We start from the raw sequence: 57671 nt of genomic DNA on the forward strand, positions 1-57671 counted from the left end.
CTGTCATCGTATGGATGTCTATCGATCTTAAAAAAGAATTCCTCGCATCTATAGAACTTAGCACCACAACACGCGCGATCGTAAAGGAAGATAAAATTGACCTTTCGATTCGTACCAGTCGTAGCAACAAGCTCCTGCAAGATTTTGATCACTACACCGAAACGGTCTGTGAACTAGTAGATCAAGTGGCACAAAGCTCAACAAAAGCACACAATACAACGAGCGAATTACTAACGCTAAGCACGAATTTGCAGTCACTATCTTCGACACAGCAACAACAAACAGATATGATTGCGAGCGCGGTTGAAGAATTGACAGCATCCGCAAGAGAAGTCTCTCATAACGCAAATCAAGCAGCTGATGCAGCATCTCTTGCACATCAAAATTCGCAGTTATGTCGCGACTCAAGTTCAGTGACAGAAACCAACATCCTCAACTTAAACCAACAAATTGCCGAAGCTTCGCAAACCATTTTATCTCTCGATCAAGAAACCACTGAAATTGGGTCTTTGCTTGATGTGATTCGTGGTATTGCAGAACAAACAAATCTTCTTGCTCTCAATGCAGCTATTGAAGCGGCTCGAGCGGGTGAGCAAGGTCGAGGTTTCGCAGTAGTTGCGGATGAGGTCCGATCGCTAGCTATGCGTACGCAGAAATCGACAGAAGAAATTGATCGTATGATTGAACGTTTGCAGAAAGGAAGCGGCAAAGCTGTTAGTACGATTGAAGCGAGTCAATCTCTAGTCAAAACCTGTGTTGAAAACACACACCAAGGTCTCGAATTAATCGAACGAGTGGAACAAGCCATTAACAAGATCAATGACATGAACCAAGTTATTGCGAGCTCTGCCAATGAGCAAAGTACGGTCACTGCTGACATCAGTCGAAGCTTAAACGAGATAGTTACGTCGGCCTTCGAGACCAATGACCAAATATCAAACAGCAATTCGATGATCGAAGAATTGGATCTCCATGTAAAACAGTTAGAGGCAGTAAACAGTAAGTTTAAAAGTACTTAAAGTTTCGTGAGAAGATCACTAAACCATTCAAATATGATATCGCGGCTAGGTAGTTCTTATGGCGACTGTTTCGACAATATGCCGCGCTAAATGAAAGGTAGTCGCTACTTGTCTTGTATTCTGCGCTTGTCCAAGAAAAAACCATGGTTTTTGGGTGAGTGATCGATCGCTTGAATGTCAATGTGTGCGTTACCGCTCACATTGAGCTTGAGGTCCTGACGAAACCTTTAAACTACCGTACTGGCATGTCGATAAAAACCGCCAATGCTAAGTAATGCAAATCTTACCCTGGTTAATTTACGCTGCTCAAAAGCTGTACATTGTAGCCTTGACCGTCAACCAAAAAACGAAGAAGAGCTATGCAATTGCAAGGGCTTACTTGCGTCAAACAAGAAGGAATGTTTAGTCTAGCATTGGCGGCCAAATACATTTCAGCATCATGGGTATAGTGTGAAGATATTGCACTTATACAACCGATGCTACGTATTATACTAGGTTGCCTACCAATTAGGCTCAGTGCTTTGTTTGAGTCTGCAGATGTCGATCTATCTGGCAACGTTCCTCAAAACTTACAACAATAGGTCCTACATTGAATGATGCTCGTTTTCCATAGGTATTTTGAGATTTCGAGTTTCGCAAAGCTTTTTGTTTTATTGTTCTAAGAGTCTCTTCCGACTCAACCAAACGTGGCATGGCATTCTCCGGTATATTTGATGTTTGTTGTACGCCCAAAAAGTTCGGCTAGTTTAGTTGAGAATTCAGAAAGTGTTAGAAACTGAAATCAAACTCGTTTAAAAGCTGAAGATACCCGCCCAAGGCTTTGCGCCTTCATATCTAAGTCTTTAGAGAGCTCATAACTTTGGTTCGCCGACTGCGTACTTGCTTCGACGAGATCAGACATTTCAACAATGGTTCTCGCGATATCCTCAGACACATTAGTTTGCTCTTCAGCTGCCGTGGCCACTTGCAGATTCAAACCGCTGATCCGCGAAATGCTGTCGCTAATAACATCGAGTTGCCGACTCGCCTTATTAAATAAGTCAGCACTACTGGCAGTCACCTCAGAGCTAGCATTCATTACCGCAGCAGTATTCTTAGCCCCCGTCTGAACGCTTTCAATGATGTCTTCAATTTCAGTCGTGGATTGCTGCGTTTTCTGAGCAAGTGATCGAACTTCATCTGCAACCACCGCGAACCCTCTTCCTTGCTCTCCGGCTCGCGCCGCTTCAATCGCTGCATTTAGAGCGAGGAGATTTGTTTGCTCTGCGATGCCACGTATAACACTGAGCACGTGCCCAACGTTAGCAGAATCCTCTTCCAAACTATGAACGACCAACACCGTTTCCGATATTTGATGAGATAATTTATTAATCGAAACTTGTGCTTCGTTCATCGTTTGAACGCCCTCTTTAGCAGCAAAATCAGCTTCTTGCGCAATATTGGCCGCAGATGCAGAATGGCCAGCGACCTCCTGCGCTGTCGAGCTCATCTCCGTCATTGCCGAGGCAATATGATCTGTTGAATCATTAGCTATTGAAATCTTATCCACCAAAAATTGAGACGAATCTCCAAGTTTCTCTGCTGCACTGCGCATGGCACTATCAGACTCTTTCAAACTAAGTGAAATATCATGCAGAAAATTTTGCATCGAATTTGATGCCTTTGAAAGATTACCTAGCTCATCTTCGCGTGTGGTATCAATGTCGTTATCTAAATTTCCCTTACTAATATTTGAGATTACATTAATAAGCGTTTGACACGGTTCGATTATGGCTTTATTGATCACAAATATTGAGACAATCGAAAACATCAAAATCAAAACGAGTAACGCGATATTAATAACATATAGTCTAGAACTCGATGTTTCCGACACTGCAGTGCTTTTCTCTAGAGCATGCTGTTCGATAATACTTGCAGCTTGACTCAATAACTTCGCGGGTTCACGATCAATACCCGCAACTGCTTTATCTCCAGCAGTATGTTCAAAGCCAGCATCGACAAATGCATCAAATCCTTTACGGTAAGCCGTTCCCATTTGTTGATGTGATTTTAAAAAACTCGAGACTAAGTCGCGCGCTTCACCCTCTTCCAATATTCTTAGCAAGGCTTCGCCATTCTGTTGCACATCATTCTCACGATCTTGAAAACGCTGCCAATATTTAGTTCTCTGATTATCATCCGCACCACGCAATAGTGTATTCTTCCATTCCTGCACTTGAGTTTTGAATTCAATTAGCATGTAAGTTATAAGTCGTTCGCTCGCAATATCCTTCGTTATCAAATTATTGAAGCTATTGACCCCTTTTAAAGCGGAGCTAAAAGAAGCAAGGGAAGCACAAAAAATCGCTAATGAGCTTATCGCGATGATTGCCATCAATTTATTTCGAATACTACGTTTCAACCAACTCATTTAATCTCCGTATATCTAAGTTTGTCTAAATCGCACAAAGTAAAGCTCGACAAATAGAATTTGCAAGAAAGTATCGAAAATTTAATAACTAATATTGCATTTTAAGTTCTTACTCTGCATACGAGCGCTAATAGAATATCTCTACAGCCAGAAAGGCAAAGAAAAACCCTATTGCCCAAACCACCACAGAAGACCAGTACATCCAAGCACTAACGCGTCGCAATCGCATACATGCTCTCGCCTGCTCCGGATCAATGGGACAAGGGGCATTTCGCGCATTCCAACGCATTAACCCTGCAAACAAAATCATTACGCCAGAAACACCGAAGGTCCATGCTTTGTATTTTGAAAGCGCGATCAACCATGGTGCTGTTGAAACTAAACCTGCTAGGGCCGCTCCTGCACCAAGCATCACAAACAAAGCAGGTAATGCACAACACACCAAGGTGGCAAGCGAGGTAAACAAGCTTAGCGTCGGAGCGATCGTGTCTTTAATGCCATAGTTTGAAACATCATTTGAGACGTCTTCTTGGCCATCCATTATGAGCACCCTCTCGCGATACCCACGAGGTTATAGCCTGAATCTTGGATCAAGGTCGTCACAGTTTCATCATCTATCTCAACACCGGCTTCAGTCGCTACCACGACTTTGCCTGCATTCAAATCGACATCGACACCGGTCACGCCCTCTTGCTCTCCAAACACCTTTTCTACGGCCCGAGCGCAGAAATCGCAAACTAGACCATTCACGCTAATATCAATGGTATTCTCACAAGCCGCCCCTTCCGCGCTCGCCGTTTGCTTTTCTATGCTTAGCCCGTCATGCGTATGATGATGCCCTGTGTTGTGATTCATGTGTTGTTCACCGGCAGAGTAGCCATTGCTTGTTAAACCAATCATCAACAAAGAAATAAAGATCAACTGTTTCATCATAAAACTCCTAGTATCGAATAATTAAGTTGAATAAGCCTTGGCCTTGGTCGTTCACACCAATCTCTGCAAGGTATTCATTTTTGAAAAAACGGAATAAAGGCGTAACTGAGGTTTGGTCATCCTTCGTTGGTGTATGGTCAACTTGCACCATGAACCAAGTATGTAAATCGCCGTAATCGCCAATGTAAGGCGCAAAGCCTATTCGTGCTTTTTGGGTATACGCACTTTTTATTGAACCGGCCTCGGTATAACGATTTTCGTATGACACGAAATAACGACGATCTTCCCAATCAGCAGCAAGTTCCACAAAACCTGCAGGCTGCTGCTTATTGTTCAGTTCGTCTAAATCACTAATGGCCCACCCAAGCGCACCTTTGAAATAAAAGTTGGCTTGAGATGTGGGTCGATTCCACCGTTTTAAAAGGCGGTTGTATTGCGCGCCATGAAACTGCCATTGTTCAGCACGCCAATACTCTCCCCGATAACCAATCGACTCACGCGCCGTTGGTGAATAATGAAGATGTAAACTACTCACATCCGCATCATTGTTTTGCATCAATGTGATGCCGCCTGGATAGGAAACTGGCCGTGCTTCGGCAAGCCCTACCGCAACGCTCAGTGCAAACAAGGCACATAAGTGATCAAAGGAAACATTCATTGTTTCACTCCAAATAAATATATAAACCGAAGTAAGAAATACTTCGATGATCAATTTGTTTCGGAGTTAGGCTTTCGGGGGTTTGTCAATCACGCTAATGCGCTGGAAAGGACTGCTGATGCTATCAACAGTATTAGGCTGAGCCTGAAGGTTAAGTTCGAATGAAATAAGCTCTATAGAGTTATTCGTTTGAGGACAGGTTTCACATTGGCAGTCATTTCCTCCGTGAGAATGATCTAATCCCGCAGAAGAGTCACTATCGGATGGTGATGAAAACTGTTCTTCATGGCAGTCTTCTGACATGGATGGTTGCGACATATCCATGTCATGCATAGCGATAGATTGATTGTCAGCCTCTTCAAAGCAGCATGATGTAGCTGCGCTCACCACATTGGCAAACACCAAAAACAACACTGACAAAACAACCACAATCTTTCTCATTGGAGCAACTTACCAACACTAATAAGCCAGGTCTAGTATTCCAATCAGCACCAAACAATATTTAAGACACATTTGGCAAAATCGATGCCGCTAATCAATCAGCATGTCTTTTAATAACTGATACAGCTTTACACACGCGTCTTTGTCTTGTGCATCAACATGCGGTGGACCGAAATCACCAATATCATTATCGAAATACTGACCACTTTTTACGGCAAAAGTTTCATCAAGCACTGAGCGAACAATGATTTCTGCCCCAATACTCATGTCATTCCCTGCAATCCCAAAACCTGGCTAGACCATTTTGCTTGCTAATAACGACCCGGGGTTTAACGCAATAACAGTAGGCCCACTCTGACCTAATTGATCAGCGAGAGCACGAGACCACATCGTGATAGCAAGCTTGCTCTGCACCTAAGCTTGCATGGCATTACTAGTCCGTGAGCGACCACACAGGAGAGATTCATCGATAGGGGACTGTGCCGCTGAGGACAAATTAACAATGCGGCCATTGTTTTGGATGATTGGAAGCAAGCAGTGCGTTAAAACAAAAGGGGCAGAGGTATTCACAGCAAAACGCACATCAAAATCATCCTCCGTTCGCGTATCTAATGTTTTTAATATACCGGCATTGTTAATGAGCACATCAAGATAGCTATGGCTGTTTAATACAGCTTGAGCAAAATCCTTAGTCGCCGACACACTCGACAAATCGGCCTTATAGACCGATACGTTCGTATGAGGGTTAAGAGATAGAAGAAGATTGCTCGCAGCTTCTAGCTTCTCTGGACTTCGACCATGAATCAGCAGCTCAATACCAAGCTCTTGCTTTTGAATAAACAGCTTGACGGCCTCGAGCCAAATGCCATCTGTATCGCCGGTGATAAGTACTTTATTAACAGATCCTCTTACGCATTCCCTTTATCATATTCACCAGCCGAGTTCAGATAGATGATTAGTGAGTGTATAAACCAATAAAAAAGGACGCATAATGCGTCCTCTTAATCACCTATTCAATTATTGTTTTGCTAGAACAGATTCAGTATCAACATCGCCATCAATCGTCTCTTGTGGGCCTTTCACTTTTTCACGTAGTTTTTGGAGCATTACATAGAACGCTGGAATCAGCATGGTGGCAAACACAGCGTTCGCGATCATTCCACCCATGACTACATAGCCAATCGAGTGACGACTCTCTGCGCCTGCACCCGACGCGATTGCTAGAGGAATAACTCCCATCGTAAACGCAAGTGCGGTCATGACCACTGCACGAAAACGCAACAATGCTCCTTCTGTAGCGGCTTTGAGAATCGATAGCTTTTCGTCATCACGTTTAAATTTCTCAAACTCGACAATCAAGATCGCGTTTTTCACAGAGAACCCGATTAATAACACCATGCCCACCTGACCATATAAGTCAAAAGGTTGCCCAGTAATCAACAAGGCTATGAACCCACCAAGAATAGCAATTGGCGCAGCTAACATAACTGAGATTGGAATCGCCCAACTCTCATACTGTGCGACAAGAAACAGATAAACAAAGATCAAAGCCATACCAAACAAAATTGGCGCAAGACCTCCGGCCATGATTTGTTGCAATGCAGAGCCTGTCCACTGTCCCTCATAACCATTCGGCAAAGCGGACGAAGCCAAGCTCTCAGCTGCTCGCATAACATCTCCAGAGCTGTACCCCGGAGCTGGCATTAAGTTGACTGTGACCGCACCAAATAAGTTATAACGAGAAGACACATCAGGCCCAACAAAAGTCCGCGTTGTGATTAATGTGCTAAGAGGCACCATTTCCCCTTTTTCTGTGCGAACTTGCAAGCGGCCTATATCATCGACTTCGTTTCGGCTCGCATCGTCAGCTTGCATCTTGACCTGATAAGTTTGCCCGAACTTACTAAAATCATTAACGTACAAAGCTCCCAATTGAGTTTGTAGTGTTAAGAAAATATCCGACAAGGGGATACCAAGATTCTTCGCTTTTTCGCGATCAAGATCGATAAATATCTGTGGAATATTGGCTTGATATGTTGTGAATGCAAAAGCAATTTCGGGTGTTTGGTTAGCTGCAATGATAAAACTTCGAACAGCCTCACCAAAATCTGCGGACGATTTGCCCTCCAGATTTTTCAGAACATATTCCAAGCCGGATGTTGCTCCCAAGCCAGGTATTGGCGGCATCGAAAACGCGCGAATATTAGCAGCAGAAACCGCATTAAATTTAGTCTGTAAGCGCTGCATCACAGCATCTTGATGTTGACTGGGTTGCTTTCGTTCTGCCCAGTCTTTCAACATCACAAACCCTAAGCCTGCATTCGAGGATGCAGCACCGGTTAACATACTGAAGCCAGGCACAGTAATAAAATCTACCACCTCTTCTTCAGACTCAATGATCTCATGTATTTGATCGAATACTTCTAAAGTACGATTCAAGGATGCTCCGGCAGGCAGCTGAACATCCATCGCAAAACTGCCTACATCCTCATCTGGCACGAAACCTTTAGCAACAATATTAATCGATTGCCCCATACTGAGAACGACAAAAACTAATATGACACCAACAATCATTAGCCGACGAATACTTTTTGCAACAATCGCATGATAGCCATCAGTCAATTTATCAAAATACTGATCGAATTTTCGGAAGACTAACGCTTTATGTTTTTCACCATGTTCAGCTGCTGGTCTAAGCATCAAGGCGCAAAGCGCTGGACTTAAGGTTAAGGCATTAATGGCAGAAATAATAACAGAAACTACAATTGTGATCGCAAACTGATTGTACATTTGTCCAGAAATACCCGGCATGAGTGAAACCGGGATAAAGACTGCCATCAATACAAGAGTGGTAGCGATAATTGGCCCAGTCACTTCTTTCATCGACAAAACCGTCGCATCAACAGGAGACAATCCATCATGCAGATGTCGTTCTACATTCTCGACCACGATAATCGCATCATCGACCACAATCCCAACTGCCAAAATCATTCCAAACAAACTAATGGTATTGATCGAAAACCCCATATAAAGCATCACTGCAAAAGTACCAATCAAAGATACAGGTATAGCGACCATAGGAATAACGACAGCGCGCCAATTTTGTAAGAACAAAAATACAACGACTAAAACGAGAAAGATTGCTTCGTACAGCGTATCGAATACCTCATCGATAGAGCTTACGATAAAAGTGGTAGTGTCATAAGGGATAGTAGCCTCAATGCCCTCAGGGAAACGTGAACTTAAGTTATCAAGAACATTTTGAACACCTTCTTTAATTTCAAGCGCATTTGCACCAGGTGCCCGATAAACTGCGAGCAACGCAGCAGGCGCAGCGTTATAAAGACCCTCTGAGACATAGCTCGATGCACCGAGTTCAACGGAGGATACATCTCGCATGTAAACGGATGAACCGTCTTCATTTGAGCGCAAGATAATATTTTCAAACTCTTCAACTGAATTTAAACGCCCTTTTGTGCTTAATGTATACTGAAATTGCTGTTCTTCAGGAGAAGGTGCGGCCCCCACGTTACCTGCTGCAACTTGCATATTTTGTTCGCTAACCGCATTGCGAATATCTGTAACAGTAATTCCCAAGGCTGCCATTTGATCAGGTTTAAGCCACATACGCATACTGTAATCTTGCTGACCAAATATGGTCACATCACTGACACCAGGAACACGTGCGAGCTCGTTCTTAACGTTTATCGACGCATAGTTCGATAGAAACAGTCTGTCGTACTGATTATCGGGAGAGAAAACACTGGCTACCAACACCATGTCAGTAGACATTTTATCAACCGTTACACCTAGGCGAGTTACGTCAGACGGTAAAGAGGATGTCGCTCTATTCACTCGATTCTGAACATTAATTTGAGCAAGGTCAGGATCAGTACCTACCTCAAAAACTATCTTTAAATTATAGGTGCCATCATTCGCCGAATTTGATGACATATACAACATATCCTCAACGCCATTGACTTCATCTTCAATCGGCACGGCAACAGTTTCCATTAAGACGCTTTCATTAGCCCCAGGGTATACCGCACTAACTTGAACAACAGGCGGAGTAATTGAAGGGAACTGGGCCACCGGTAAAAGTTGAAGAGCAATGAAACCAGATAAAGCCAGAACAATTGAAATAACAAAAGCAAACTTCGGCCGATGAATAAAAAACTCACTGAACATCGCTACGCTCCTGCTAAGATCTATTTAGGTACCACGGATTGAGATGCTTCCGCCTTACTTCCAACGCGAACTTTCTGAAGACCGTCAACAATCAATAGTTCACCAACTTCTACTCCTGACTCTATAACTTGCCCTACACCTAATCGCATGCCGACCTGTATTGGCCTTTTTCTTACGACAGAGTCTTCATCTAGCATAAGAACATATTTACCAAGTTGATCTTCTTGAATAGATTTCTGCGGAATAACGATTTGACTCTGAGTTTGGACGCGCTTTACCAGTAAAGTAACGTGCTGCCCTGATATCAACATTCCGTCTAGGTTATCGAAAACAGCACGGATTTTGATTGTTCCAGTATTTTGGTTGACACGATTATCAACAAATTCAAAACGCCCCTTTTCAGGATAAACATCGCCTGAACGCAGTTTTATCTGAGCATACGATACAAGCCCATCACCACCCTCGGCTAAACTTTTCTCTCTCTCACTACGGTAATTTACAAATTCTGTTTCGCTCACGTTAATTGAGACATAAATCGGTTTGATTTTGACTAGAGAGGTAAGCGTAGAACTGGGTGTAACGAGATCACCAATACTGACTTCAGACTGGCTAATCATGCCGTCTGTCGGAGCATAAATTTTAGTATATCCAAGATTTAGTTCGGCATTCTTGAGATCGGCATTTGCCGCTTTAATTGAAGCTTCAGCTTGAAGTTTTTTACTCGTTAATTCATCCATTTGTGACTGGCTAATCACCGCTTTAACGATCAGTTCCTCTCCTCGTTTATAGTTTATTTGTGCCTCATCATTAGCTGCACTTGCTTGTGCAACTTTCGCTTTTGCTTGGGCCAAAGCTGCCTCATAATTTTGTCGGTCTAACTCGAATAATAAGTCACCCTTTTGGACCTGAGAGCCATCATTCACAGCCTGAGATACTAAATACCCTTCTACACGAGCTTGTATCGTAACGTCTTCGGAGGCTTCTGTTTTGCCTGTAAACTCTCTGGTCGGATTAACATCCTCCGAAGCAATAGTGATTACACCGACTTTAGGAGGTGGTGCAGTTGGTTTTTTTTCATTTCCACCTGAACAGCCAACCAAACTGATAAACAAACTGATAAACAAACTGATAACTATGCTCGTGCGACAAACCCTAATCATTACTTAACTCCCAGTTCATTCTAAACCTAAGGCAAATACGCTTTTGCACACTAAAATTACGACTTCTTAAGTAAAGTACATAAACTAGAGATTGGGAAGCTTAGAGCTCAAACAAAAACAATAATTTAACCAAATTATCGACAAGCAATTACAACCGGGTCAATCTGTCTAGCGAGCGCTGGTCAAGAAAATATCTCCCTAAGAAAAAGCGTAAATGCTTGGATCGGCTTATCTCAGTGTTTCAGCTTTTATCATTCTTCCCCAAGAATTCATAAGATCTGACGGCCCTAATCAAGGACAATTCTGCCTCTCCTCTTCGGACGATAAACTTACGATGAGCTATCAGATCGACTTATAGGTATATAAAAATCAAGGCGTACAATATGCTCGCTGTAGTAACATACCATCACCAATTTAAATTCGATCGATTAAGAACTATGGATATAAAGAATAAAGTAATTGCCGTCACCGGTGCGGCACGCGGACTAGGCTTCGCGATGGCAAAACTACTATCAGAAAAAGGCGCACTCATTGCGCTAATTGATCTGGATATAGAAGCAACTAATAACGCAGTAAAAGAGCTACCGAATGCAAAAGGCTATGCCTGTAACGTGGCTCAAGAGCATGAGGTTGTGCAGACATTCTTGCAGATAAAAGAAGATTTTGGGCACTTAGATGGTTTGATAAACAATGCAGGCATTCTCAAAGATGGCTTGATGGTCAAAACTAATGATGACGAGGTTCAGAAATTACCATTAGCCCAGTGGCAAGCAGTGATCGACGTGAATCTCACCGGTGTATTTTTATGTGGACGCGAAGCTGCTGCAAGCATGGTTGAGCAAGGCTCTGGTGGCGTCATTATTAATATTTCAAGCGTAAGTCGAGCCGGTAATTTTGGTCAAACAAATTACAGTGCAGCTAAAGCAGGTGTCGCGGCAATGACTGTAACATGGGCTAAAGAATTAGCCCGCTATGGCATTCGTTCTGCCGGAATCGCACCGGGTTTTGTTGAAACCGAAATGACGGATCTCATGCCTGAAGAAGCCTTCAATAAAGTCGCGAATTTAATTCCGTTAGGTCGTATGGGGCGGGTTGATGAAATCGCGCATACGGCAGCCTATATTTTCGAAAATGATTACGTGAGCGGTCGTATTATCGATGTAGATGGCGGCATCAGAGTTTAAAACTGATATATATGAGTAAGTACTAACTAGCGAAGAATTCTGGCGATTGAACTCACTGAGTTCTCAATTATTGTGGAGACTTGGAGTTGAAACAGAAATACTTTTTCACTGCCCTATCAACTATTAGTTGCATGCGTTACAACGAGCTTGTTTTACTGATCACTTCAAGCACTCATCAAGACAAGCCTTAAAAGCATCAGGGACCAAAGCAGTTTTACGTAAGTTAAAGTCAAAGAACACAACGCCAGTTTTTGCGATTGAAATCAATTGGCGCGGAGCGCTCTGTTCATCACAAACACGCGTCATTTTGTAATAGAGCTGACAGCTTTTAGTTCTAATGTCTTGTACTGAGATATCTATATTGAGCAAGTCTCCATAAAAAGCTTCGTTTTTATACGTAATAGCCAGATCAGCAAGAAGCGTCCCCACACCATCAACGTCCCACTCTTCGTACCCAAATGAACGAAAGAACAAAACACGCGCTTCGTGAAGCATGGTAATCATCCCATCATGCCCTAAATGGTTTCCGTAATTAATGTCACTAATGCGCACAGCAAGTTGTCTAGAAAAGTGAGTAGGACTTGGATAATCGAGTTCGACACGAGACATAAACATACCTTACTAATAAAAACGTACGAATGAAGCTTAAACCAGACTCGAGACTTAACCTGCAAATCCGAAAGACAAATGATTAACGTGAAGCAACTAAACCTCGTGTGATCACGACAAGTATTACTCCACCTAAGATCAATAACGAAGATAAAACAAGACGCTGAGTAATTGCCTCATCTAATAAACTTAGTCCAAAAAAAGCAGCAATAACCGGAACCAGTAACTGAACCGCAGCCGACTGACTGGTGTTCAAACGCTTTGCAGCCAAAAACCATATCGTATAACCCAGACCTGAGGCGATCCCCCCAGAAAGAGCTGCTAGGAGCAGCCCCTCAGCGTTAAGTTGCAAAGAGCCAAAAATAACGCCATTAATTAGCAACACTGCGACGAGGGGGAGAGTGCGTAAAAAGTTGAAGAATGTATCAGATAGAGTATCTGTCGAATTCTTACCAGGCAATGAATACACGCCCCATGCCGCGCCGGAAATACTCATCAAAATAAAACCCAATAAGGACGGTGCTCCCGCCCCTGGAAGAATAAGGTAAATTAAGCCTGCAAAAGCGATCAAAAATCCGGAAATTTCGGAACCCGATAAGCGCTCACCACGAAAGTAGGCGATCAGAATCATTGAAAGTTGCACACTACCAAACAAAATCAACGCGCCCGTACCGGTATCCAGCAAGGTATAAGCAAAAGAAAATGCCGCTGCGTAGACAAACAACATCGCGCCCGCTAGACCATTGCCCTCGGCTTTTCTCTCACGTTTGTTTGAACTAAAAGATAAAATAAGAAACAACACTATCACAGCGGAAATCAGGCGCACTGCGGTAAAGCTAGCTGGATCGATATCGGTCGACGATGCTGGGGTAAAAGCCATGCGACATAAGACTGAATTTCCAGCAAATGCTAGTAATGCAATCGAAGTAAGAGAAATTGTACGGAACATAAAACAGAAATGCTTCCAATCAAACCGCAATCGCAGAGCATACAGAATAACAACTAAAAGGAAACAAAAGAAAAATGGTGCCCGGGGCCGGAATCGAACCGGCACGTCCCGAAGGACGACAGATTTTAAGTCTGTTGCGTCTACCAATTTCGCCACCCGGGCAGGGGAGCTACCAACTCTTATACATCAAGAGTGGAGGCGCGAGCCGGAGTCGAACCGGCCTACGTGGATTTGCAATCCAGTGCATAACCGCTTTGCTATCGCGCCACATTTTGTATGGTGTTTAAGTGCTTTCGATGAACAAGGATTGCTACATCCAGTGCACTTTTCACCTTGGGTCGTACAATCGTACTCAGCGCTTTGCTATCGCGCCACATTTTGTAAGGTGTTTAAGTGCTTTCGATGAGCAAGGATTGCTGCATCCAGAGCACTTTTTACCTTAGGTCGTACAATCGTACTTAGCGCTTTGTAGTCGCGCTACTTAAAAAAGCACGTGTATTATAGTGCCCTTTTAACAAAAACGCCTCGGGGTTTCCGAGGCATTTTTATTTGGAGCGGGAAACGAGATTCGAACTCGCGACCCCGACCTTGGCAAGGTCGTGCTCTACCAACTGAGCTATTCCCGCGTAAACCTTTTATCGCGTTTAGGCTGTTGCCTTGCGAAGAGGCGCATATATTAACGAATCAAATTAAGGAGTCAAGCACCTTTAAGCACTTAATTTTAATTACTTTTCGTTTGCGAATAATGCTCCCCAAGAAGCGGCTAAATATTGAACCATTGACCACAAAGTTAAGACTGCTGCGATAACGATCAAACCGTAACCAAACCAGAATGAAGCTTCAATTTTTGCACCAATCAGCAAAAAGAAAATCGCACTCATTTGGCACATTGTTTTCACTTTGCCTATATATCCAACTTTCACATTATCGTGTTTACCTTGTTGCGCCATCCACTCTCGGAGAGCAGAAACGACAACCTCTCTCCCTACAATGATAATTGCAGGAATCGTTATCCACCATACGCCAAACTCTTCAATAATCACGGCAAGTGAAATCGTCACCATCAGTTTGTCTGCAACCGGATCCAAAAACGCTCCAAATAGCGTCATTTGATTCCACTTACGTGCTAGATAGCCATCAAACCAATCGGTGACGCCAGCAATCCAAAATAATGCTGCGCACGCGTAATAGTTCCAATCATAAGGAAGGTAAAAAGCGATCACGAAAACGGGAATCAAAACAATACGCGATAGCGTAAGGATATTCGGCAAATTCATTTTTTCTCTACTCAATCACCGTGCAGACTAAGGTATATATGCTCCGCTAGACTGCTACTAATGCCATCCACTTTGGCTATTTCTTCAATCGATGCTGTTTTAATCCCTTGCACACTGCCAAAGTATTTGATCAGTGAGCGCCGTCTCGTTGGGCCAACGCCATCAATCCCTTCAAGCTGAGACTGCCTGCGGCTCTTATCTCTTCGCTTGCGATGACCTGTTATTGCGAATCGGTGGGCTTCATCGCGAATATGCTGCATCAGATGCAAACTAGGCTCATCTGACGAGCATTGTATCGTTTTAAGGCCGCCCTGCCCATCAGGAATAAATAAGGTTTCAAAACCTGGTTTACGTGTTGCTCCTTTGGCGATACCAAGCAATAAAATGTCGCTGGCATTCAGTTCATTTAACACGTCTATTGCCATATTCAACTGCCCTTTGCCACCATCTATAAAAATGATATCCGGACGCTTACTAGGCTCTTCATTGACCTTTCGATATCGCCGCGACAAAGCTTGCTTCATCGCTGCATAATCATCTCCAGGCTCAATCCCTTCTATATTGAAGGTGCGATAATCTGACTTTAGTGGACCCTGATCGTTAAACACAACGCAAGACGCTACAGTTTTTTCCCCAGAACTATGGCTAATATCAAAACATTCCATACGCTTTGGAATGTCTGGCAATTCTAAAAGCGCTCTTAGAGCATCAATACGATGAAAAACATTTTCTTTGTTGGATAAATAGGTTTTTAAGGTGCTGTCAGCATTTGTCTGTGCCAACTTTTGCCACTGAGCTCTAATCGTCTTCACTTTGTGCGCAAAACGAATGTTTTTCCCGACAACATTTTGAACGGCTTCGCTCAGCATCGTCTCATCCGCGCATTTAAAGGGCAGAATAACTTCGTTAGGCAAGTCTTTCTCGGCACCAGAACCCACGTAATACTGCTCTATAAATGACTGAAGCCGCTCTTCTTTGCTCTCGTCTAAGAGCATTTTAGAGGTATAGTTTTTGTGCCCTAAAATTCGGCCCTTTCTGATGAAAAGCATCGAAAAAACCGAAACACCAGGGCCATCAGACAGTGCAACCACATCTAGATCTGCACTTCCTGATTCAACACTCTGGCTCTCTTGCGCATGGCGAAGGTGCTGAATCTGATCTCGCAATTCTGCCGCCTTTTCAAACCTCAAGTCCTCAGAAGCGGTCTCCATTTCATCTATTAACTGTCGAAGAAGTTCTGGATTCTTGCCTTGCAAAAACATCGTGACATGATGAACGTCTTGCAAATATTCATCTTTATCAACTAATCCAACACAAGGCGCTTTGCAGCGTTTGATTTGATATTGCAGACAAGGACGTGATCGGTTTTTATAGAACGATTCTTGGCACTGCCTAACTTTAAATATTTTCTCTAGAAGCCCTAGGCTCTCACGGACAGCATGCGCATTCGGAAAAGGCCCAAAATACTGCCCCACTTTGCCTTTCGTCCTAACGCGTTTAAGACTCAGTGAAGGAAATTCTTTATCGGTCGCCAAATAGATATACGGATAAGACTTATCGTCCCGCAGCAAAATGTTGTAGGGAGGTTTCAGCTTTTTGATCAAATTTTGCTCTAAGATCAAAGCTTCTGTTTCACTATTCGTAATAGTGACTTCAATATTTTGAATTTTTGAGACCAGCGCGCGAGTCTTGGGCGCATGATCATTCTTAAGAAAGTAACTAGAAACGCGTTTTTTTAGATTCTTGGCCTTGCCAACATAGAGGATCTGCCTAGCACCATCGAACATTCGATAGACACCTGGGGCAGTTGATAAGTTTTTAAGGAAGTTCTTAGCGTCAAATGGCTGCGCGATTGCGCTTTGACTACTCTGTGGCATCGACTTCTAGCAATCCGTGCTTTAATGCCATGAGCGTTAGACCTACATCACTGGTAACGCCAAGTTTCTCAAATACGCGATAACGGTAGGAGTTAACCGTTTTAGGGCTCAAACACAACACATCCGAAATTTCTTGAACCTTACGACACTCCATAATCATCTCAGCAATCTGCTTTTCACGAGAGGATAGTTCACTAAACGGATCATTGCTGGATTCATTTAAAGCCATATTTTGTGCGATATCAGGGCTAATGTAACGCTCACCCGCATGCACTTTCTTCACGGCTTTAATCATTTCACTGATGTGGCTATTCTTCGATACATAAGCGGAAGCCCCAGAATCAAGGACTCTTTGTGCTGAAGGGGAATCTGTCAATGCAGAGACGACGACAACCTTGATGTCATCACTGACTTTCTTAATACGTCGCGTGGCTTCAATGCCCCCTATACCGGGCATTTTGATATCCATAAGCACAACATCTGGCTTATGTGATTGAGCTGAGTCGATGGCGTTTTCACCTGAGTCAGATTCACCAATCACATTTATGGATACGTCATCCTGCAACATACGTGAGATCCCTGCGCGAATAAGATCGTGGTCATCAACCACTAATACGTCTATCACTTGACACCTCGCACTATGTTATCGCTAAGACACATAACAGTAAGTTCGTCGTTTACATTATTTTTCACTTATAAGCGAAGTGTATGACCTTTCCTGAAAAATGTGAAACCTTTGCTTCAAAAGCCTCCTACCAAGCACTTTTTTTTAGAAGTATTTCACGAGTTCAAATTGCACATGATCCTCACTTTGCAAAAATCTCGTTTTCTGCGAGGAGTCGGTCGCTGCATTAAGGATATCCATTGGATCAGTGGTCAAATGAGGTTTCCCGTCAAAGACCCAAGCATTTACAAAAAGCTTTACATCGCTTGTGAGGCGCTGGCTTGCCTCAAGTGAGTAGATACGTTCATGAGTTTTGTGATCAAGAATACCGCCCAATAGTATTTCGGAAGAGTCTTCATCATTAAACGCATAACGCCATCCAACAAACACGTCTTGCTCAAACGTTATGCGACTATCACTCTTACGATCATCGTATAAATATTCAGCAATCCAACCCAAATCTGCATAACTATCAAAGATCCCAACCTGCGTGTATTCAAATCCTGCCACGGCGGCAGAGTAACGAGAGTCGATTCCTTTCGTTGAAATACCTTCGAACTTTAGTAACCATGACTCATAAATATACTGGAGTTCCAAACCCGTTTGATCGATCTGTTCATAAAATGGAACAAAAGCAGAAGGCGTCATCGGGTTATTCGGCGCCAATATTGGCGTTCGCCCAGTACCAGAAAAATGAGAAATCGCGAAATCAAGATCGTCGATGTAATGCGAATAACGTGCGGCAAAGTCTTGATGATTCTCTTCAGCGCCTGATTCGTACTGTGCATGATCCAATTCAATTGGCAGGGGCAAACTCAAACGCCCTTCTATATCATTAAAAGTACGCTCTCTAAAATAGGGCAACCAAAACAAATCGATCGTCCCCCAATCATATTCTGAAGAGAACTGCACCATCGGTTGACCAAGCTTATCCTCACCATCGACTGACTCTACACCATCAGTCTGGTTTACAATATCGACTAGATGCAGCGACTCAGTAACACCCCAAAACACTTTGCTTACGCCCGCTTTTAGCGACCAATTGCTTCCTATGTATGTATACGCAGCTTCTCTCAAATCAGCATGACTGCGCTCGTCGTCATTCCTGTCATAACGTCCAAAAAGTAATACTTCGTAATCACCGCCAAGGACTTCTCCATCGTAGCCCAGCTCTAAACGCCCAGAGGTTTGACTCTTATCTTGTCCATATAATCCAGATTCCGAAAAGCCTCGCCATTCGACACCTAATTCAGCTTCAAAAGAAGAAAACGCAACGCTAGGAAAAAAAGCTGAAACGAAGGCAATTCTGCGCAAAACCATGGACACCACCAAACTTGTTATTATTGGGCGAATTCTGCCCGCAATTGCGATCTGCGAATAGAGCAAGTCTTGGAAAAGATTTATCCATAAACTTTACAAACAAAAAAACACTGTATACATTTACAGATACTGGATATAAAAACAGATAACCCAATTGCGGTAATTGACATGGAAAAACTCACCAAACGACAAAGCGAAGTGCTCGCTCTGATAAAAACCTACGTAGATGAAACAGGTTATCCACCAACACGTGCAGAAATCGCAAATGCTCTCGGCTTTCGATCTCCGAACGCTGCAGAAGACCACATCAAAGCACTTGCAAAAAAAGGCGCTATCGAGATTGTTCCAGGTGCTAGTCGCGGCATTCGACTACCTCAAGATGAGTCGGCGAATGATGGCCTACCTATTGTTGGCCAAGTAGCTGCAGGTAATCCGATTCTAGGTGAAGAGAACATCGAAGATTACTGCACCCTGCAACCCGAATTCTTCAATCCCTCAGCTGACTACCTCTTACGCGTAAGAGGTATGAGTATGAAGGACATAGGGATACTCGATGGCGACTTATTAGCTGTACATAAAACTGAGCAAGCTAAAAATGGCCAAGTCGTTGTTGCGAGAATTGAAGATGAAGTGACCGTAAAACGCTTTTTCAAAAACAAACATACTGTAGAACTGCATGCTGAGAATGAAGAATTTCAACCAATCGTTGTTGATCTGAAAGAACAGCATCTCGCAATTGAAGGTTTAGCCGTTGGCGTTATCAGAAAGGATACAATCCAATGAATGAAGCATACATCCAACAAGATCTAGGTTTTAACGACAAGGCACTTAATACTTCGTTTATTGAAATAGACGCTCCAAATAGCGCAAAAAAAGAAGCGAACGTAACAGAGATTATTATCGCGAAGTCAAAAGCAGATAGTGTTCAAATGCTATTGCCTATGCTTACAAAGCTGAATCAAGAACAACGCTGGCTCGCATTAATAGATCCGCCTAGCGAACTACTGCATCGATGGAAATCTGAACGAAAAACAGATCTCAATGAAATAATCGTTCTTCGATCAAACAAGCAAATATCCGGTGATGCGCTATGTCAAAAAGCTTTAGCAATGGGTACCTGCCATGCAGCTATTTTATGGACAAAAGGCATCAACAACGAGTTTTTTGAACAGCTTGAACGCGCATCGATTGAGGGTGATAGTCACGGAATTCTAGTCAGAAGTAGATAGAAAACATGACAAACTAGATATTACATATAGAGATAAAGCGCACTATGGATAATTTACTGTGCGCTCAAAAAATGGGTTGAGTTTAATGTACTGTTGAAGGGACTTCTTCTTTTTGCTGCGCTTCGTATGCAGCTTTTGACTTTACGCTTGCGGTTTGAACACCGGCACCGATCATCGCTTTTGCAACTTCTACAGAATGCTCACGCAAGTACTCACTAACTTCCTCAGAAAACTGGATCGTTACTAATGCACCTTCTTCATCGATTCGTTTTAAAACAAATTCACCATCGTCTTGCTGAACAATCTCTAAGAAAGAACTATCTGCAGTACTCACACTTACTCCACAAATCTATTTTCATTAACGATGAATGGTATCACAGGGAGACATAGGCTCTCTATGCTCTGAGAGGATCAAAGCGTCATTAAATATAAAATTTATTAAATTGAAAGAAATAACAATATTTCTTCTTCAGGGCCTGAATAGCTTACCTATAATCTCGCCATAGTTTTTAACGCTTACATTTGGGCCGAATATGCCAACTAAACCGTCTTCCAATATCGCGATCCTTACCTTAACTCTCGCCATGTTGATTTGGGCTAGCTCATTCATAGCGCTTAAAATAACATTTCAAGAGCTACATCCTGCCCAAGTGTTATTTGGAAGAATGTTATTGGCCAGTGTCTTTTTCGTATTCATGCTGCGTTGGATGGGGCGTCTAAACTATCAACGAGGTGACTGGAAGCTACTATTAATGATGGCGATAATGGAGCCCTGCCTCTATTTCATATTTGAATCATTAGCACTTCAAAACACGACAGCATCTCAAGCTGGCGTTGTAACATCTCTTCTGCCTTTATTGACTGCAATTGGCGCTTACCTTGTTCTCGACGAACGTCTGCATATTCGAACTTGGTTAGGATTTGCCATCGCCATTGTCGGTGCGATTATTTTAAGTGTTGCTGGAGATAGCTCAGAGACAGCCCCTAATCCGATGTTAGGTAACTTTTACGAATTGTTAGCGATGGTTTGCGCTGCCGTGTATACCTTAGCTGTGAAGCATTTAGTGAGTCGTTACTCCCCTCTCTTTCTCACAGCTCTGCAATCTTGGGTTGGAGCAATCTTCTTTCTTGGGCCTGCGATGTACGTCCCTTTACCTGAAACCATTAGTACAACGAGCGTTGTTGCCGTGATGTATCTTGGCATTATCGTTTCGATCGGCGCCTATGGCTTATACAATTATTCTCTGACGCGAGTACCTGCTACTCAAGCCTCTGCCTTCATCAACTTGATTCCAGTATTCACTGTTATCATTGCATTTCTAGTTTTAGGGGAATATTTCAACCACACGCAGTTTATCGCCTGCAGCGTAATCATCATCGGCTTGTATTTAAGCAGGACGCCTAAAAAACAAGACCTTAATTAATACTCGGCGTATTGTTCTCGCACATCAGAGATGAATCGCTTCAACTCACCGAACATTTGCGAGGCGTCTGCTACACCCATTTTTAACGAGAGAGCTCGCACGTCAATTTGAGTGACGGAAAGATCACCCATCAACCCGTCGTTCTGAGCTGCCTCGGCAGTTTTGTTGTCAGCCAACACCCAAGCATCTACACACACAAGAACCTCACGCTGATCAAAGTTATCTAGATCAATAAAACCAGCTTCCCAGCTCTCGCGACCGCGACTTCGTTCAACGAAGGCGCTAACAGACGCTACATTACTGTAGATCGACAGAAACTCTGACCAACTTTGGATAGTATTCACTTTGTTCTTGGGAGAGAGAAGCTCAGACCACTCGTTCAACCATGCCTGCCATGCCGTACTTAAGGACATCAAATAGCCATTGTAAATAAGCTTACGATCCGCGCTACTTACATTATTTATTGCAGCAATTTGTTTCTCATACCGACCCGCAAAAAGCATTTGTGCCTGCACGACATCTCGCCAATTTTTCATATACCCTCCAAATTTATGCGCAGTATACGTGTTGCTTTTCTAATCCGCACTTGAAGAGACGTAAACCATGATCTTTACTGAACTAAAGGCAAATGAATAAGGACAAAAACGCCTGATGACCACAAAAGTATTAATATGTGACGATTCAAAACTCGCACGTAAGCAAATGGCGGCTTCACTCCCTGAGGACTGGGATATTGAGGTGAAGTTTGCAGAGCACGGAGCAGAGGCGCTGAAGCTCGTAAAAGCGGGTGAAGCAGACGTCATGTTTATCGATCTAAATATGCCCGTCATGGATGGCTATGAAACACTCGAGATGATTTCATCGCTAGACCTGCCTTGCATGAGCATTGTTGTATCGGGCGATATTCAGCCTGAGGCCAATGCTCGCGTAAAGCGCTTGGGAGCGATCGATTTTCTCAAAAAACCAATAGACCAAGGGCAATTAATCAGCCTATTGGAAGATTTTGGGCTTTATCGTACAGCCAATGAAGCATCCGCAAATCCGAACGTCAAAGATGCAATCAACAGCATCACTAGCATCGATTATCGCGAATACATGCAAGAGGCTAGCAACGTCGCAATGGGGCAAGCCGCGGACCTTCTTGCTCGCTATTTGAACGTATTTGTAAAATTACCTATTCCTAACGTTAACATCATTGATGTTGGCGAACTGGAAATGGCTCTGGCTCATACCGAAGAGACATCCAGCTATTCGGCTGTATGCCAAGGCTTTATTGGTTCAGGCATTTCTGGAGAGTCGCTGCTCATCTTCAACGACTCTTGCTTTAAGGACATGGCAAGCCTTCTGAATTTTCAGGGCGAGATCGATAGTAAGGCAGAACTTGAATTGCTAATGGAAATGGCCGGCATATTAAGCGGAGCCTGCATTAATGGTCTGGCTGAACAAATCGATCTCATCTTTAGCCAAGGACATCCGGTAGTGCTGGGTCAGCACGTTCAAGTCAATGAACTGATTGGCAAGAATTCAAACCAATGGAAGCAAACGCTGGCTATTGAAATTAATTACAGCATCGAAAACCACAACATCTCATGTGACCTGCTATTGCTCTTCACTGAAGATTCGCTCGATAAACTGTATGAGCAAATCAACTACCTACTGAATTAAGAATATGGAAGCAGCACTCGAACAAATGAAAGAATTCCATTGGTTGATGGACATGGTCCAAACCGTGGATGTCGGATTAGTTGTTATTGATGAACAGTTCAATGTAAAAGTCTGGAACAGCTTTATGGAGAGCCACAGCGGAGTCAGCTCTGACAAGCTACGCAATAAAAACCTGTTCGAAGAATTTAAAGATCTTCCAGAAGATTGGCTAAGACAAAAAGTGAACACGGTATTTGCGTTAAAAAACCGTTCATTTATGACATGGGAACAACGTCCTTATCTATTTCAGTTCCCTAATTATCGACCAATTACCGGTACTGAGAAATTCATGTACCAAAACATCACCATATCACCGCTAGTTTCTTTGGACGGAAGCGTCAATCAAGCTGTAATCATTATTTACGATGTCACCGACATCGTAGCGAACCGTAAAGCTCTTGAAAAAGCCAACGATGAATTACAGATGCTTAGCCGCACAGATCGACTGACAGAACTCTACAATCGTGGCTATTGGGAAGAATGCCTTGTTCGAGAGTACGCCCGTTACACGCGTTATAAAACTGAATGTTCCGTTGTCATGCTAGATATCGATCACTTCAAAAAGGTGAATGACACCTACGGACATCAAGCCGGAGATGCTGTGATTCGTAAGGTCTCTTCGCTCGTACGTGACAATTTAAGAAAAACAGATATCGCTGGTCGATATGGCGGCGAAGAATTTGGAGTTATTCTTCAAAATACTGATTCAGATTCAGCCGTTTATTTTTGTGAACGCTTAAGAAAATCAGCCGAAAAATGTGTCGTGACGCATGACGGACAAGAAATCAAATTTACTATCAGCCTCGGTATTAGTCAGGCCGATCCGAACCTTATGGATTACAAAGCTTGGTTAGAGCAAGCAGACCACGCACTTTATGCAAGTAAGGAAGGCGGTCGAAATCAAACTTGGGTCTATTCAAAAGTCTGAGTACACTACGCGCTTTACCAACACTTATGGAAAAAGCGCTTGAACATCTGCCACGTTAATCTTGCTCGCGGCTTCAGCGGGGGCGAAAGCCAGACAATTTTGCTAATCAAAGAGCATCTTCGCCTTGGCTATCACGTTAACGTTGTCGCTAAAAAAAACTCCCCCTTTTCGAATGCATGTAAAGCATTGGAATGCTCAGTTATAGAGGTAAGCCATTACCTGACTGGGCATAGCAAAGATGCCACTAGCAATATGCACGTCATGCATGTACATGAAGGACAAGCCATTTACTGGGCACTCATTCAAAAGCTAATATTTGGCACGCCATACATCGTCACAAGAAGAATCGACAATAAATTCAAAGATAAATGGATATCAAGCCTTGCTTACCGACAAGCATCAAATATTGTCTGTGTAAGTCATGCCGTTGAAAACATCGTCTCCAGACAATTTCCCGACGCGCGCACCAACGTCGTGAATGATTCGCCTGTTGCTTACCCAATTGATGAGCATGCTCTCGCAGCACTTCAGAGCAAATACAAAGACAAATTCATCGTTATTCAAGCTGCCAAACTCTATAAGCACAAAGGCTTTGATATCACTATCGCGGCGGCAAAGCGTCTACGAAAACAAACAGATATACACTTTTGTCTGTTAGGTGACGGTCCGGAACTCCATTATCTTGAAGCACAAGCGGATGGCGCACTCAATGTAGAATTTGTTGGTCGCCAAAATGATATGGGAACGTGGTTTGCCCTTGCAGATATCGTGGTTCTGCCATCTCATACAGAGGGCATGGGTTCAGTACTACTTGAAGCGACCTTGGCAGGAACGCCTGTTATCGGGAGCCGTGCAGGCGGGATACCCGACGCGATTCACGAAGAAGTAAATGGATTACTCGTAGATATAGCTGAACCTGAACAACTGGCCAATGCCATATTACGCATCAAAACGGATACAACACTGCAGCGAAAAATAGCACAACAAGCGCCTTCATTTATTGATGGGTTTAGTATTCAACATGCAGCAAATCGTTATGCGCATATCTACACTGAGCTATGACACCACAACTTAAAATTGCCGTGAGGCAAACCTTTCCCGTTATGTTTGGCTACGTCCCTATGGGCATGGCCTTCGGCGTATTGTTTTCGGAGCTTGGATACCCCTGGTACTTCGCAAGCATTATGGGCATTGTTATTTTTGCTGGAGCTGCACAGTTCATGGCTGTTGGCTTGCTTGCAGCGGGAGCGGGATTGATTGAAGTCACTGTTACAACACTGCTTCTGAACTCTCGACATGTTTTTTATGGGCTATCTCTGCTACAGGAATTCAAAGTAAAAGGTTGGCGGCGATGGTATTTAATTTTTGGCCTGACAGACGAGACCTATTCCCTGTTAACCTCAATGAAAGGCGATAAAGACGTTACACAGCAAAGTATCAGTGATCTGCAATTAATTATCACGGCGCTTAATCAAAGCTATTGGGTGATAGGCTGTACACTCGGCGTTCTTATTGGCGAGCAACTTAGCTTCAACACACAAGGCCTTGAATTCACCTTAACAGCCTTGTTTATGGTACTGGTAATCGAACAGTATAAATCAGTGAAATCATTCGCACCTTTTGCAATCGCTCTTGTTAGTGGCGCACTAGCACTTTGGCTAGCAACACCGCAAAACATGCTGCTCGTATCACTTAGTTTAAGTTTGGCTTTACTGCTAATGAAATATAGGCTGAAGCCATGGACATAATGTACTTAATTGGATTTATCGCAACGATGGCCGCTGCTACCTTTGCAACCAGAGCACTTCCATTTGTTCTTTTTCACAACCAGCAGCATCCTGTCGTCCTATTTCTAGGGCGCTATCTTCCACCCGCAGTGATGGCTCTTCTCGTGATGTATTGTCTAAAAGATGTCGAATGGTTGTCTGGCAATCACGGACTACCTGAGATCATTAGTTTGAGCCTTGTAATCGTTGCCCACTTGCTATTTAAAAATGCCTTAATCAGTATTTTTAGCGGCACGGCACTTTACATGCTTTGGGTGCAAGGCGTATTAGCCAGCCTGATATAAGAGCCAGTACAACCCAATCAATTCCGACTCAAAAAGAGTACCCCAAGATTGCTACGAAGAATGTTTGTCAGCGTAAGACTTCATATACTTATAAAACACGCCATTCGCATTCGACCACGAAATAGCTAAACCACGCCACCCTGCGAGAAACCCACCTTTTACGACAAAGCTCTCGAAAAATCGCCACATAGCTTTTAAGAAAATAATAGAAGGCGGGTAGCTTTTCCCACTTTGTCGATTAATTTCTGTATATCGATCAACCTTCACTAAAAACTGCCCGAGATGCTGAACTGCGTTATGCTCAATCGGGTAAGGGATTTTTTTAACGTAGCTACCCTCATGAATTGCCACACTTTCATGTACGTCATTGTCGTTAAAATTATGCGCTTCGCGATTAAACAAACGCACTAACCAGTCGCCGCCCCAGCCTGCATACTTAACATACTTACCCATTAAAAAGTTTTTACGTAACACTTTAATCGCCATCGTCGGATCTTGATTAGGAAGCCAGTCTTCTAAGTACGCTCCCAGCTCTGGCGTGATCATTTCATCGGCATCAAGCGATAACACCCAATCATTCGTCGCACAAGCGACAGCAGCTTGCTTGGTCTTTCCAAAGCCTTGAAACTGCCCTTCAAATACCTGCACATTTTGATATTCAGCCGCAATATTTAAGGTCGCATCACTTGAGCCATTGTCGTACAGCACAACTTCTGAAAAAGCGCGTAATGAATCTAATGTCGCGCGCAGGGTATCTTCAGCGTTTTTGACAATAATGACTGCACTAACGTGATCAATCATGATGCATTCCTTAAAAAGAAAAATTTGAAGAATAAAAAAAGGGAGCCGGGGTAACGGTAAGCTTCCGAACTAAGCATACCGTTTTTTGGCTCCCTGAGGGACATTGATCGCTACTGATTTGCTTCAGTGATTACTTAGACAAATCCAATAGCAATTTGTTCAATCGATTTACAAATGCGCCGGGCTCTTTCAATTGATCGCCCATCGCCAATGCTGCTTGGTCAAATAAAACAAGCGTCAGATCATTAAATCGTTCATCGTCTTGTTCATTATTCAACTGAGCTACAAGAGGATGCTCTGGGTTCAATTCAAAACTTGGCTTGCTTTCAGGTACAGGTTGTCCTGCAGCTTCCATGATCTTTTTCATCTGCGCATCCATATCATGCGCACCAGCAACCAAACATGCTGGGCTGTCAGTCAAACGATTCGTCATACGAACTTCATCTACTTTATCTTCAAGTAGCTCTTTGATCTGTTTAACCAATGCTTCGTATGTCTTATTCGCTTCTTCCTGTTGCTTCTTGTCTTCTTCTGCTTCGATCTCACCGAGGTCAAGCTCGCCCTTAGTGATGTCTTGAAGATGCTTACCTTCAAAATCAGACAGGTAAGAGATCATCCAGCCATCAATGCGATCGCTTAGCACTAGAACCTCAATACCCTTCTTACGGAAGATTTCCATATGTGGGCTAGAAATACCTGCCGCATGACTTTCTGCCGAGATATAGTAAATCTTGTCTTGGCTCTCTTGCATGCGAGACACGTAATCATCAAGCGATACGTTCTGAGCGCTGTCGCCGTTTGTCGTCGCGAAGCGAAGTAACTTAGCAAGTTTTTCTTTATTAGAAAGATCTTCGCCAATACCTTCTTTAATTACCTGGCCAAACTCATCCCAGAATGATTGATATTTCTCAGCATCGTTCTTGGCCATTTTGGTCAGAGTATCAAGCACACGCTTAGTCAGTGCTGTACGCAAGCTATCAACAGTCTTATCGCTTTGAAGAATTTCACGAGAAACGTTCAAACTTAAATCACGCGTATCAACAATACCTTTTACAAAACGAAGGTAGAGAGGCAGGAACTGCTCTGCTTCATCCATAATAAAAACGCGCTGTACGTATAGCTTTAAGCCACGAGGAACTTCACGGTTGTACAAATCAAACGGTGCTTTTGCAGGAATATAAAGCAAGCTTGTGTAATCGAGCTTACCTTCAACACGGTTATGGGCCCATGTTAGCGGATCCTGGAAGTCATGCGAGATATGCTTATAGAAAGACTTGTAATCATCTTCAGAGATTTCTGATTTTGACAATGTCCATAGTGCCGTCGCTTCGTTAATTGCCTCGTCTTCAGGTTCTTTCTGCTCTTCGCCTTCTGCCGCTGGCATTGGCTCAGACTTCATAATGACCGGGAAAGAAATATGATCCGAGTACTTCTTAACAAGACTGCGTAAGCGCCAGCCATCAGCAAACTCAGACTCTTCTTCTTTCAAATGCAGAACAATAGAGGTTCCACGTGCCGTGCGCTCAACTGTTTCAATCGTGAACTCACCCTCACCTTCAGAACTCCAGTGCACGCCCTGCGCAGCATCTGTGCCTGCGCGACGGGTAAAGACTTCAACCTTATTCGCAACGATGAAGGCAGAATAAAAACCAACACCAAATTGACCGATTAGCTGAGAATCTTGTTTGCTATCACCAGTCAGCTTCGACATAAATTCAGCTGTACCAGACTTAGCGATAGTGCCCAAATGATTAATGACGTCTTCACGCGTCATACCAATACCGTTATCGGTAATGGTCACTGTGTTCGCATCTTTATCGAAATCGAGACGAATCTTCAGGTCGCCATCATTTTCGTATAAAGCATCATTTGAAAGCGCTTCAAAACGTAACTTATCCTCTGCATCTGACGCGTTAGAAATCAGCTCGCGCAAGAAGATTTCTTTATTGCTATATAAGGAGTGAATCATTAAATGAAGTAATTGTTTTACTTCAGTTTGGAAGCCTAAGGTTTCAGCGTTAGCACCAAGGTTCTCAGTTGCAGACATAAAACGATCTCTCTAACTATTTTGTTTGTATCATCCAAGCGATAGCGATATACGCTCGCCAACTTTCATGTGCTTAGCAATGTGAGGTCGCTTAAAAAATTTTCAAGGCAGAGAGCGGTAAATTCACAGATGAATTTATTAACAGGTGTCGTTACACTTGTGCGGCGTTTCGACTTACTTGCGGCGCGAGCGATCCAACTCACTTATAAAAAAGAAGTCATACCATGTTGCGAGCATTTGTTATTTTTCTATTTTCTGTCGTTGTGTTTATCGGTTTAAGTGCCTCTGTACTTGATGCGATATATGGCGGCGGTGATGAATTTCCCGACCGAACAACCGAACCGACCTTAACTGCGGATGCGCTTGAACTCGTTGTAGATCTCCCCTATCCACCTGGAAATATTGCGGTCAGCTCAGAAGGTCAGGTTTTCTTTACCTATCATCCAGAAGGGCGCCCAGCGTATAACTTAGCGGAAATTGTTGATGGCGAGGTTAAGCCTCTTCGCTTAGAAGGCGAAAAAGCATCCGCTTTAAATCTCGAAACAGTACTCTCGATGCGAATCGATCAACAAAATCGATTATGGCTACTCGACTATGCAAATCATGGAACAGGAACTGCGAAAATCGCGGCTATCGATATCTATTCTCGTGAGCTCGTTCATTACTATGAATTTTCGAGCGACATCGCAGGTTTAGGCTCGCACATGAACGATTTCCAAGTAGAACCTAATGGGCGATATATCTTAATCGCTGACGCGAGTATTTTTGGCTTAGACCCCGCTGTCATTGTGTACGACACCCAAACTCAAACCGCTCGCCGCGTTATTGAAGACCATGAATCCGTTGACGCCGACAAATATATTCCGGTCGTGGAAGGTGAGAAGATGTTGATGTTTGGCGTGTTTGCTGTGCGTCCCGGTGTCGATTCAATTGCGCTAGATCGTGAAGCAAAGTGGCTTTATTTTGCGCCAGTTAGTGATGAAGCTATGTACCGTGTTCCAGTAAGTGCGCTCATTGACGAGTCCTTACCAAGAGACGAACTCTACGCTCGTATCGAACGCTTTGCTGCCAAAACCATGAGTGACGGCCTTACAACAGATAATGCGGGAAATATTTATATTTCCGATATAGAACATTCGGCGATCGTCGTGATGAATCCGCAAGGCCAATTACAAACACTATATAAATCCAAAATGCTTCGTTGGCCTGACGGCTTTAGCTTTGGCCCTAATGGAGACTTATACATGACAGCCAGTGCATTGCAGTTCGTTATGGCCAAACCTGACAGCTACATCCAGCAAAATGGTCCATATCAAATCTTTAAACTACAGACAGAACAGACTGCAACAGCAGGCCACTAAATAAATATACTCAAGACAATTGCTTGAACCGCATTCCAAACGGTTCAGGCAATCTTCTTTCTAGCACAACTCATGGCTCTCATAGCTCTCATGTCTGCCACGCATTAATCACAAATGCGTACCGATAAAGTTAAATCTTATTCGCGAGACAACATGTACAACACATGCCGATCAACGTTTAAATACTCCACAAGCGCATCAGAACCAAGCGAGATCGCCTTAAATAAGATCAAGTTGACACTCTGTCGCGTAATTGTCTTTTGTCATACAACAATAAAACGGTACTGTCTTTTATGTCTGCGAACACGTCATTAATCGGTGAATCATTAACTCTCCCTTGCGGAGCCATTCTGCCTAATAGAATTGCCAAAAGCGCAATGACCGAAGGCTTAGCCGAGAAAGGTGACTTGCCAGGAAAAGAACTTGAAACCTTGTATCGCCGTTGGTCACACGGTGGCGCAGGCCTCCACATTACGGGTAATGTCCAAGTCGATCGCCGGTATCTTGAACGTGCGGGAAATGTTGTACTAGAAGACGATAAAGATTTAGATCGTTTCAAATCTTGGGCAAAAGCAAGCCAAGAAGATGGCAATCATTGCTGGGTACAGTTGAATCACCCGGGTCGACAGTGCCCCAAACTAGTCAACAGTACGCCTTTATCGCCTTCTGATGTCCACCTAGAAATGCTTGGTAATTTTGGCAAGCCAAAGCCGATGACTGAAGCGGACATTCAAGACGTCATTCAACGCTTCGCTCGTTCAGCTGAACTCTGCAAAGAAGCCGGTTTTAAAGGGATTCAAATACATAGTGCGCATGGGTATCTACTCAGCCAGTTCTTGTCTCCGAAAGTAAATAAACGCCAAGACCAATGGGGCGGAAGCATCGAGAACCGAGCTCGCTTACTTAGAGCTATAATCAAAGCTGTGCGAGAAAAGGTCGGCGCAGAATATCCAATCGGAGTGAAGCTTAATTCTGCTGATTTCCAAAAAGATGGATTTAGCTTCGAAGAGTGCGTTCAAGTTGCCAAATGGCTCGGCGAAGACGGCGTCGATTTACTTGAGATTTCAGGCGGCACGTATGAGCAACTGAGTCTTATGGGGGTTGAACCCACAGAGGTCAGAGAGAGCACGCGCAAGCGAGAAGCCTACTTTATTGAATATGCACAACGCATTCGCGAGGCTGCCAACATTCCATTGATGGTAACAGGCGGGTTCCGATCACGCTCTGTTATGGAGAAAGCGCTTGCGGATAAAGAACTCGATGTGATTGGTTTGGCACGCCCCCTTTGCACGCAAGTAAACTGTCCACGCGATCTGATTGAATCAAAGATTGACAGTCTAGACGACTATGAACATCAACTTGTTCTCGGCAAAGGCTTTTGGGGAAATAATAGTCGCTCTGATCTCATTAAAGCGATCAATAGCTTCGGCGCGGTTGGTTTTTATTACTGGCAGATGATTCTGCTAGCGAAAGGCAAGGAGCCAAATCCTAAGACTACAACGGTGCGTTATTTCCTTCGTCATATGAAGAATGACTTCAAACTAAACATGCGAAGAAAATTTGGTTAACGAGAAGCCTTATAATCGAAAACATATGAGCGCTGAACTTAAGCAGCGCTCATAAAAATTTGGAGGTTGTTATTCCAATAAGAAATGGGCACGCGCTAAGGCAATAGGCTTTTCTCTTCTTTGCTGCCATGCATGCACTTCCACATTCGCAACACGCCCTCCCTGACGAGTCACTTCGCAGTGGACGAAAGTATCTCTATCTAGACCGGCACGTAGATAATCGATCGAAAAATCGATAATCCTAGGAATCACGCCCCCAGGTTGCGTGGCTAGCAAATGCAGCATGCTCGCCATTTCCATAAAGCCACCTAATACACCACCATGAATCGCTGGCAAAATAGGGTTTCCTATATTACTTGGCTGACGATTTAACTTGTAAAATCCTGCGGCTGGTTCTCCATCTAATTCCACCCCAATATAAGACGCATAAGGGATAGCAGAAATCAGTGGTTCGAAATCTTTCGTTGCGAGTGCTGATGCACGAAGGTCCTTTAAGCTAACCTGCGATCGTGTGTTCTCATTGAAAGTAAATTCGGGTATTTGAGTGCCTTTGGTCATATGTTCCAAAGATGGAATACCTTTGGCACCCATGCGCATAAACGTGGCCACACAATGCGCGACAGTGCGATCAACTTGGTAAGCTTCACAACGCATGAATACGATATTTTTAGTGACGCGATAACAACTAGCGCGCGCATATACGGGTTGATCAGGTCGTGCTGAACGCATGTAATCAACACGTAAGTCTAAAGTTGGACAGAGCTCAAACTCTGGCAATGCACATAAAACCCCTGCGCCGGCAGCTGTATCCATTAGGGTAGTAATCGCCCCCCCATGAATAACACCAGTATCAGGGTTACCAATAATTTTCTCTGTATAAGGAAGTTCTAAGATTAATTCATTCTCGCGTGCCGAAGCTACGGTAATTCCGAGCGCCTGGCATTGAGCCAAAACAGAAATAAACCCTTCGACCTGACCTAACAAAATACTTTCGTCACGCATTCTTTATACAACCATTGTTTGAGAAAGGCAGGATTATAGTGAACTTCGTCACAAATAATAAGGCTTAAGCATCATACCCAAGCAGAGAAAGCAGCAATTCACTGGATTGCTCGGGCTGTTCAAACATAAAACAATGCCCGCCAATGGTTTTGCTTGCTTCTACAAAGGGATATTGGCGCGCTAGCTTAGGCAAGTTGGCACGCACAAAGTCATACGTGCGTGAGCCATAAATCATGTGCACAGGTATACCCAAGGCAGCTAGAGAAGACCAAACCGAGTTCGAGTAACTCGAGAAAATATTACTCTCTATTTTCGGCGGACATTTCAGTGAAAAACCACCGTTTTCATCTGATTTTATCGCATGATTAAGGTAGGAGCGTAAACAATCATCATCCCAGCCTTTGAAAGTGCCGCGTTGATAAAAGTAATTCCATAATGCTTCTTCGTCAGGCCAATACGTACCGCGAACAAGCGCTTGTTTTGCCAGGGGAAAGTGCTTTGACAGACCCAACATGCGTAAGCCATTCGCCGCATATGACCACGATCTCGACCCAATAATTGGATCTAACAAAAATACTTTCGTGAATAGCTTTGGGTCGATCTGTGTCATCAATAACGTGTTCACACCTCCAAAACTATGGCCTATCCCTATTCGCTCCACATCAGCCCATAAGGTTGAATAGTGCTGCCACACTTCAGTAAAGCTAGATGCACTATCATCCCAATCAGTAAAAGGACGAACTCCTGCGTCACTATCGCCATGTCCTTGCGCATTACTCAAAAAGATATCGAAATGTTTACTCAAGGGCCCTAGGAACTTTTCATACACCAAGCCGTTAAATCCATTGCCATGAAGAAAATGAATCACCGGTTTTCCAGTTGGAGGGGTGTAATGTCCACGCAAAGTAAAGCCTGCAGAGACGGTGTATTGCCATGGTTCCAAACCATGAATATACGAAGAGACTTGTTGGGCCAAGTGACTACCTATGAGTGATTAATGCCTGATATTTCTTTTTCAATGAATGAGTCATTTCATTGCTAATCGCATCCAGCGACTCTAAAGAAACAGGAGGATAATAATGCGAGCGGTAATGGTTCACAAATTTTAGTGTTAAAAAACCATCAAACCACTGGTGAAAGGCACTCTCAAATTGGCTTGGTGTATTCACTTGACGATGAGCATGCTGACAAAACGTATCAAAGCCTAAGTATTTCAGCGTGTCCAATAGTTTAGTGTTTTTGGATAAAGCGCCAATAAAACTCGGCATGATACGCTCCATCTCACCCAATAAAATCGCCTGTTCTAAGGAATCATATAAGTACTTAAGATCTGCGAATGTCTTAGGAGAATCGAAGCCGTAGTCATCGCCTTGGTTGTGCTCATGCTTCATTTTTTCCAAGGCTTGGCCAGTACCAAAGGGGACTCGTGAACTTAATCTGCCAGCCACACTCACAACAGGAGATTCTATACTTTCAACACCATGTAATTTGGCCAGTTTATTGAGCAGATAAAAGTCTTCTCCAGCTGATTTTTTAGGTACACCTCGAACCCGACAGTAATCGTCCACATCAATCACTATGATCGAACCAAGCGCTATATATCCGTAAGGAGACCCTGATGCTTTCAAGCGTTCAGCGACATAATGCAGTTTAAAATCATACAAAGCGCTTTCCCTAGCTAGCCCCTTCTCTGCCTGATGTTCAACACCTAAAACACATGCACTAGGACGGCTTTCAAAAGATGGGAGGTCAAAATAATCTGAGGGCAAGATAGCGTCAGCATCACTAAAATACAGCCAAGTAGGTATATGGTTTGAGAGCTGCGCGATAACTATATCTGCCCCAATTTTTCGCGCCAAGCCTACTGCTTTTTTAGCAGGTAATAGACGAGTTTGAGCGCAGTGATCAATGATTATTAATCGATGCCAATCATTTAACCTTGCAAGATAAATATGTGGATTTAAACGCTGCATCTCAAGGGCATCGATAAAATGAGAAAGCGCGCTTTCAGTTCGTCGACGAGCATCTTCAGCCCCGCCCTTAGGAGCATTAAACACCCAAACACTAATCAGGTTATCTGTTCGTGGCATATCTAAAAAGCGCGTTAATGCGCTAACAGACTCATCATAGATAGGAAGAACAAAACCAGTTACAAGGTCTGAATCGAGCTGAAGAACATCAGACTCTTGAGAAAACGCTAAGCTTTCGGGCTCAGCGTGTCGTTGCAGATAACGAGTTCGAATAGTTAGCGCCAAAGGACTATGCGAATGCAGGCTTTAGCAAATTGATTAAGGCTTCTTTTTGATCTGTGAGCGCTGCGTCGTCATATGGCTTTACCGAGTGACGCCCCCATATAGGAGCAGGCCAAGCTATGTCATTTTTGAAACGAACGACATGATGGATATGTAACTGTGAAACGACATTCCCTAAGGCCGCTATGTTTAGTTTTTCACCCTGAAAGTATTGCATCAAAGTTTTCGACAAAAACACTGATTCTGCATCAAATTGAGCACGCTGATCGTCGCTCAACTCATACAGCTCTTTCATCACATCATCGTTATCAGACATCACTCTTGGTACGAGAATGCACCAAGGGTATTGCTGATCATTCATCAGCAATACTCGACATAATGGCCAATCGACTAAAAACTCTGTGTCGCCAGCGAGGCGCTCATCCAAAATAAAGTTCACAGACTTATCCTTGCTCCTGACGCGACTGCCAAACAGCTTCCCAATCCAACGCGGATTTAACAATGACGTCTAAGTTGTCATGATCAGGAACCCATCCAAGCGTTTCTTTGATCTTGGTGTTATCTGCCATTAACGCGTCTGGATCACCTGCACGACGCTCAGTTTCCTCAACAGGGAAATCTTTACCTGATTGCGCTTTCACTACATCAATGACTTCTTTTACGGTGAAGCCTCGGCCGTAGCCACAGTTCAAGATACTAGACTCACCACCCTGTGCCATAAAATCTAAGGCCATAACGTGTGCTTTCGCCAAATCATCAACGTGAATATAATCACGAATACAGGTTCCATCGCGGGTATCGTAATCCGTTCCAAATACCTTCATACCTGATCTAGCCCCATTCACACATTCACAAGCCACTTTAATCAGGTGCGTTGCTTCAGGCGTCGCTTGACCAATTCTGCTATCAAGATCTGCTCCAGCGACATTAAAGTAACGTAGAATCACGTGTTTCAAATTTGATGCAAATGATAAATCACGGATCATCTGCTCACTCATCATTTTAGACGCACCATAAGGATTGATCGGTGCAAGAGGCATATCTTCTGTCAGTACTTTCTCATCAGGCATCCCATATACGGCAGCCGTAGATGAGAACACCATGTACGGAGTTTGATGTTTTTCAATCACACTCAATAAATTGAGGGTATTGCGCGTGTTATTTCCGTAATATTTAAGAGGATTTTCAACGGACTCAGGAACAACAATATTTGCGGCAAAGTGCAACACAGCTTCAAACTTATGTTCAGCAAACAAAGCATCCAGCCTATCAAAATCACCGACGTCACCAATGACCAATTCGCCATAGGTCACAGCCCATTCATATCCCGTCGAAAGATTGTCAAAGACAACAATATCGTATCCAGCTTCACCTAGTTGCTTAACAACATGGCTTCCAATATAACCAGCTCCTCCGGTCACCAACACCTTCATGGCTCTTCCTTAATTCCAACTTAATTTACAGATTCAGAGTTTATTTACTTCTAGCTTAATAAAAGTATATCTAAGACTTCGCAGCTTGCTTAAGAGCTTTCTTTTTTTCGCGACGCAAAGCAAAAAATGAAGAAATAAGACGACTCGACTCTTCGGCTAACACTCCCTGTGTCACCTCAACAGAAGTATTCATCGCGGGGTGATCTAACAATTGATTCTGACTAACAACCGCTCCAGCTTTTGGCTCAATAGCACCAAACACGACGCGCTTTAAACGTGCATGAACAATCGCTCCGGTGCACATGGTGCATGGCTCTATGGTGACATATAGGGTCGCTTCAGGGAGTCGATAATTACCAACACGTTCGCAGGCATCCCTAATTGCCAGAACTTCTGCATGGGCTGTCGGGTCGCAACTGCCAATTGGCGCATTGCAACCCTGCCCTACAATCTCATCATCTATGACAACAACAGCCCCTACAGGAACTTCCTGATTTCCAGCAGCTTGCTCGGCCAGAGCCAAGGCCTTTTGCATCCAGAAAACATCGTCTTTTTTCATGATGAGTATCTTTCTAGTTGATCTGAATAACGAATTATTCCCACTCAATTGTTGCAGGTGGCTTAGACGAAATATCATAAGTCACGCGCGACACACCAGAGATTTCGTTAATAATTCGATTAGAAACTAACTCTAAAAACTCATACGGCAAGTGAGCCCATCGCGCGGTCATGAAATCAATTGTTTCTACTGCCCGAAGCGCAATCACGTATTCATAACGACGCGCATCTCCAACAACACCTACAGATTTCACTGGTAGGAATACTGCAAAGGCTTGGCTTGTTTTGTGGTACAAGTCGTGACGGTGTAATTCTTCAATAAAGATATTGTCCGCAAGACGCAATAAATCCGCGTACTCTTTTTTGACTTCACCCAAAATACGAACACCTAAACCCGGGCCTGGGAAGGGATGACGATAAACCATGTCGTAAGGCAAGCCCAATTCGAGACCAATCTTACGCACCTCATCTTTGAACAGCTCACGCAATGGCTCTACAAGTTTGAGCTTCATGTCTTCTGGCAAGCCACCTACGTTGTGGTGCGACTTAATAACATGTGCTTTGCCTGTCTTCGATGCTGCAGATTCGATAACGTCAGGATAAATAGTGCCTTGCGCCAACCACTTAACATTCTCGATTTTGGCTGACTCTTCATCGAACACTTCGATGAACGTGTTACCAATAATCTTGCGCTTATCTTCTGGGTCTGATGCGCCCTCGAGGCGACTTAAGAATAAATCAGCCGCGTCTGCGCGAATCACTTTAACGCCCATGTTTTTCGCGAACATTTGCATGACTTGATCGCCCTCGTGCAAACGCAACAAGCCATTATCAACGAACACACAGGTCAATTGATCGCCAATCGCCTTGTGCAATAAAGCAGCGACAACAGATGAATCAACACCACCCGATAAACCAAGCAACACGTGATCACTACCCACTTGCTCTCTAATCGTCTCAATTGCATCCGCTACAATTTTGCTTGGCGTCCAAAGCGCATCACACTGCGCAATCTCGAGCACAAAGTGTTCTAAAATACGCTTACCTTGAAGAGTATGCGTTACTTCTGGGTGGAACTGTACCCCGAAGAAATTGCGAGATTCATCGCACATCCCCGCAACAGGGCAAGAAGGCGTTAGCGCCATCAACTCAAAGCCTTCTGGGATTTCTACAACTTTATCGCCATGACTCATCCAAACATCAAGTAGAGACTCACCATTCTCACCAAGATGATCGCGTACATCAGCAAACAAACGGCTATTACCTACTACTTCAATTTGTGCATAACCAAATTCGCGAACTTCTGAGCTTTCAACACGACCACCTAATTGTTCCGCCATGGTTTGCATGCCATAGCAAATACCAAGAACCGGTACACCTAAGTCAAACACAGCTTGCGGGGCTCTAGGGGTGTTATCGCCGGTTACAGACTCAGGACCACCTGCGAGAATAATCGCTTTAGGCTGATACTCTTTGATCTCTTCGTCGCTCATATCAAATGCGCGAATCTCACAAAACACACCAATTTCACGAACACGACGAGCAATAAGCTGAGTGTATTGAGAACCAAAATCTAAAATAAGCACACGATGTGCATGAATGTTTTGCGATACAGATTCAGAACTAGACATACTTTTTAATACCTTAAAAAACAATCGGGAGCCGCTGACTCCCGATTGTTGTTACTTAAAACTTCACTCTACTTATCAACCGACGCGGTAGTTAGGCGCTTCCTTGGTAATTGTTACATCATGAACATGACTTTCCTTCATCCCTGCTGCAGTAATCTTTGTAAATTCAGGTTTAGTGCGCATTTCTTCAATATCCGCGCTGCCTGTATACCCCATACTAGAACGCAAACCGCCCATAAGTTGATGGATAATAGCAGTCATTGGTCCCTTACACGCAACTCGTCCTTCAATACCTTCTGGCACGAGTTTGTCGACACCAGATTTCGCGTCTTGGAAATAACGATCGCTCGAACCTTGAGCTTGTCCCATTGCACCTAATGAGCCCATGCCACGATATGCTTTGTAGCTACGACCTTGATATAACTCAATCTCACCAGGCGCCTCATCAGTACCAGCCAACAAACTGCCAATCATGATCGTGCTAGCTCCAGCAACAATCGCTTTTGCCACATCACCAGAAAAACGAATACCCCCATCTGCGATAAGCGGAATACCAAGTGGTTGCAGGGCTTCAGCCACGTTTGCAATGGCAGAAATTTGAGGAACGCCAATACCTGCAACAATTCGAGTGGTACAAATCGAACCAGGGCCAATCCCGACTTTCACAGCATCGGCGCCCGCTTCAGCTAAGGCAATTGCAGCCTCTGCCGTCGCAATATTACCGCCAATAACGTCAACTTGAGGGTAGTTATCTTTTACCCAACGGACACGATCAAGCACGCCCTTCGAATGACCGTGTGCGGTATCGACTACAATCACGTCGACACCTGCTGCAACGAGCGCAGCAACACGCTCTTCTGTCCCTTCACCCGTACCAACAGCAGCACCAACACGAAGCTGGCCATACTCATCTTTGCTTGCGTTTGGATAATCTTGAGACTTTTGAATGTCTTTAACCGTGACAAGCCCTTTTAATTCAAAGTCGTCATTAACAACCAAAACCTTTTCGATACGATTTTTATGCAACATATCTTTAATGGCATCACTTGTCTCGCCTTCTTTCACAGTCACCAATCGTTCTTTCGGCGTCATGATTTCTGACACTTTAGTATCTAGACGGCTTTCAAAACGAATATCGCGTCCAGTTACAATTCCAAGTAAGTCCTTGCCATCGACAACTGGGAGGCCTGAGATTTTGTTTGCTGCAGTAATCTCTAATACTTCGCGGACAGTATTATGAGGCGATACAGTAATGGGGTCTTTCACCACGCCACTTTCGAATTTTTTAACGGCTTTTACCGTTGCAGCTTGTTCCTCAACGGTCATATTTTTGTGAACAATACCGATACCACCTTCCTGAGCCATCGCAATCGCGAGATTCGCTTCGGTAACAGTATCCATCGCCGCGGACAATAAAGGGATATTGAGGTCGATATTACGAGTGAGTCGAGTTTTGAGCGACACTTGGTTGGGAAGGACTTCCGAATACCCAGGAATGAGTAGGACGTCGTCAAAAGTTAATGCGTCTTGAGCTATTCGCAACATAGGGAGGATTCCTTAGCCTTGCCGAGAAAAGCGGTTTATTATAGTCGCCCTAGCAACTTGCTGTAAATCACTAATTTATATAGACTTTTCATAACCAACTGGTCAACATAAGCCCGCTATGCTCCCTCAAGAAGCCACCAACAATAAACCGACCGCACTTAGCGTCTCAGAACTGAATCGCCAAGTTAAACGAATGCTTGAAGTCAGTTACGCACAAGTATGGGTAAGCGGTGAGCTTAGCGGCCTTGCAAGACCAAGTTCAGGCCATTGGTACTTTTCTTTAAAAGACCAAAAAGCGCAAATTCGCTGTGCCATGTTTCGCGGTGCCAATCAACGACTACGCTTCCAACCAAAAGACGGTGATGAAGTTATTGTTCGTGGGAAACTCAGCCTATATGAAGGTCGCGGCGATTATCAACTGATCGTCGATAGCATGGAGCCAGCTGGGCTCGGCGCACTTCAAGCCGCATTTGACGCTTTGAAGCTTAAGCTAAATCAAGAAGGTCTTTTTGACAGACAGCATAAAAAACCAATTCCTCAAATGGCTAAGCGCGTTTGTGTCATTACATCTCGTTCGGGAGCCGTCATACACGACATCATCCACGTTACGAAGCGCCGCTTTCCAGGATTGGAAATAATATTAATCCCTGTCAAAGTGCAAGGCGAAGGCGCTGCACAAGAAATCGCAAAAGCAATCCAACTCGCAAATGATAAACAGATTGCAGATGTATTGATCGTAGGCCGTGGAGGTGGCTCTTTAGAAGACTTATGGGCATTCAATGAAGAAGTTGTTGCTCGTGCAATCTTTGATAGTGCATTGCCAATTGTGAGTGCGGTTGGGCACGAAGTAGATGTATCCATTGCCGATATGGTTGCAGACATGCGCGCCCCCACACCTTCTGCTGCGGCAGAATACATCACACCAGATCAGTATGAGCTCACCCAAAAATTAGATGATCAACATCGTCGATTACAGTTTTTGTTGCGAAACAAACTTCACCAATCTCAGCAGATCTTGAATACGCATCGTAATCGACTGCAAAGTCCGAGTTACTTACTCGCCCAAAAACGATTACACGCAGAAAATTTGGTTGGTCGCTTACATCAAGCCGCGCAAACGAAAATTCAAAACAATGCAGTATCGATAAGCAAAATAGAGGGGCGACTAGAGCGATTCCACCCGAAGTTGCAACTCGCTCAAGCTAAGCACAAGACCCAGCATCTTTCTCAAAAACTCTCCGACATAATACAAAGAGTTATGTCCCAACAAGAGCATCAACTGAGCTTAGCTGTCAACAAACTTAATCTTGTCAGTCCTTTAGCAACAATGGATCGAGGGTATAGCGTCCTACTGAACAATGAAAAAAAGGCGATTGTATCACCAGATCAAGTGGAACATAACGAAGTGCTGACCGCCAAAGTCAAAGAAGGAGAGTTGCGCTTAAAAGTCCAGAAAACGGAACACCCTCAGCAAGAACTTTTTTAAGATAATAAGATGTCTTTGGCTTGATTTAGTTGCGCAGCCAAGAAATCATTGCCTCCCCTATCAGGATGACATTTCTGCATTAGCTTACGATGCGCATCTACAATTTCCTGCTTGCTCGCGCCTTCAGCTAATCCCAATACCTTGAGCGCATCATCTCTCGTGGTAATCGTCGCTTTTTTAAGTTCGTCACCAGACTCATCTTTATCTTGCTTTCCCTTCCTTCTTTCAGACACGAACCTTCGTAAAACAGGCACATAGCGCAGTAAAGGATAAATACGTCGAGCAAAAGGGATTAAACCTGTCACAACCGCAGCGATGTAATGCAGTCGACCGGTTAATGTCAAAAACAACACACCAGCAAATAGCACGCTAAACAAAAAGCCAAAAACAAGCTTCTTTCTTCGTTGAGGAGAACCCGAATTATAAGCTTTCACAAATAGGATGATTGCAATCAAAACAATCACTGGAATCAACAAACGAAACACTGAAACTACCCTCAATGCATTGTAGAAAAATCGTACCACAAGCCAACATGATCACATATCTACCATTCTTATCAGCCGAATTAGTAGCCTATGCTAAACTTAGCGCTATCAGTCGGTTGGGCTTAGCTCATCATGATAAGTGCACTAATATTACCGGCTGAGCACTAAATTATAAAAATAGCGAGGCATAGCTCTTCAAATGAGCGATACAGATTATTACAGTGTTCTACGTATAAAAGCATTCAATGATTTAGCAAATCGAGCAAAACCAGGCATTTTTATTTATGCCATCGTTTGGTTTGCCATTGCGTTCTCGCTTAATCTGCATGAATCAAGCCCTCTATTCTTCCAAATCAATAGCGGTCTGATTGTCTTAATATTTATCACTCGCTTAACCCATCTATTTCTACGAAAACAAGTAGACAAACATAACGTCAACTTCTTAGAGATGTGGCTTACAACAAGCATTCTTCTTGCGGCGTTGCACTGGGGATTGATGAGCGCGTGGATTTTCTATGACAGCGAATTGACGAACATTGAGCCACCGATGCTCATTGTTCTAGCCGCCTTCGCAATGGGGGGAACCAGCACTTTAAGCATCTCTCCACTCATTCGAAAACTTTATCCAGTCGTTTTATTTTATCCAAGCATTATCTATTTCTTATGGAATCAAAACGCTAATGACCTCTTATATGCAGGCTTAATGGTCACGTCATGGGGATATATTTTAATTGCCTCAAAATCAGCCGAGCATGATTATTGGCAGGCTATTTCAAACAATCTTATTGCCGAAGAACGCGCCAAAGAACTTGAAAAACTAAGCGTCACTGACCCTCTCACTCAAATCAAAAACAGAATGTTTTTCGATGCCGAGTTTGAAAAAGAATGGCAAAGAGGTGCTCGCTTGAAATCATGCCTATCCATATTGATGGTAGATCTCGATTACTTTAAACAGATTAATGATAACTATGGCCATATCTTTGGCGATGAAGTTCTAATCAAAGTCGCGAGCTGCTTGTCAGAAACACTTATGCGCCCTGCAGATTGCGTTGCACGATACGGCGGTGAGGAGTTTATATTATTACTTCCTAACACTGGCGAAGAAGGCGCATCAACAATCGCAGAACGTTTAACCAGAAAAGTAGCTGAACTGCACTTTGAGCATGATGAAAAGAAAGTTCAAATCACATGTTCTATCGGCGGTGCAACGGCATACCCTCACCCAAACCAAGACCGCGCAGACCTTGTAAAACGCGCAGACAGTGCGTTGTATGAAGCAAAAGATCAAGGTCGTAATCGATTCATATTCAATGAAGAAGCGCTCGACCCTTCTGTACCGTTAATTGGGCGGTAATGCGTAGCTCCCTGTTACATGGGCCACTAGCTCTTTCGATTCCGAAGTAACAATATCAACTTCACAGTAAGCGATACATTTACCTAACTTTAGAATTTTACCTTCAGCAATAATATCTTCCTCGCCTGGGCGCTGCATAAAGTTAATATTCAAATTACTCGTAACCGCCATCGCGACCTTGCCCATAGAACCTAAAATCGCGACATACATCGCGGTATCACCAGCAGCCATTAGAACTGGGCCGGATACACTCCCACCAGGGCGCTTATTTTTGTCGTCAAATGGGATACGAATTCTTGAGAATCCCTCTTCAATCGTTTCTACGCGCAAATCAATTTCTTCAGCCATGGGGATCCATGCGCGAATCAAGCTTTGAACTTCTTCTGCTTGTAAGGCCATATTAAATGTTCTCTTGTTATTCAAACTTAGACTATACGATTAGTCTCAGGCTCTTTAAAATAAGCGCCATTGAGCAATACGATCACCTGCCCTCTCATACATGGCAATACTTGATCACGTTAACTGACTATCTCTACTACAGGACAATCACAGCAAATGCGCGCTAGCCGATTCCTTATCGCAACTCAAAAAGAAACCCCATCTGACGCTGAAGTTATTAGCCACCAACTCATGCTGCGAGCAGGTTTGATTCGTAAACTCGCATCTGGTTTATACAATTGGCTCCCCATGGGCTTGCGAGTGCTACGAAAGGTCGAACATATCGTTCGAGAAGAAATGGATCGAGCAGGTGCACAAGAGCTTTTGATGCCAGTTGTTCAACCAGCTGAACTATGGGAAGAGTCTGGGCGCTGGCAACAATATGGAGGAGAATTACTTCGTATTAAAGACCGTCACGAACGCGATTTTTGCCTTGGCCCAACGCACGAAGAAGTTATCACTGACATCATTCGCGATGAACTAAAAAGCTACAAACAGCTACCTGCTAACTTTTATCAGATCCAAACCAAATTCCGTGACGAGCGCCGCCCACGTTTTGGCGTGATGCGCGCACGCGAGTTTGTCATGAAAGACGCTTACTCGTTTCACGTAAACAAGGAATCATTAGACGAGACCTACGAGCAAATGCATGCGGCATATGTTCGTATATTCGAGCGATTAGGCCTTGATTTTCGTCCAGTACAAGCCGATTCAGGGAGCATTGGTGGCAGTTCTTCTCATGAATTCCATGTGCTAGCTGGTTCAGGCGAAGATGACATCGCTTTCTCAACAGAAAGCAGCTATGCCGCAAATATAGAAATGGCCGAAGCTCTAGCACCTACTGGAGAGCGTAATGCGCCAAGTCAGGATATGGCTGAGGTTGCGACACCAGAACAGAATACAATTGCTGAAGTAGCTGAAGCGCTTAATATCAGCGCAGAACAATGCGTGAAAACGCTCATTGTGCTAGGCGAAGCACCTGAAGGCGAAGACGATGCCGAAGCGCCTTTGGTAGCGCTTGTTCTACGTGGCGATCACGAACTGAACGATATCAAAGCCGAAAAAATTGAAGGGGTCGCATCTCCGTTACAATTTGCACCGGAAGAACGTATCGAGAAAGAACTAAATGCAAAAGTTGGTTCACTAGGCCCTATCGGTTTAGACATATTAACAGTCGTGGATCGCAGTGCTGCGCATCTTTCAGATTTCTGCTGCGGCGCAAACAAAACAGGTTTCCATTTAACTGGCGTTAATTGGGAAAGAGATGTCGCACTCAACACAATCGCAGACCTTCGCAATGTTGTTGAAGGCGATGCAAGCCCTGACGGTAAAGGGTCACTCGTTATTAAGCGTGGCATCGAAGTGGGACACATCTTCAAGCTTGGAGATAAATACAGCTCAGCCATGAATGCTTCTGTGCTCGATGAAAATGGTAAAGCCAAAATTATGGAAATGGGGTGCTACGGCATTGGCGTTTCACGCATCGTCGCCTCTGCAATCGAGCAAAACAACGACGACAATGGCATTATCTGGCCACAAGCTATGGCGCCTTTTGATCTCGCCCTCGTGCCTTTAAATATGCATAAATCCGAAGCTGTCGCAGAAAAAACTGAAGAGCTGTATGAAGCGCTTAAAGCCAAAGGTATCGATGTGCTAATGGACGATAGAAACGAGCGCCCAGGCTTCAAGTTCGCTGACATGGAATTGATAGGTATTCCGCATCGCGTAGTGATCAGTGATCGAGGTCTGAAGAACGGCACACTCGAATATAAAGGCCGTTCAGATGCTGAAAACCAAGAATTCTCTGTCGATAGTGCAGTAGAGGAAATTTGTAATAGGCTTGGTCTTGCATAAACAAGCTTTATATCGCATTTATCGCATTGTTCTGGCGGCCATTTTACTATGGCTGCCCGTTCTTGGTTGGGCCATACAAGAACCCGATACCGAACTAACCAAGCTATTACAAGAAGCAGTCACCGATGCATCAAGCTTTGATGATCGCTTTGACGCGGAAGTTTGGCTAGTCGATATGTCGAGCAGGTTAAAACGTTACATCAAAGACCCAAAAGAGCGTGTTGATTTTCTGAAGCTCGTGCACTCTGAAGCAAAGCGCGCAGGGCTTGAACCCGAACTCGTTCTATCAGTGATTCATGTCGAGAGCTTATTCAAGCGTTTTGCTATCTCCGTCGTGGGTGCTCAAGGCCTAATGCAGGTCATGCCATTCTGGAAAAATGAAATTGGTCGAACCGAAGACAATCTCATGGATACAGCCACTAACTTACGCTATGGATGCACAATACTTAAGCATTACATTAACCGAGAAAAAGGTAATCTAATTCGAGCACTCGCTCGCTATAATGGCAGCCTAGGCCGAACAAAATACCCTGAAAAAGTACTATTATTCTGGGAACGATACTGGTTCGTGAAACACGTTTAGCCTATATCACGCACGACATGCAGCAGATTATTGTTGATTTACGCATATCAAGAGAGGAATGGCTCAGGCTCTACCGAGGAGAGTCGCAGCTTGTTCGGGCTATGTCTCGCGATGGCCGTAGCGTGCAATTTCCAGCCAATATCCTAAGCTCTTTCACCACACATGATGGAATCAGTGGAACATTCGCTATTCAATTTAACGAGCAAGGCAAGTTCCAAAGCATTACTCAGATCGCCTAACAACAGCACCTTTAAAAGCGCAGAAAAATAGAGACCACTATGACCACACTTTCTCATCACGACATCATTAAACTCAATGAAAAAGAGCTCGTAGCAGCTTTAAAGTCGATGTCTACGAATGAACTCGAAGTACATGCAAACAACATTATGCATGACTTAGGGGGCGATGATTATGGGACGATCATGAAGCTTGTTATGCAAACACTAGAACAAGATCAACACGCAGGCTCAGATCGCTTTAAAACCATTCAAAACGTATTACGTGACAACCTTCCAAATAAAGCGCATATGAGCGATATATACGAGCGCCTAGCGAGTATTGTGATGCTAATTATCATGCAAAAATATCGCGAAATACTGAGTACAAAAAAATCATAAGATCAGTTGAACAATGGAATTCGCGCTCACAACTTATCGACTTCACCTTCAATGAGCTCAGATCAAATCAAGTCTTTGATCTGAGCTCTTAACCATTGGCGCAAGGGATCATTTTGAGTGCGCTCATGCCATATCTGATTAATCCGAATTGATTGATCTGGCAAAGGCAAAGAGTGTACTTGCAGTGAAGGGTATAACTCACATGCCTTTTCTGCGATCGTACCCAAACAAGTCACCACTAAATCGGAATGCACGACCACACTTGCCGGAGATAAGAAACTCGATACTCCTGCAATCACATTTCTCTTTTTACCCATACGTTTTAAGGCTTTATCGATATTCCCGTTTAAATCTCCCGTTAAAGTCGTGACCAAATGGTGACAACGCAAATAACTTTCTAAATCAAGCTGATCACCCACAATACTATTTGAGCGATCAACCAACACTTTGAACGTCTCAGTATCTAAGTACTGATTTCGAAATGAATCAGGCAAATCAGAATAAAACCCCGCAATCGCAATATCACACAAGCCATTCTCTAGTTCTGATCGAGGCAAACGCCCCATTGTATTTTTGAATACTAGACTTAAGTTAGGCGCATGTTCTTGAACATAAGGGAGCAATGTTGGCAATAAACGCTGCTCCATATAGTCCGTACTGTAGATAACAATCCGATCTTCGCGATGAAGAAACTCTTGCTCATCTAGATCCAAATAAAAAGCCTCAAGCTTATCGACAAGCTGTGCAATTTTTGGCGCTAACTCGTGTGCTTTAGGTGTAGATGTTAAACCCCGCTGCGTTTTTACAAACAAAGGGTCACCAATTTCTGACCTTAGTTTGTTCAAACGCTGGCTCAAAGCCGGCTGACTAATAGCTAGACGCTCAGCGGCTCTCGATACATTCAACTCTTGATATACCGCGTGAAATGTCACTAAAAGATTTATATCTTTATTTCTGATATCCAAATTTCTTATGCCTGATATGCAATCATTCAATTTCTCTTATTTCAAAGACTACCCTAATCTCAAGCTCGAAAACATATTCATTTGTCAGGAGACTTATTGATGCGCGTACTAATGGTTTTAACATCACATTCACAACTCGGCGAAACGGCTCATGCAACAGGGCTTTGGCTAGAAGAGTTCACAACCCCGTACTACACATTCAAAGATGCTGGCGCTGATATCGTTATCGCGTCACCTAAAGGCGGGGCAGCGCCGATTGATCCGAGCAGCACTAATCCAGAAGCACAAACCGAAACAACTGAGCGTTACTATCAAGACGAAGGCTTACAAGAACTCATCGCTAACACTCAAGTATTGACCGATATGGATGCAGAAAACTTTGATGCGATTTTTTATCCAGGCGGCCACGGCCCTTTATGGGATCTCGCCAATGACGAGAAATCGATTTCTTTGATTGAAACATTCTGGAATCAAGAGAAACCTATTGGCGCCGTATGCCATGGCCCCGCTGTTTTTAAATCAACCAAAGATGAATCTGGACAATACATTGTGTCTGGTCGAAAAGTGACGGGGTTTTCTGATAGCGAAGAGGCAGCAGTAGAGCTAAGTGAGGTCGTACCATTTTCTGTAGAAGAAATGCTCAAAGCAAATGGCGGTATATACTCGGCGAAAGAAAACTGGCAAGAACACATTGAAGTGGATGGTTTGCTAGTGACAGGCCAAAACCCGGGATCTTCGCACGCAACTGCAGACGCGCTTTTAAACTTGTTGAAGTAGCCTGTACAGCACGCTATCCAGTAAACCGATAGCGTGCTTATCTATTTTTAAGCTCACAGCGATCGTTCTGGTATCGCATTGAAAACTTCTTTATCTATCGAACGCAAACGCAAATCACGTTGAGGAAATGGTATTTCAATCTCGTACTCACTGAGTTTGGTTTCGATCTCCCACAAATACATACCAATTGGGTGCTTATCGATAGGCAATTCATTTCCATTTACCCAAACAATTAACTCAAAATCTAATGAACTGTCGCCAAAATTGATCAACCACACATCTGGCTTGTGTGCCCCGTGATTAATGGTGCATGACAGCTCGAGCGAAGCTTCAATAGCAGCGCGTTTAACAATTTCCTTATCAGAACCATACGCGACACCAAAAGGGATATGCAGACGGCGCACGTCATCACTCAAGGTATAGTTGATCACTCTCCCTGAAATAAATTCCGAATTAGGGACAAGTAAATCAATGTTATCCCACGTCGTGATTTGAGTACTTCGAACATTTATTGCTTTGACTCTGCCTCGCGTACCCGAGTCGAGTTCAATTAAATCTCCAACCTTTATTGGCCTCTCGAACAGTAGAATCAAACCAGAAATAAAGTTGTTAAAGATAGACTGCAAGCCAAAGCCAACACCGACACTCAAAGCACCTGCGACAATCGCTAACTTCGTAAAATCAATGCCCAGTAAGGCAAAACACAAAAATACGGCAATGAGTAAAATCAGGTAGTGCAATAATCGGCCAAGCGTAAACATGCCTGACACTGAGAAGCTTTCATGTTTAACGGTAAGGCGGTTTAAGAAGCGACGCAGTAAGGATGAAAAGGTAAAAGCCCCAACCAGAACGACAACTACCCACACCAAATCAATAACGGTAATATCTGCCTCACCAATACTGAACAGCGCAGTATTCGTCGCATCGCTATACCAATCTTTTACATTGCTCGCGGCATGATTCGTCGTTTCACCGGCAGCAGCACTAATATCCGAAACAGTGCTGCCGATTACGCTTGTTGAAAATAGAAGAAGGAACAGTAGTCGAAGCATTCAAAAGCAATCCTTATTTGAAAGATTGCATGAACTATAGACGCTAATTTATGACTTGTTAGAGGATCTTTGACGCATCGCCTCAAACAGGAAAACACCCGTTGCCACAGAGACATTGAGACTACTTACCGAGCCCGCCATCGGAATTTTTGTCAGCTGATCGCAGTGTTCACGCGTGAGACGGCGCAAGCCACTTCCCTCGGCCCCCATAGCAATAGCGGTTGGACCATTAAAATCAGTTTGATAAATATCCGAAGCGCCCTCACCTGCAGCGCCGGTTATCCAGATTCCACGATCTTGCAAGGATCGCATGCTCCTCGCCAAATTAGTCACTCGAATCAAAGGCACATGTTCCGCAGCACCCGAAGCAACGTTTTTCGCTACAGCATTTAAAGGTGCAGATTTATCTTTTGGTGTAATGACAGCATGTGCACCTGCCGCATCAGCAGAGCGCAAGCAAGCGCCAAGATTATGCGGATCTGTCACTGAGTCTAAGATCAATAAAAACGGAGGCTCGTCTAAGCCATCGAGCAACACTTCAAGATCGTTGTCATTAAGTTCTTTACTCGGCTCGACAAGCGCGACAATACCTTGGTGACGACCACGCACAAGATCATCAAGTTCTCTTCGAGGGCAAAGCTTATAAGAAATTCCTGACTTATCAGCAAGAGATAACACGCGCTGCAAGCGCTTATCCTCGCGCCCTTGCATCACTAGAAGGCTCTTTACGCTGTCAGCTTCTTTTTCAAGCAGCGACTCAACCGCATGCAGACCAAAAACTGTATCTAACTTACTCATCAGGTTGTACTTTCCGTTTTCTAGGTTGCGCAACAGGCCTTAGCTTCGCACGACGCCTCGGCGCCGCATCATCATGCAAACCTACTTCTTTATTGCTCGGTAAACTCGGTGCATTCAGGTCCTGCCCCACTTTCAAAGGCTTCGCCTTTTTCTTCGATTTAAGTTTATCCTTGCCGCCCATTTTCTTACCACTTAAGGATGGTTTGGCAGACTTAGGATGAGCCTCTGAGTTAGATTTTTTAGTGCGTTTACCCGAATTCTCATGACCACTTCTACGGTCTTTACGTTTTCCGGCACCAGCGCTTTTCGACTCATACAAACCAGCCTCACCGCGTCGAGATGCACCACCTTTACCACGATGAGAACTTTTATCTCGGCGATCTTCGGTACGTTTGCCACGTCTAGCTTTGGCACTCTTACCTTGACCCACCAAAATGAGATCAATCTTGCGTTCTTCTAAGTTAATCGCTGCAACTTGCACGAGAACTTTATCGGCTAACGCAAAGCGTTTACCTGAACGTTCACCGGTTAAACGTTGTTTCTGCTGATCAAACTGATAGTAATCACCTTCGAGGCTCGCCACATGCACAAGCCCTTCAACATACAAATCGGCTAGCTCGACAAAGAAACCAAATCCCGTCACTGCGGCAATTAAGCCCTCGAATGTTTCGCCAAGATGTTGCTGTAAATACTCACATTTAAGCCAGTTTGTAACGTCACGAGTTGCCTCGTCTGCGCGGCGCTCAGCCATCGAGCAGTGCTCACCCAAATTGAGCATGCGCTCAAAGTCATATGGAAACTTCTGTGCACCATTCTGATCGGGATGACGTCGAACACGATCCGTTTTTCTATCACTAAAAATCACCGACTTAATCGCTCGGTGGACAAGCAAATCTGGGTAACGCCGGATAGGAGAAGTAAAATGCGCGTAGTGTTCGTATGCTAGGCCAAAATGCCCTTTCTCTTCTGGGCTGTATACCGCTTGGCTCATCGAACGCAGCATCATTGTTTGAATCACGCTAAAGTCAGGACGATCAGCGATCTGCTCAAACAAGACTTGATAATCAGCAGGATTGGGGGTTTCTCCTCCACCCAAAAATAAGCCCTGCTCGTTTAGGAAGGCGCGTAAGTTTTCGAGCTTCTGTTCACCCGGCCCCTCGTGAACACGGTATAAGGCAGGCAATTTCTCAGCGATTAGAAATTCCGCTGTCGCCACATTCGCACATAGCATGCATTCTTCAATGATCTTATGTGCATCATTTCGTTCACGAGGAACGATCGCATCGATTTTGCGCTCTTCACCAAAGATAATTTGCGTTTCAACTGTTTCAAAATCGATCGCGCCACGTTCTGTTCGGCGTTTTCTTAAAGCTTGGTACAACTCGAAAAGGTCATAAATCTGCGGTAAACGCTCGGCAAAGTCTTCGCATAATTGGATTCCTTCAACACTATCAGGCTCATCCAAAATCGTGCCGACTTGGTTATAGGTCATGCGAGCATGACTATGCATAACAGCCTCGTAGAAATAACTCTTTTCTACTTTACCCTCTGGGCTCAACTCCATTTCGCAGACCATACACAGACGATCAACTTTAGGATTCAAAGAGCATAGGCCGTTAGATAGCAACTCCGGTAGCATCGGTACGACATGATCTGGAAAATATACCGATGTCGCGCGCTTGTTCGCTTCATGATCTAAGGGGCTATCAACATTAACGTAATGACTAACGTCTGCAATCGCGACATATAGACGCCAACCACCTTCGTCGCGGCGCTCGCAATACACAGCGTCGTCAAAGTCTCGTGCGTCTTCACCGTCGATAGTAACTAAAGGAAGATCCCTTAAATCAATGCGTCCAGATTTATCGGCCTCGCTAACCTCTGGTGTAAACGATTCAATCTGAGCGATTAAATCTTCCGGCCATTCATGAGGAATATTATAAGAACGAATCGCTACCTCGATCTCCATACCCGGTGCTAAGTGATCCCCGAGCACTTCGGTAACTTCACCCGTCGCGTGTTCTCGTTTAGATGGCTGATGCAAGATTTTAGCAACAACATATTGCCCATGCTTCGCACCTAAGGTGTCTTCTTGAGCAACCACAACCTGTTGAGTCTCTCGAACACTTTCGACTTCAACAAAACACAAACCACTTTCAAAGAAAATGCGCCCAACAACATCTTTTGTATTGCGTTCAATGACCTCCATGATCACAGCATGACCGCGACCTTTCGCATCAACGTGATCAACCCGAACAAGCACTCTGTCACCGTCAAACACACTTTGCATTTGTTTCGCTGACAACAGTAGATCATCCCCGCCTTTCTCGAGTTTCACAAAGCCAAAACCATCGCGATGCCCTATGACGATTCCTTTCAAGAAATCGACTCGAGCGGCTGGCTGATATTGCTGTCGACGATTACAAACTAACTGACCATCACGGCTCATCGCGATCAAACGACGACGTAAGGCTTCAAAACCCTCGGGATCTGAGATTTCAAGAACATGAGCAATTTGCGGATGTGTTAATGCTTCGCCACTTTGCTCAAGCAAATCTAAGATATGCTCTCTGCTCGCAATAGGCTGCGCATACTTTTCGGCTTCTTTCGCCGCATGAGGGTCATGTTTCGATTGGGAAGGAGGATTTTGCGACTTATTTGGGTCGGATTTTGACATTCAATTGTTCAACGCTATGGATATAGCGCCAATTATAGTCTTTCTATCTCGTCAGTGCGATGAGTTAAAACAGCCTTATCGAACACTCACTGCAAAGTCGCCCGCTAAATGCTTGAACCCCTTTCTAAGATACGCCATCTGATCATCCAAAATACTGTGATTTTGAAGATACAAAAGTTCTGAAAACGTGGGTTTGAAGGGCACGGCGAGCAGAGGCATGTTTGCTTCTTCAGGCGTTCTCGCTCCTTTGCGCTGATTGCAGGGTTTACATGCTGATACAACGTTAGTCCACACATCCTTGCCGCCTCGCGACCGCGGGTGAATATGGTCACGCGTCAGCGATAATCGCGAGAAATGTTGTCCGCAGTACATACAAGTATGTTGATCGCGACGAAATAGATATTTGTTCATCAAAGGGATGTTTATGGCGTGTTTAGAGACAGAACCATCGACCGCCATAATCGGAGACAAGTAGACAACTGAACGCTCCCCTAGACGATTATAGCCTCCGCGCATCGCCACAGTTTGATCGCCAAACGCCCACAACACTTTGTTTGTACACACTAAATGAGTTGCAGTTTCTTTGCTAATCCAACGGACAGGACGCCCGCTTTTGTCGATTTTAAGAATCGCCTGAAAGTCCATAGTTGTCGTCCCGGTGCATAACATGAATGTTCGACCACTTTAGAAAGCTACACCTTTAATATGACGACTTTAAGTCAATCAGATCACTCAGGCGGCGCTTTCGAACGAACTGACTCCTTCATTTAGCTACAGCCTCTAAAGATACGCAAGTATGGTTTTACTTTTGTTTTCTTAACAAATTGAAAGTTGTACATAAAATAGCCAATACATTCCACGTAACAGTATGAGGTCGTTACAATGCAGAATGGAAAATCACGCGAGATCAGCAAGCTTCGTTTGAAAGATGTTGACGTACGCAAAACTGCGCTTGGTCGTGTTGAGCTACCCAATTTTGATGAACTAATGCGCCTCGCAAGCGAGAATCCTGAACAGCTCGAAAGCATTCGGAAAAATGCAATTGAAACCGTGATTAATGGTGCTCCGAAGCACATGAGAGAGCGCTTACAAGGGCTCCAGTTTCAGATCGACATGGAGAGAAAGCGTTGTAAGAATCCAGTGCAGGCATGCATGAAAATTTCATCAATGATGAATGATTCGATCGCAGAGCTGCGCTATGCACTCAACCAGCCAGACGATTACCTCAAATCGCGCACTAAGCACGAAGCGAAAGTCTTATCTTTTACTTCGCCGTCAAGAACAAAATAGACGCTTAGCTTTAGTAACGTAACGCGCTTTAATATACTATTTCAGGCGCGTTACTTTAGGACAAACAAGCTAGGCTTTATGCAAAACCTCAAACCAGAGCATCGTTACTCCAATTTCCTCAAACCCAAATTTTGGCCAACATGGCTTTTGATCGGTCTAATGCGGCTTCTAGCCCGCTTGCCACATGGCGCTCGTATGGGCCTCGGTCGATTCTTAGGCCATAGACTCTACAAACTCAAAGGTAGTCGCTACAAAACAGCCCGAGGAAATATCAACGCCTGCTTCCCTGAGCTCTCTGAAGAAGAACGAGAGCAGCTTGTGTACGACACATTTATATCAAACGCCACCGGCTACATGGAGAGCCTGGCAAGTTGGTGGGGAAACTACACTCCATATATTGATAAACTTACAGTACATGGCATTGAGAACTTAAAAGAAGCACAAGAGCGAGGTAAAGGAATTTTGCTCGTTGGCGGCCACTTCAGCATGCTGGATTTAGCTGGGCCACTTCTTAACTCCGTAACACAATTTGGCTATATGTATCGCCCTCAAAACAACCCTTTGCTTGATGCTGCAATAGAACGTGCGCGCTTAGTCTACAACGCGCGCCCCTACAGCAAACGCCAAGTCAAAGATATGATAGAGGATATCAAGGCCGGCGCTTTAGTGTGGTACGCGCCAGATCAAGATATGGGCAAAAAGCAGTCTGTTTTCGCACCATTTTTTGGAGTACCCGCTTCCAGCATTACAACAACGGCTTGGATCGCGCGCGAAACCGGATGTACGGTACTTCGGCTTGCGCAATATCGTGAAGACAACGATGGTCATTACAGTCTTTACTTTGGAAAACCTTATGAAAACTTTCCAAGCGATGATGAAGTCGAGAATGCAACAATCATCAATAAAGGCTTAGAAGAAGACATTCGACGCCACAAAGAACAGTATCTATGGCTTCATCGCCGCTTTAAGACGCGCCCTGATGGAGAGCCCAGTCTTTACTAATAAAAAAGAGCCGAACGGATATGCGCTTTCAACGTTTAAATAGCTTTAACCCCTTTAATACTAGAGTTGGCCTTGCGCTTGGGGGTGGCGCAGCAAAGGGCGTTGCACATATCGGTGCGATCAAAGCGCTCAAACAAGAGCGTGTATCAATCGACTATGTTTCCGGCACAAGTATCGGCGCGTTCGTCGCCAGTTATTATGCATTTGGGAAATCAATTGAAGACATGACAGCCGTTGCGGAGAATCTAACCTTCAAAAGCATGGCGAGCTTTAGCTGGCGGGCTTCAGGAGGATTATTTTCTACCAATGCAGTCCGAGAAATGCTGATCAAAGATCTTGGCGATGCCCAAATCGAAGATGCACAAATACCCCTATCTATTTCCGCGACCGACATTTGTACCGGAGAGCAAATTATCTTCACTAAAGGCTCAGTTGCCGATGCCGTTTGTGCGTCAGTCGCAGTACCTGGCCTTTTTGCGCCTGTGGAGCTCAATGGACGAAAACTCGTGGATGGAGGCATTATTGAAAACGTACCCGTATCATTAGTCCGTAAGATGGGTGCGGGCATCATTATTTGCGTTGATCTTACGCACACAAAACGCTATCAAGCACCTAAAAACATGGCTGACACGCTGGGCAACGCCATTGATATCTGTATTGACCATAAAACCAAAGAACAGCTCAAGCAAGCCGATATCGTTGTCGGTTTAGATCTCTCTTCTTACAGCCGATCAGACAATAGAGAGCGCACCAGTGAGTTGATTAACGAAGGTTATGTCGCAATGCTTAAGCGTGCGAAATCAGCCCAGCAATTGAAACACGTGGCGCTCATCCGCTATATCGTGCGCCTAGTGAGGGAAGTCATACCTCTGAAGGTTCCCCACATCCTGTCTCGATTTTATAAAGCAAAACAAAGCCTGATAGATATGGGGTCTAAGAACTAGCAAAGCATCCATTTCGATAAAATAGATGCTTTTGTCTCAAGATCTTGAAAAACTACTTATCGAATTAGAAACGATAAAGCAGTTCAGCGCTGACGCTTGAATCGATAAAGAAAGTATCTTCCTCAAATAAGGCATATTCAAGGCGAATGGCTGTGTCCTGGCTGAAGAACCATCCTGCGTTAAGGCTATAAACCAGCTCTTTGGAAGCTGGGCCATGACTCAACTTTGTGGATGTATACGTGAGACCAACATCGATAGCCTTCGTCGGAAAGTAGGTCACACCTAAACCAAGTTGAGTCTCTTCTAAAGGATTTGTATCTAAGTTTCGAACGGTATTGTTCACAACCGACAAATCTATCTCATCGTGCTCTATTTCAAGATAAAGCGCTGACAGTTCAATAAATTGACCCAAATCAGCAAGCTCAAACAATGCATCGACGGTTAAACCATAGGTATCACCAACTGCATCATTATAAATCAATGATGCGATCATGTGTTCTGATGCATAAACACCTAGCTCAAACTCCGTCATGCTATCGCTATTGGTGAACGTAGTCCCATCTCTAAAACCAAGCTCTGCGTCATCACTAAACACATGATTTACCGATAACCAAAGTGGAATACTCTCATGCGTGATAGTGCCACCAAGGCCAGTGCGATCATTATCTACTGTTTCTAAAATACGACCACCTCTAACTTGAGCAAGGTCGGAGTATTCGAGCTGCGTATGATAAGCAAATACGCTTGAGACTTGTTGATATTTCGCTGCCAAGGCAAGTGGCTTGCTTCCATCAAGCATGATCGGATCTAAATATGCCGTCGCGCTTAAGCCTAAGAACTTACCTGATCCTGAATTGTCTTGAGAGATACTCGCTCCCGCTCCATATACAGCAAATTGAAAAGAATTTTCTGCCAAGGTCATGGTAGAAAAACAAAGCGATAGAAAAACAAATGAGATGACTCTGCTCATTAACAGTACTTCCTTGATTTATTGTTATGCACAAAAAAGCCCCGTTGTTTCCAACAGGGCTTTTAGCTAAAAGAACTAAGGCTTACTTAGCTTCTTTCTTAGCCTTTTCTTCAGCAATTACTTCTTCTGCCACGTT

General features: G+C 44.0%; 58 protein-coding genes and 3 tRNA genes (1 of these 61 running past the window's edge). 22 read left to right on the forward strand and 39 right to left on the reverse strand.

Features of this window, described 5'->3' with window-relative positions; genetic code table 11:
- Window positions 1-1019, forward strand: a 1019-nt coding sequence (locus A3739_RS07260) for a methyl-accepting chemotaxis protein (RefSeq protein WP_231877037.1), incomplete at its 5' end; no start/stop codon positions are given.
- 781 nt (window positions 1020-1800) lie between these two features.
- Here A3739_RS07260 and A3739_RS07265 read toward each other — a convergent pair.
- The 9 genes from A3739_RS07265 to A3739_RS07300 form a co-directional block, all read right to left on the reverse strand.
- Window positions 1801-3429, reverse strand: coding sequence for a methyl-accepting chemotaxis protein (locus tag A3739_RS07265; protein ID WP_068500878.1), 1629 nt, complete (start codon window positions 3427-3429; stop codon window positions 1801-1803).
- Window positions 3430-3556: 127 nt separating this feature from the next.
- The gene (locus tag A3739_RS07270; protein ID WP_068500881.1) at window positions 3557-3970 is read right to left on the reverse strand and encodes a hypothetical protein; all 414 of its coding nucleotides are present in this window, start codon (window positions 3968-3970) and stop codon (window positions 3557-3559) included.
- Window positions 3970-4362 (reverse strand): heavy-metal-associated domain-containing protein, encoded by a 393-nt coding sequence (locus A3739_RS28025; RefSeq protein ID WP_082878311.1) that lies wholly within the window; start codon window positions 4360-4362, stop codon window positions 3970-3972. Before A3739_RS28025 ends, A3739_RS07270 begins: the two co-directional genes overlap by 1 nt.
- A gap of 7 nt (window positions 4363-4369) precedes the next feature.
- Entirely contained in the window at window positions 4370-5020 is a 651-nt protein-coding gene (locus A3739_RS07280; RefSeq protein WP_068500885.1) for a hypothetical protein, read from the reverse strand.
- Between the two features lie 66 nt (window positions 5021-5086).
- Window positions 5087-5461, reverse strand: coding sequence for a hypothetical protein (locus tag A3739_RS07285; protein WP_068500889.1), 375 nt, complete (start codon window positions 5459-5461; stop codon window positions 5087-5089).
- A 90-nt stretch (window positions 5462-5551) separates the two neighbouring features.
- Window positions 5552-5728, reverse strand: a complete 177-nt coding sequence (locus tag A3739_RS29620) for a hypothetical protein (RefSeq protein WP_156502747.1) — start codon at window positions 5726-5728, stop codon at window positions 5552-5554.
- A 147-nt stretch (window positions 5729-5875) separates the two neighbouring features.
- Window positions 5876-6346: an SDR family NAD(P)-dependent oxidoreductase gene (locus tag A3739_RS29625; RefSeq protein WP_197472162.1), complete on the reverse strand. Its 471-nt coding sequence runs from the start codon at window positions 6344-6346 to the stop codon at window positions 5876-5878.
- Between the two features lie 132 nt (window positions 6347-6478).
- Complete coding sequence (locus A3739_RS07295; protein ID WP_068476316.1) at window positions 6479-9649, reverse strand: efflux RND transporter permease subunit; 3171 nt, start codon at window positions 9647-9649, stop codon at window positions 6479-6481.
- A gap of 20 nt (window positions 9650-9669) precedes the next feature.
- A complete protein-coding gene (locus A3739_RS07300; protein ID WP_068500893.1) occupies window positions 9670-10809 on the reverse strand; it encodes an efflux RND transporter periplasmic adaptor subunit in 1140 nt (379 codons plus the stop codon).
- A 437-nt stretch (window positions 10810-11246) separates the two neighbouring features.
- On the opposite strand from A3739_RS07300, the gene A3739_RS07305 reads away from it, so the two are divergent.
- On the forward strand, window positions 11247-11993 hold the full coding sequence (locus A3739_RS07305) for an SDR family oxidoreductase (RefSeq protein ID WP_068500896.1): 747 nt from the start codon (window positions 11247-11249) through the stop codon (window positions 11991-11993).
- A 159-nt stretch (window positions 11994-12152) separates the two neighbouring features.
- Here A3739_RS07305 and A3739_RS07310 read toward each other — a convergent pair whose 3' ends face one another.
- The 9 genes from A3739_RS07310 to A3739_RS07350 all read right to left on the reverse strand — a co-directional run bounded on the left by A3739_RS07310 (window position 12153) and on the right by A3739_RS07350 (window position 18689).
- Entirely contained in the window at window positions 12153-12602 is a 450-nt protein-coding gene (locus tag A3739_RS07310; RefSeq protein ID WP_068500898.1) for a thioesterase family protein, read from the reverse strand.
- An 82-nt stretch (window positions 12603-12684) separates the two neighbouring features.
- Window positions 12685-13551 (reverse strand): DMT family transporter, encoded by an 867-nt coding sequence (locus A3739_RS07315; protein ID WP_082878313.1) that lies wholly within the window; start codon window positions 13549-13551, stop codon window positions 12685-12687.
- A 75-nt stretch (window positions 13552-13626) separates the two neighbouring features.
- Window positions 13627-13713 (reverse strand) — tRNA-Leu (locus A3739_RS07320).
- Between the two features lie 31 nt (window positions 13714-13744).
- A tRNA-Cys gene (locus A3739_RS07325) sits at window positions 13745-13818 on the reverse strand.
- A 283-nt stretch (window positions 13819-14101) separates the two neighbouring features.
- A tRNA-Gly gene (locus A3739_RS07330) sits at window positions 14102-14177 on the reverse strand.
- A gap of 99 nt (window positions 14178-14276) precedes the next feature.
- Window positions 14277-14828, reverse strand: a complete 552-nt coding sequence (gene pgsA, locus A3739_RS07335; protein ID WP_068500900.1) for a CDP-diacylglycerol--glycerol-3-phosphate 3-phosphatidyltransferase — start codon at window positions 14826-14828, stop codon at window positions 14277-14279.
- 11 nt (window positions 14829-14839) lie between these two features.
- Window positions 14840-16705, reverse strand: a complete 1866-nt coding sequence (gene uvrC / locus A3739_RS07340) for an excinuclease ABC subunit UvrC (protein ID WP_068500903.1) — start codon at window positions 16703-16705, stop codon at window positions 14840-14842.
- Window positions 16692-17330, reverse strand: a complete 639-nt coding sequence (locus A3739_RS07345; protein ID WP_068500124.1) for a response regulator — start codon at window positions 17328-17330, stop codon at window positions 16692-16694. Before A3739_RS07345 ends, uvrC begins: the two co-directional genes overlap by 14 nt.
- 144 nt (window positions 17331-17474) lie before the next feature.
- Window positions 17475-18689, reverse strand: coding sequence for a hypothetical protein (locus A3739_RS07350; RefSeq protein ID WP_082878314.1), 1215 nt, complete (start codon window positions 18687-18689; stop codon window positions 17475-17477).
- A 168-nt stretch (window positions 18690-18857) separates the two neighbouring features.
- Here A3739_RS07350 and lexA point away from each other — a divergent pair, with 168 nt between their 5' ends.
- On the forward strand, window positions 18858-19472 hold the full coding sequence (gene lexA, locus A3739_RS07355) for a transcriptional repressor LexA (RefSeq protein WP_068476329.1): 615 nt from the start codon (window positions 18858-18860) through the stop codon (window positions 19470-19472).
- A complete protein-coding gene (locus tag A3739_RS07360) occupies window positions 19469-19918 on the forward strand; it encodes a SulA-like leucine-rich domain-containing protein (RefSeq protein ID WP_068476331.1) in 450 nt (149 codons plus the stop codon). The genes lexA and A3739_RS07360 overlap by 4 nt, the downstream gene beginning before the upstream one ends.
- A gap of 82 nt (window positions 19919-20000) precedes the next feature.
- Here A3739_RS07360 and A3739_RS07365 read toward each other — a convergent pair whose 3' ends face one another.
- Complete coding sequence (locus tag A3739_RS07365; protein WP_068476333.1) at window positions 20001-20252, reverse strand: hypothetical protein; 252 nt, start codon at window positions 20250-20252, stop codon at window positions 20001-20003.
- A 199-nt stretch (window positions 20253-20451) separates the two neighbouring features.
- Here A3739_RS07365 and A3739_RS07370 point away from each other — a divergent pair, with 199 nt between their 5' ends.
- On the forward strand, window positions 20452-21342 hold the full coding sequence (locus tag A3739_RS07370; RefSeq protein ID WP_068500906.1) for a DMT family transporter: 891 nt from the start codon (window positions 20452-20454) through the stop codon (window positions 21340-21342).
- Here A3739_RS07370 and A3739_RS07375 read toward each other — a convergent pair.
- Window positions 21339-21878 carry a hypothetical protein gene (locus tag A3739_RS07375; protein ID WP_068500910.1) on the reverse strand — a complete coding sequence of 180 codons (540 nt, stop codon included), beginning with the start codon at window positions 21876-21878 and terminating at the stop codon, window positions 21339-21341. The genes A3739_RS07370 and A3739_RS07375 overlap by 4 nt on opposite strands.
- Before the next feature lie 115 nt (window positions 21879-21993).
- Here A3739_RS07375 and A3739_RS07380 point away from each other — a divergent pair, with 115 nt between their 5' ends.
- Genes A3739_RS07380 through A3739_RS07400 form a run of 5 tightly spaced genes read left to right on the forward strand, consistent with a single transcriptional unit; the run spans window position 21994 to window position 26045 of the window.
- On the forward strand, window positions 21994-23007 hold the full coding sequence (locus tag A3739_RS07380; RefSeq protein WP_068476340.1) for a response regulator: 1014 nt from the start codon (window positions 21994-21996) through the stop codon (window positions 23005-23007).
- Between the two features lie 4 nt (window positions 23008-23011).
- The gene (locus tag A3739_RS07385) at window positions 23012-23974 is read left to right on the forward strand and encodes a sensor domain-containing diguanylate cyclase (protein ID WP_068476342.1); all 963 of its coding nucleotides are present in this window, start codon (window positions 23012-23014) and stop codon (window positions 23972-23974) included.
- 39 nt (window positions 23975-24013) lie between these two features.
- The gene (locus A3739_RS07390; protein ID WP_068476344.1) at window positions 24014-25036 is read left to right on the forward strand and encodes a glycosyltransferase family 4 protein; all 1023 of its coding nucleotides are present in this window, start codon (window positions 24014-24016) and stop codon (window positions 25034-25036) included.
- The gene (locus A3739_RS07395; protein WP_068476347.1) at window positions 25033-25722 is read left to right on the forward strand and encodes an AzlC family ABC transporter permease; all 690 of its coding nucleotides are present in this window, start codon (window positions 25033-25035) and stop codon (window positions 25720-25722) included. The genes A3739_RS07390 and A3739_RS07395 overlap by 4 nt, the downstream gene beginning before the upstream one ends.
- A complete protein-coding gene (locus A3739_RS07400; RefSeq protein ID WP_082869021.1) occupies window positions 25713-26045 on the forward strand; it encodes a branched-chain amino acid transporter permease in 333 nt (110 codons plus the stop codon). The genes A3739_RS07395 and A3739_RS07400 overlap by 10 nt, the downstream gene beginning before the upstream one ends.
- A gap of 51 nt (window positions 26046-26096) precedes the next feature.
- Here A3739_RS07400 and A3739_RS07405 read toward each other — a convergent pair whose 3' ends face one another.
- Window positions 26097-26846, reverse strand: coding sequence for a glycosyltransferase family 2 protein (locus A3739_RS07405; protein WP_068476350.1), 750 nt, complete (start codon window positions 26844-26846; stop codon window positions 26097-26099).
- Between the two features lie 130 nt (window positions 26847-26976).
- Window positions 26977-28893 carry a molecular chaperone HtpG gene (gene htpG / locus A3739_RS07410; protein WP_068476353.1) on the reverse strand — a complete coding sequence of 639 codons (1917 nt, stop codon included), beginning with the start codon at window positions 28891-28893 and terminating at the stop codon, window positions 26977-26979.
- A 224-nt stretch (window positions 28894-29117) separates the two neighbouring features.
- Here htpG and A3739_RS07415 point away from each other — a divergent pair, with 224 nt between their 5' ends.
- On the forward strand, window positions 29118-30254 hold the full coding sequence (locus A3739_RS07415) for an SMP-30/gluconolactonase/LRE family protein (RefSeq protein WP_068476355.1): 1137 nt from the start codon (window positions 29118-29120) through the stop codon (window positions 30252-30254).
- A gap of 293 nt (window positions 30255-30547) precedes the next feature.
- On the forward strand, window positions 30548-31822 hold the full coding sequence (locus A3739_RS07420) for an NADH:flavin oxidoreductase/NADH oxidase family protein (RefSeq protein ID WP_068476356.1): 1275 nt from the start codon (window positions 30548-30550) through the stop codon (window positions 31820-31822).
- A 69-nt stretch (window positions 31823-31891) separates the two neighbouring features.
- Here A3739_RS07420 and A3739_RS30785 read toward each other — a convergent pair whose 3' ends face one another.
- The 8 genes from A3739_RS30785 to guaB form a co-directional block, all read right to left on the reverse strand.
- The gene (locus tag A3739_RS30785) at window positions 31892-32824 is read right to left on the reverse strand and encodes a PaaI family thioesterase (protein WP_068476359.1); all 933 of its coding nucleotides are present in this window, start codon (window positions 32822-32824) and stop codon (window positions 31892-31894) included.
- 64 nt (window positions 32825-32888) lie between these two features.
- On the reverse strand, window positions 32889-33800 hold the full coding sequence (locus tag A3739_RS07430; RefSeq protein ID WP_197472161.1) for an alpha/beta fold hydrolase: 912 nt from the start codon (window positions 33798-33800) through the stop codon (window positions 32889-32891).
- A gap of 4 nt (window positions 33801-33804) precedes the next feature.
- Window positions 33805-35079: a hypothetical protein gene (locus A3739_RS07435; protein WP_068476361.1), complete on the reverse strand. Its 1275-nt coding sequence runs from the start codon at window positions 35077-35079 to the stop codon at window positions 33805-33807.
- Between the two features lie 4 nt (window positions 35080-35083).
- Entirely contained in the window at window positions 35084-35515 is a 432-nt protein-coding gene (locus tag A3739_RS07440) for an HIT domain-containing protein (protein WP_068475877.1), read from the reverse strand.
- 4 nt (window positions 35516-35519) lie between these two features.
- Window positions 35520-36509 (reverse strand): UDP-glucose 4-epimerase GalE, encoded by a 990-nt coding sequence (gene galE / locus A3739_RS07445; RefSeq protein ID WP_068476363.1) that lies wholly within the window; start codon window positions 36507-36509, stop codon window positions 35520-35522.
- Between the two features lie 70 nt (window positions 36510-36579).
- Window positions 36580-37068 carry a tRNA adenosine(34) deaminase TadA gene (gene tadA, locus A3739_RS07450; RefSeq protein WP_068476365.1) on the reverse strand — a complete coding sequence of 163 codons (489 nt, stop codon included), beginning with the start codon at window positions 37066-37068 and terminating at the stop codon, window positions 36580-36582.
- A gap of 34 nt (window positions 37069-37102) precedes the next feature.
- Entirely contained in the window at window positions 37103-38698 is a 1596-nt protein-coding gene (gene guaA, locus A3739_RS07455; RefSeq protein WP_068476367.1) for a glutamine-hydrolyzing GMP synthase, read from the reverse strand.
- Window positions 38699-38773: 75 nt separating this feature from the next.
- Entirely contained in the window at window positions 38774-40243 is a 1470-nt protein-coding gene (gene guaB, locus A3739_RS07460; protein WP_068476370.1) for an IMP dehydrogenase, read from the reverse strand.
- Between the two features lie 118 nt (window positions 40244-40361).
- Here guaB and xseA point away from each other — a divergent pair, with 118 nt between their 5' ends.
- The gene (gene xseA, locus A3739_RS07465; protein ID WP_068476372.1) at window positions 40362-41729 is read left to right on the forward strand and encodes an exodeoxyribonuclease VII large subunit; all 1368 of its coding nucleotides are present in this window, start codon (window positions 40362-40364) and stop codon (window positions 41727-41729) included.
- Here xseA and A3739_RS07470 read toward each other — a convergent pair.
- The gene (locus A3739_RS07470; protein ID WP_068476373.1) at window positions 41726-42214 is read right to left on the reverse strand and encodes a DnaJ domain-containing protein; all 489 of its coding nucleotides are present in this window, start codon (window positions 42212-42214) and stop codon (window positions 41726-41728) included. The two genes, xseA and A3739_RS07470, sit on opposite strands and share 4 nt — an antisense overlap.
- A 199-nt stretch (window positions 42215-42413) precedes the next feature.
- Here A3739_RS07470 and A3739_RS07475 point away from each other — a divergent pair, with 199 nt between their 5' ends.
- Window positions 42414-43568, forward strand: coding sequence for a GGDEF domain-containing protein (locus tag A3739_RS07475; RefSeq protein ID WP_068476376.1), 1155 nt, complete (start codon window positions 42414-42416; stop codon window positions 43566-43568).
- Here A3739_RS07475 and A3739_RS07480 read toward each other — a convergent pair.
- On the reverse strand, window positions 43554-43967 hold the full coding sequence (locus tag A3739_RS07480) for a PaaI family thioesterase (RefSeq protein WP_068500914.1): 414 nt from the start codon (window positions 43965-43967) through the stop codon (window positions 43554-43556). The genes A3739_RS07475 and A3739_RS07480 overlap by 15 nt on opposite strands.
- A 156-nt stretch (window positions 43968-44123) precedes the next feature.
- On the opposite strand from A3739_RS07480, the gene A3739_RS07485 reads away from it, so the two are divergent.
- The 4 genes from A3739_RS07485 to A3739_RS07500 are packed head-to-tail and all read left to right on the forward strand — an operon-like array spanning window position 44124 to window position 47060.
- A complete protein-coding gene (locus tag A3739_RS07485) occupies window positions 44124-45860 on the forward strand; it encodes a proline--tRNA ligase (RefSeq protein WP_068476379.1) in 1737 nt (578 codons plus the stop codon).
- Complete coding sequence (locus A3739_RS07490) at window positions 45853-46443, forward strand: lytic transglycosylase domain-containing protein (RefSeq protein ID WP_068476637.1); 591 nt, start codon at window positions 45853-45855, stop codon at window positions 46441-46443. Before A3739_RS07485 ends, A3739_RS07490 begins: the two co-directional genes overlap by 8 nt.
- Before the next feature lie 17 nt (window positions 46444-46460).
- The gene (locus A3739_RS07495; RefSeq protein WP_068476381.1) at window positions 46461-46682 is read left to right on the forward strand and encodes a DUF2835 domain-containing protein; all 222 of its coding nucleotides are present in this window, start codon (window positions 46461-46463) and stop codon (window positions 46680-46682) included.
- Between the two features lie 39 nt (window positions 46683-46721).
- The gene (locus A3739_RS07500; protein ID WP_068476383.1) at window positions 46722-47060 is read left to right on the forward strand and encodes a hypothetical protein; all 339 of its coding nucleotides are present in this window, start codon (window positions 46722-46724) and stop codon (window positions 47058-47060) included.
- Window positions 47061-47122: 62 nt separating this feature from the next.
- Here the strand turns inward: A3739_RS07500 and A3739_RS07505 are convergent, their stop codons facing one another.
- Entirely contained in the window at window positions 47123-48025 is a 903-nt protein-coding gene (locus A3739_RS07505) for a LysR family transcriptional regulator (protein ID WP_068476385.1), read from the reverse strand.
- A gap of 99 nt (window positions 48026-48124) precedes the next feature.
- Here A3739_RS07505 and A3739_RS07510 point away from each other — a divergent pair, with 99 nt between their 5' ends.
- Window positions 48125-48802 carry a type 1 glutamine amidotransferase domain-containing protein gene (locus A3739_RS07510; protein WP_068476387.1) on the forward strand — a complete coding sequence of 226 codons (678 nt, stop codon included), beginning with the start codon at window positions 48125-48127 and terminating at the stop codon, window positions 48800-48802.
- A 53-nt stretch (window positions 48803-48855) separates the two neighbouring features.
- Here A3739_RS07510 and A3739_RS07515 read toward each other — a convergent pair whose 3' ends face one another.
- From A3739_RS07515 to A3739_RS07530, 4 genes are all read right to left on the reverse strand, one after another.
- Window positions 48856-49854 carry a mechanosensitive ion channel family protein gene (locus A3739_RS07515; RefSeq protein WP_082878316.1) on the reverse strand — a complete coding sequence of 333 codons (999 nt, stop codon included), beginning with the start codon at window positions 49852-49854 and terminating at the stop codon, window positions 48856-48858.
- 48 nt (window positions 49855-49902) lie between these two features.
- Complete coding sequence (gene rlmB, locus A3739_RS07520; protein ID WP_068476389.1) at window positions 49903-50652, reverse strand: 23S rRNA (guanosine(2251)-2'-O)-methyltransferase RlmB; 750 nt, start codon at window positions 50650-50652, stop codon at window positions 49903-49905.
- The gene (rnr, locus tag A3739_RS07525) at window positions 50645-53329 is read right to left on the reverse strand and encodes a ribonuclease R (protein WP_068500917.1); all 2685 of its coding nucleotides are present in this window, start codon (window positions 53327-53329) and stop codon (window positions 50645-50647) included. The genes rlmB and rnr overlap by 8 nt, the downstream gene beginning before the upstream one ends.
- 75 nt (window positions 53330-53404) lie before the next feature.
- Complete coding sequence (locus tag A3739_RS07530; protein WP_068500624.1) at window positions 53405-53974, reverse strand: HNH endonuclease; 570 nt, start codon at window positions 53972-53974, stop codon at window positions 53405-53407.
- A 237-nt stretch (window positions 53975-54211) separates the two neighbouring features.
- Between A3739_RS07530 and A3739_RS07535 the strand changes: the two genes are divergently transcribed.
- The 3 genes from A3739_RS07535 to A3739_RS07545 all read left to right on the forward strand — a co-directional run bounded on the left by A3739_RS07535 (window position 54212) and on the right by A3739_RS07545 (window position 56565).
- Window positions 54212-54619 (forward strand): DUF3135 domain-containing protein, encoded by a 408-nt coding sequence (locus tag A3739_RS07535; protein ID WP_082878317.1) that lies wholly within the window; start codon window positions 54212-54214, stop codon window positions 54617-54619.
- A 78-nt stretch (window positions 54620-54697) separates the two neighbouring features.
- A complete protein-coding gene (gene lpxL / locus A3739_RS07540) occupies window positions 54698-55621 on the forward strand; it encodes an LpxL/LpxP family Kdo(2)-lipid IV(A) lauroyl/palmitoleoyl acyltransferase (protein WP_068500919.1) in 924 nt (307 codons plus the stop codon).
- Between the two features lie 20 nt (window positions 55622-55641).
- A complete protein-coding gene (locus tag A3739_RS07545) occupies window positions 55642-56565 on the forward strand; it encodes a patatin-like phospholipase family protein (protein ID WP_068476398.1) in 924 nt (307 codons plus the stop codon).
- A 64-nt stretch (window positions 56566-56629) separates the two neighbouring features.
- Here A3739_RS07545 and A3739_RS07550 read toward each other — a convergent pair whose 3' ends face one another.
- Entirely contained in the window at window positions 56630-57535 is a 906-nt protein-coding gene (locus tag A3739_RS07550) for a hypothetical protein (protein ID WP_068500921.1), read from the reverse strand.
- Between the two features lie 82 nt (window positions 57536-57617).
- On the reverse strand, window positions 57618-57671 hold the end of the coding sequence (gene fusA, locus A3739_RS07555; RefSeq protein ID WP_068476402.1) for an elongation factor G. It continues 2031 nt past the right edge of the window; only the last 54 of its 2085 coding nucleotides appear in the window; its start codon lies beyond the right edge, outside the window — the gene reads right to left on this strand; it ends in the stop codon at window positions 57618-57620.

The organism is Oleiphilus sp. HI0067 (assembly GCF_001635735.1).

Excerpts from the sequence above, each read along its gene's own strand:
- A3739_RS07265 (WP_068500878.1), bottom strand. The coding sequence starts at position 3,429 with ATGAGTTGGTTGAAACGTAGTATTCGAAATAAATTGATGGCAATCATC.
- A3739_RS07270 (WP_068500881.1), bottom strand. The coding sequence starts at position 3,970 with ATGGATGGCCAAGAAGACGTCTCAAATGATGTTTCAAACTATGGCATT.
- A3739_RS28025 (WP_082878311.1), bottom strand. The coding sequence starts at position 4,362 with ATGATGAAACAGTTGATCTTTATTTCTTTGTTGATGATTGGTTTAACA.
- A3739_RS07280 (WP_068500885.1), bottom strand. The coding sequence starts at position 5,020 with ATGAATGTTTCCTTTGATCACTTATGTGCCTTGTTTGCACTGAGCGTT.
- A3739_RS07285 (WP_068500889.1), bottom strand. The coding sequence starts at position 5,461 with ATGAGAAAGATTGTGGTTGTTTTGTCAGTGTTGTTTTTGGTGTTTGCC.
- A3739_RS29620 (WP_156502747.1), bottom strand. The coding sequence starts at position 5,728 with ATGAGTATTGGGGCAGAAATCATTGTTCGCTCAGTGCTTGATGAAACT.
- A3739_RS07295 (WP_068476316.1), bottom strand. The coding sequence starts at position 9,649 with ATGTTCAGTGAGTTTTTTATTCATCGGCCGAAGTTTGCTTTTGTTATT.
- A3739_RS07300 (WP_068500893.1), bottom strand. The coding sequence starts at position 10,809 with ATGATTAGGGTTTGTCGCACGAGCATAGTTATCAGTTTGTTTATCAGT.
- A3739_RS07305 (WP_068500896.1), top strand. The coding sequence starts at position 11,247 with ATGGATATAAAGAATAAAGTAATTGCCGTCACCGGTGCGGCACGCGGA.
- A3739_RS07310 (WP_068500898.1), bottom strand. The coding sequence starts at position 12,602 with ATGTCTCGTGTCGAACTCGATTATCCAAGTCCTACTCACTTTTCTAGA.
- A3739_RS07315 (WP_082878313.1), bottom strand. The coding sequence starts at position 13,551 with ATGTTCCGTACAATTTCTCTTACTTCGATTGCATTACTAGCATTTGCT.
- pgsA (WP_068500900.1), bottom strand. The coding sequence starts at position 14,828 with ATGAATTTGCCGAATATCCTTACGCTATCGCGTATTGTTTTGATTCCC.
- uvrC (WP_068500903.1), bottom strand. The coding sequence starts at position 16,705 with ATGCCACAGAGTAGTCAAAGCGCAATCGCGCAGCCATTTGACGCTAAG.
- A3739_RS07350 (WP_082878314.1), bottom strand. The coding sequence starts at position 18,689 with ATGGTTTTGCGCAGAATTGCCTTCGTTTCAGCTTTTTTTCCTAGCGTT.
- lexA (WP_068476329.1), top strand. The coding sequence starts at position 18,858 with ATGGAAAAACTCACCAAACGACAAAGCGAAGTGCTCGCTCTGATAAAA.
- A3739_RS07360 (WP_068476331.1), top strand. The coding sequence starts at position 19,469 with ATGAATGAAGCATACATCCAACAAGATCTAGGTTTTAACGACAAGGCA.
- A3739_RS07370 (WP_068500906.1), top strand. The coding sequence starts at position 20,452 with ATGCCAACTAAACCGTCTTCCAATATCGCGATCCTTACCTTAACTCTC.
- A3739_RS07375 (WP_068500910.1), bottom strand. The coding sequence starts at position 21,878 with ATGAAAAATTGGCGAGATGTCGTGCAGGCACAAATGCTTTTTGCGGGT.
- A3739_RS07380 (WP_068476340.1), top strand. The coding sequence starts at position 21,994 with ATGACCACAAAAGTATTAATATGTGACGATTCAAAACTCGCACGTAAG.
- A3739_RS07385 (WP_068476342.1), top strand. The coding sequence starts at position 23,012 with ATGGAAGCAGCACTCGAACAAATGAAAGAATTCCATTGGTTGATGGAC.
- A3739_RS07395 (WP_068476347.1), top strand. The coding sequence starts at position 25,033 with ATGACACCACAACTTAAAATTGCCGTGAGGCAAACCTTTCCCGTTATG.
- A3739_RS07400 (WP_082869021.1), top strand. The coding sequence starts at position 25,713 with ATGGACATAATGTACTTAATTGGATTTATCGCAACGATGGCCGCTGCT.
- A3739_RS07405 (WP_068476350.1), bottom strand. The coding sequence starts at position 26,846 with ATGATTGATCACGTTAGTGCAGTCATTATTGTCAAAAACGCTGAAGAT.
- htpG (WP_068476353.1), bottom strand. The coding sequence starts at position 28,893 with ATGTCTGCAACTGAGAACCTTGGTGCTAACGCTGAAACCTTAGGCTTC.
- A3739_RS07415 (WP_068476355.1), top strand. The coding sequence starts at position 29,118 with ATGTTGCGAGCATTTGTTATTTTTCTATTTTCTGTCGTTGTGTTTATC.
- A3739_RS07420 (WP_068476356.1), top strand. The coding sequence starts at position 30,548 with ATGTCTGCGAACACGTCATTAATCGGTGAATCATTAACTCTCCCTTGC.
- A3739_RS30785 (WP_068476359.1), bottom strand. The coding sequence starts at position 32,824 with ATGCGTGACGAAAGTATTTTGTTAGGTCAGGTCGAAGGGTTTATTTCT.
- galE (WP_068476363.1), bottom strand. The coding sequence starts at position 36,509 with ATGAAGGTGTTGGTGACCGGAGGAGCTGGTTATATTGGAAGCCATGTT.
- tadA (WP_068476365.1), bottom strand. The coding sequence starts at position 37,068 with ATGAAAAAAGACGATGTTTTCTGGATGCAAAAGGCCTTGGCTCTGGCC.
- guaA (WP_068476367.1), bottom strand. The coding sequence starts at position 38,698 with ATGTCTAGTTCTGAATCTGTATCGCAAAACATTCATGCACATCGTGTG.
- guaB (WP_068476370.1), bottom strand. The coding sequence starts at position 40,243 with ATGTTGCGAATAGCTCAAGACGCATTAACTTTTGACGACGTCCTACTC.
- xseA (WP_068476372.1), top strand. The coding sequence starts at position 40,362 with ATGCTCCCTCAAGAAGCCACCAACAATAAACCGACCGCACTTAGCGTC.
- A3739_RS07475 (WP_068476376.1), top strand. The coding sequence starts at position 42,414 with ATGAGCGATACAGATTATTACAGTGTTCTACGTATAAAAGCATTCAAT.
- A3739_RS07480 (WP_068500914.1), bottom strand. The coding sequence starts at position 43,967 with ATGGCCTTACAAGCAGAAGAAGTTCAAAGCTTGATTCGCGCATGGATC.
- A3739_RS07485 (WP_068476379.1), top strand. The coding sequence starts at position 44,124 with ATGCGCGCTAGCCGATTCCTTATCGCAACTCAAAAAGAAACCCCATCT.
- A3739_RS07495 (WP_068476381.1), top strand. The coding sequence starts at position 46,461 with ATGCAGCAGATTATTGTTGATTTACGCATATCAAGAGAGGAATGGCTC.
- A3739_RS07500 (WP_068476383.1), top strand. The coding sequence starts at position 46,722 with ATGACCACACTTTCTCATCACGACATCATTAAACTCAATGAAAAAGAG.
- A3739_RS07510 (WP_068476387.1), top strand. The coding sequence starts at position 48,125 with ATGCGCGTACTAATGGTTTTAACATCACATTCACAACTCGGCGAAACG.
- A3739_RS07515 (WP_082878316.1), bottom strand. The coding sequence starts at position 49,854 with ATGCTTCGACTACTGTTCCTTCTTCTATTTTCAACAAGCGTAATCGGC.
- rlmB (WP_068476389.1), bottom strand. The coding sequence starts at position 50,652 with ATGAGTAAGTTAGATACAGTTTTTGGTCTGCATGCGGTTGAGTCGCTG.
- rnr (WP_068500917.1), bottom strand. The coding sequence starts at position 53,329 with ATGTCAAAATCCGACCCAAATAAGTCGCAAAATCCTCCTTCCCAATCG.
- A3739_RS07530 (WP_068500624.1), bottom strand. The coding sequence starts at position 53,974 with ATGGACTTTCAGGCGATTCTTAAAATCGACAAAAGCGGGCGTCCTGTC.
- A3739_RS07535 (WP_082878317.1), top strand. The coding sequence starts at position 54,212 with ATGCAGAATGGAAAATCACGCGAGATCAGCAAGCTTCGTTTGAAAGAT.
- lpxL (WP_068500919.1), top strand. The coding sequence starts at position 54,698 with ATGCAAAACCTCAAACCAGAGCATCGTTACTCCAATTTCCTCAAACCC.
- A3739_RS07545 (WP_068476398.1), top strand. The coding sequence starts at position 55,642 with ATGCGCTTTCAACGTTTAAATAGCTTTAACCCCTTTAATACTAGAGTT.
- A3739_RS07550 (WP_068500921.1), bottom strand. The coding sequence starts at position 57,535 with ATGAGCAGAGTCATCTCATTTGTTTTTCTATCGCTTTGTTTTTCTACC.